At 72.6% G+C, this 56,064-nt stretch carries 52 protein-coding genes (2 of these 52 only partly in view); 26 read left to right on the plus strand and 26 right to left on the minus strand.

What is annotated here, in order from left to right:
• The 4 genes from BM419_RS08430 to BM419_RS08445 all read left to right on the plus strand — a co-directional run.
• Positions 1-872, plus strand: the 3' portion of a protein-coding gene (locus BM419_RS08430; RefSeq protein WP_020092653.1) for a malate--CoA ligase subunit beta. The gene continues 307 nt to the left of window position 1, outside the view; 872 of the gene's 1,179 nt are visible here — the last part of the coding sequence; its start codon lies beyond the left edge, outside the window; the stop codon is at positions 870-872.
• Between the two features lie 16 nt (positions 873-888).
• Positions 889-1,779 (plus strand): succinate--CoA ligase subunit alpha, encoded by an 891-nt coding sequence (gene sucD / locus BM419_RS08435; RefSeq protein WP_010687110.1) that lies wholly within the window; start codon positions 889-891, stop codon positions 1,777-1,779.
• Positions 1,780-1,946: 167 nt separating this feature from the next.
• The gene (locus tag BM419_RS08440; RefSeq protein WP_091926151.1) at positions 1,947-4,697 is read left to right on the plus strand and encodes a phosphoenolpyruvate carboxylase; all 2,751 of its coding nucleotides are present in this window, start codon (positions 1,947-1,949) and stop codon (positions 4,695-4,697) included.
• 187 nt (positions 4,698-4,884) lie between these two features.
• Positions 4,885-5,856, plus strand: coding sequence for an HpcH/HpaI aldolase/citrate lyase family protein (locus tag BM419_RS08445; protein ID WP_012320599.1), 972 nt, complete (start codon positions 4,885-4,887; stop codon positions 5,854-5,856).
• Positions 5,857-6,055: 199 nt separating this feature from the next.
• On the opposite strand, the gene BM419_RS08450 is transcribed toward BM419_RS08445, so the two are convergent.
• From BM419_RS08450 to BM419_RS08465, 4 genes are all read right to left on the minus strand, one after another.
• Positions 6,056-6,907, minus strand: coding sequence for a glycosyltransferase family 2 protein (locus BM419_RS08450; RefSeq protein WP_091926152.1), 852 nt, complete (start codon positions 6,905-6,907; stop codon positions 6,056-6,058).
• Entirely contained in the window at positions 6,904-7,497 is a 594-nt protein-coding gene (locus tag BM419_RS08455) for an SAM-dependent methyltransferase (RefSeq protein ID WP_091926154.1), read from the minus strand. Before BM419_RS08455 ends, BM419_RS08450 begins: the two co-directional genes overlap by 4 nt.
• The gene (locus tag BM419_RS08460) at positions 7,494-8,231 is read right to left on the minus strand and encodes a PIG-L deacetylase family protein (RefSeq protein WP_091926155.1); all 738 of its coding nucleotides are present in this window, start codon (positions 8,229-8,231) and stop codon (positions 7,494-7,496) included. The genes BM419_RS08455 and BM419_RS08460 overlap by 4 nt, the downstream gene beginning before the upstream one ends.
• 192 nt (positions 8,232-8,423) lie before the next feature.
• The gene (locus BM419_RS08465; RefSeq protein WP_020092648.1) at positions 8,424-8,747 is read right to left on the minus strand and encodes a helix-turn-helix domain-containing protein; all 324 of its coding nucleotides are present in this window, start codon (positions 8,745-8,747) and stop codon (positions 8,424-8,426) included.
• 222 nt (positions 8,748-8,969) lie between these two features.
• On the opposite strand from BM419_RS08465, the gene BM419_RS08470 reads away from it, so the two are divergent.
• Together BM419_RS08470 and BM419_RS32335 are read left to right on the plus strand one after the other, a co-directional pair.
• Positions 8,970-9,485: an META domain-containing protein gene (locus tag BM419_RS08470; protein ID WP_091926157.1), complete on the plus strand. Its 516-nt coding sequence runs from the start codon at positions 8,970-8,972 to the stop codon at positions 9,483-9,485.
• A 94-nt stretch (positions 9,486-9,579) separates the two neighbouring features.
• The gene (locus BM419_RS32335; RefSeq protein WP_020092646.1) at positions 9,580-9,744 is read left to right on the plus strand and encodes a hypothetical protein; all 165 of its coding nucleotides are present in this window, start codon (positions 9,580-9,582) and stop codon (positions 9,742-9,744) included.
• Between the two features lie 28 nt (positions 9,745-9,772).
• Here BM419_RS32335 and BM419_RS08475 read toward each other — a convergent pair whose 3' ends face one another.
• A complete protein-coding gene (locus tag BM419_RS08475; RefSeq protein WP_020092645.1) occupies positions 9,773-9,988 on the minus strand; it encodes a hypothetical protein in 216 nt (71 codons plus the stop codon).
• 108 nt (positions 9,989-10,096) lie between these two features.
• A complete protein-coding gene (locus BM419_RS08480; protein WP_091926159.1) occupies positions 10,097-10,375 on the minus strand; it encodes a hypothetical protein in 279 nt (92 codons plus the stop codon).
• A 158-nt stretch (positions 10,376-10,533) separates the two neighbouring features.
• Here BM419_RS08480 and BM419_RS08485 point away from each other — a divergent pair, with 158 nt between their 5' ends.
• Entirely contained in the window at positions 10,534-11,067 is a 534-nt protein-coding gene (locus BM419_RS08485) for a gamma carbonic anhydrase family protein (RefSeq protein ID WP_020092643.1), read from the plus strand.
• Between the two features lie 40 nt (positions 11,068-11,107).
• On the opposite strand, the gene ppa is transcribed toward BM419_RS08485, so the two are convergent.
• Positions 11,108-11,641, minus strand: coding sequence for an inorganic diphosphatase (ppa, locus tag BM419_RS08490; RefSeq protein ID WP_020092642.1), 534 nt, complete (start codon positions 11,639-11,641; stop codon positions 11,108-11,110).
• 111 nt (positions 11,642-11,752) lie between these two features.
• On the minus strand, positions 11,753-12,259 hold the full coding sequence (locus BM419_RS08495; protein WP_056525909.1) for a GNAT family N-acetyltransferase: 507 nt from the start codon (positions 12,257-12,259) through the stop codon (positions 11,753-11,755).
• A 228-nt stretch (positions 12,260-12,487) separates the two neighbouring features.
• Here BM419_RS08495 and BM419_RS08500 point away from each other — a divergent pair, with 228 nt between their 5' ends.
• Positions 12,488-13,213: a tyrosine-protein phosphatase gene (locus BM419_RS08500; protein WP_091926161.1), complete on the plus strand. Its 726-nt coding sequence runs from the start codon at positions 12,488-12,490 to the stop codon at positions 13,211-13,213.
• A gap of 3 nt (positions 13,214-13,216) precedes the next feature.
• On the opposite strand, the gene BM419_RS08505 is transcribed toward BM419_RS08500, so the two are convergent.
• Both BM419_RS08505 and BM419_RS08510 read right to left on the minus strand, forming a co-directional pair.
• Positions 13,217-14,074, minus strand: coding sequence for a prephenate dehydratase (locus tag BM419_RS08505; protein ID WP_020092639.1), 858 nt, complete (start codon positions 14,072-14,074; stop codon positions 13,217-13,219).
• Between the two features lie 23 nt (positions 14,075-14,097).
• A complete protein-coding gene (locus tag BM419_RS08510; RefSeq protein WP_020092638.1) occupies positions 14,098-14,841 on the minus strand; it encodes a 3-deoxy-manno-octulosonate cytidylyltransferase in 744 nt (247 codons plus the stop codon).
• A gap of 323 nt (positions 14,842-15,164) precedes the next feature.
• On the opposite strand from BM419_RS08510, the gene BM419_RS08515 reads away from it, so the two are divergent.
• The gene (locus BM419_RS08515; protein ID WP_091926163.1) at positions 15,165-16,136 is read left to right on the plus strand and encodes a c-type cytochrome; all 972 of its coding nucleotides are present in this window, start codon (positions 15,165-15,167) and stop codon (positions 16,134-16,136) included.
• 164 nt (positions 16,137-16,300) lie between these two features.
• The gene (locus tag BM419_RS08520) at positions 16,301-17,461 is read left to right on the plus strand and encodes a multidrug effflux MFS transporter (protein WP_091926165.1); all 1,161 of its coding nucleotides are present in this window, start codon (positions 16,301-16,303) and stop codon (positions 17,459-17,461) included.
• Positions 17,462-17,729: 268 nt separating this feature from the next.
• Here the strand turns inward: BM419_RS08520 and BM419_RS08525 are convergent, their stop codons facing one another.
• Entirely contained in the window at positions 17,730-18,233 is a 504-nt protein-coding gene (locus tag BM419_RS08525; RefSeq protein ID WP_091926167.1) for a GNAT family N-acetyltransferase, read from the minus strand.
• A gap of 64 nt (positions 18,234-18,297) precedes the next feature.
• Entirely contained in the window at positions 18,298-19,494 is a 1,197-nt protein-coding gene (locus tag BM419_RS08530) for an MFS transporter (RefSeq protein ID WP_091926169.1), read from the minus strand.
• A gap of 80 nt (positions 19,495-19,574) precedes the next feature.
• On the opposite strand from BM419_RS08530, the gene BM419_RS08535 reads away from it, so the two are divergent.
• Entirely contained in the window at positions 19,575-20,372 is a 798-nt protein-coding gene (locus BM419_RS08535) for an AraC family transcriptional regulator (protein ID WP_244540726.1), read from the plus strand.
• A 7-nt stretch (positions 20,373-20,379) separates the two neighbouring features.
• On the opposite strand, the gene hmpA is transcribed toward BM419_RS08535, so the two are convergent.
• Positions 20,380-21,621, minus strand: a complete 1,242-nt coding sequence (hmpA, locus tag BM419_RS08540; protein WP_091926173.1) for an NO-inducible flavohemoprotein — start codon at positions 21,619-21,621, stop codon at positions 20,380-20,382.
• Positions 21,622-21,813: 192 nt separating this feature from the next.
• On the opposite strand from hmpA, the gene BM419_RS08545 reads away from it, so the two are divergent.
• Positions 21,814-22,305, plus strand: a complete 492-nt coding sequence (locus BM419_RS08545; RefSeq protein ID WP_056525927.1) for an Rrf2 family transcriptional regulator — start codon at positions 21,814-21,816, stop codon at positions 22,303-22,305.
• A 19-nt stretch (positions 22,306-22,324) separates the two neighbouring features.
• On the opposite strand, the gene BM419_RS08550 is transcribed toward BM419_RS08545, so the two are convergent.
• The 7 genes from BM419_RS08550 to BM419_RS08580 all read right to left on the minus strand — a co-directional run bounded on the left by BM419_RS08550 (position 22,325) and on the right by BM419_RS08580 (position 34,533).
• Complete coding sequence (locus BM419_RS08550; protein ID WP_091926174.1) at positions 22,325-23,428, minus strand: microcin C ABC transporter permease YejB; 1,104 nt, start codon at positions 23,426-23,428, stop codon at positions 22,325-22,327.
• Between the two features lie 4 nt (positions 23,429-23,432).
• Positions 23,433-25,280, minus strand: a complete 1,848-nt coding sequence (locus tag BM419_RS08555; RefSeq protein ID WP_091926176.1) for an extracellular solute-binding protein — start codon at positions 25,278-25,280, stop codon at positions 23,433-23,435.
• A 14-nt stretch (positions 25,281-25,294) separates the two neighbouring features.
• Positions 25,295-27,220, minus strand: a complete 1,926-nt coding sequence (locus BM419_RS08560; RefSeq protein ID WP_091926178.1) for an extracellular solute-binding protein — start codon at positions 27,218-27,220, stop codon at positions 25,295-25,297.
• Positions 27,221-27,371: 151 nt separating this feature from the next.
• Complete coding sequence (locus BM419_RS08565; protein WP_091926179.1) at positions 27,372-29,453, minus strand: hypothetical protein; 2,082 nt, start codon at positions 29,451-29,453, stop codon at positions 27,372-27,374.
• 334 nt (positions 29,454-29,787) lie between these two features.
• On the minus strand, positions 29,788-32,607 hold the full coding sequence (locus BM419_RS08570; protein WP_091926181.1) for a DUF4159 domain-containing protein: 2,820 nt from the start codon (positions 32,605-32,607) through the stop codon (positions 29,788-29,790).
• A gap of 7 nt (positions 32,608-32,614) precedes the next feature.
• Positions 32,615-33,526: a DUF58 domain-containing protein gene (locus BM419_RS08575; RefSeq protein WP_091926183.1), complete on the minus strand. Its 912-nt coding sequence runs from the start codon at positions 33,524-33,526 to the stop codon at positions 32,615-32,617.
• A 2-nt stretch (positions 33,527-33,528) separates the two neighbouring features.
• A complete protein-coding gene (locus BM419_RS08580; protein WP_091926269.1) occupies positions 33,529-34,533 on the minus strand; it encodes an AAA family ATPase in 1,005 nt (334 codons plus the stop codon).
• Positions 34,534-34,869: 336 nt separating this feature from the next.
• Between BM419_RS08580 and BM419_RS08585 the strand changes: the two genes are divergently transcribed.
• The 5 genes from BM419_RS08585 to BM419_RS08605 all read left to right on the plus strand — a co-directional run bounded on the left by BM419_RS08585 (position 34,870) and on the right by BM419_RS08605 (position 42,416).
• Positions 34,870-38,004, plus strand: coding sequence for a rhamnan synthesis F family protein (locus tag BM419_RS08585; RefSeq protein ID WP_091926184.1), 3,135 nt, complete (start codon positions 34,870-34,872; stop codon positions 38,002-38,004).
• Between the two features lie 19 nt (positions 38,005-38,023).
• On the plus strand, positions 38,024-39,556 hold the full coding sequence (locus BM419_RS08590) for a glycosyltransferase family 2 protein (RefSeq protein WP_091926186.1): 1,533 nt from the start codon (positions 38,024-38,026) through the stop codon (positions 39,554-39,556).
• A 132-nt stretch (positions 39,557-39,688) separates the two neighbouring features.
• Positions 39,689-40,192: a cupin domain-containing protein gene (locus tag BM419_RS08595; RefSeq protein WP_091926188.1), complete on the plus strand. Its 504-nt coding sequence runs from the start codon at positions 39,689-39,691 to the stop codon at positions 40,190-40,192.
• A gap of 158 nt (positions 40,193-40,350) precedes the next feature.
• Entirely contained in the window at positions 40,351-41,385 is a 1,035-nt protein-coding gene (locus BM419_RS08600; RefSeq protein WP_091926189.1) for an acyltransferase family protein, read from the plus strand.
• A gap of 74 nt (positions 41,386-41,459) precedes the next feature.
• Positions 41,460-42,416, plus strand: coding sequence for a phosphatase PAP2 family protein (locus BM419_RS08605; RefSeq protein ID WP_091926191.1), 957 nt, complete (start codon positions 41,460-41,462; stop codon positions 42,414-42,416).
• Between the two features lie 10 nt (positions 42,417-42,426).
• Here BM419_RS08605 and BM419_RS08610 read toward each other — a convergent pair whose 3' ends face one another.
• Positions 42,427-43,692 carry an FAD-dependent monooxygenase gene (locus BM419_RS08610; protein WP_091926192.1) on the minus strand — a complete coding sequence of 422 codons (1,266 nt, stop codon included), beginning with the start codon at positions 43,690-43,692 and terminating at the stop codon, positions 42,427-42,429.
• 98 nt (positions 43,693-43,790) lie between these two features.
• Here BM419_RS08610 and tesB point away from each other — a divergent pair, with 98 nt between their 5' ends.
• The 3 genes from tesB to BM419_RS08625 all read left to right on the plus strand — a co-directional run bounded on the left by tesB (position 43,791) and on the right by BM419_RS08625 (position 46,910).
• Positions 43,791-44,690, plus strand: a complete 900-nt coding sequence (tesB, locus tag BM419_RS08615) for an acyl-CoA thioesterase II (protein WP_091926193.1) — start codon at positions 43,791-43,793, stop codon at positions 44,688-44,690.
• Between the two features lie 300 nt (positions 44,691-44,990).
• Entirely contained in the window at positions 44,991-45,329 is a 339-nt protein-coding gene (locus BM419_RS08620; RefSeq protein ID WP_010683623.1) for a P-II family nitrogen regulator, read from the plus strand.
• An 81-nt stretch (positions 45,330-45,410) separates the two neighbouring features.
• Positions 45,411-46,910, plus strand: a complete 1,500-nt coding sequence (locus BM419_RS08625; protein WP_091679542.1) for an ammonium transporter — start codon at positions 45,411-45,413, stop codon at positions 46,908-46,910.
• A gap of 215 nt (positions 46,911-47,125) precedes the next feature.
• Here the strand turns inward: BM419_RS08625 and BM419_RS08630 are convergent, their stop codons facing one another.
• Together BM419_RS08630 and trmD are read right to left on the minus strand one after the other, a co-directional pair.
• Positions 47,126-48,295 (minus strand): phosphoserine transaminase, encoded by a 1,170-nt coding sequence (locus BM419_RS08630; RefSeq protein ID WP_091926194.1) that lies wholly within the window; start codon positions 48,293-48,295, stop codon positions 47,126-47,128.
• Between the two features lie 351 nt (positions 48,296-48,646).
• Positions 48,647-49,411 carry a tRNA (guanosine(37)-N1)-methyltransferase TrmD gene (gene trmD, locus BM419_RS08640; protein WP_091926196.1) on the minus strand — a complete coding sequence of 255 codons (765 nt, stop codon included), beginning with the start codon at positions 49,409-49,411 and terminating at the stop codon, positions 48,647-48,649.
• 75 nt (positions 49,412-49,486) lie between these two features.
• Here trmD and BM419_RS08645 point away from each other — a divergent pair, with 75 nt between their 5' ends.
• Positions 49,487-50,221, plus strand: a complete 735-nt coding sequence (locus tag BM419_RS08645; RefSeq protein WP_091926197.1) for a class I SAM-dependent methyltransferase — start codon at positions 49,487-49,489, stop codon at positions 50,219-50,221.
• Positions 50,222-50,228: 7 nt separating this feature from the next.
• On the opposite strand, the gene BM419_RS08650 is transcribed toward BM419_RS08645, so the two are convergent.
• A complete protein-coding gene (locus tag BM419_RS08650; RefSeq protein ID WP_091926198.1) occupies positions 50,229-51,362 on the minus strand; it encodes an aromatic ring-hydroxylating oxygenase subunit alpha in 1,134 nt (377 codons plus the stop codon).
• 330 nt (positions 51,363-51,692) lie between these two features.
• The gene (locus BM419_RS08655; RefSeq protein WP_056525979.1) at positions 51,693-52,322 is read right to left on the minus strand and encodes a hypothetical protein; all 630 of its coding nucleotides are present in this window, start codon (positions 52,320-52,322) and stop codon (positions 51,693-51,695) included.
• A gap of 300 nt (positions 52,323-52,622) precedes the next feature.
• On the opposite strand from BM419_RS08655, the gene BM419_RS08660 reads away from it, so the two are divergent.
• The 5 genes from BM419_RS08660 to rimM are packed head-to-tail and all read left to right on the plus strand — an operon-like array spanning position 52,623 to position 55,841.
• Entirely contained in the window at positions 52,623-52,841 is a 219-nt protein-coding gene (locus tag BM419_RS08660) for an eL24 family ribosomal protein (protein WP_026604841.1), read from the plus strand.
• Between the two features lie 18 nt (positions 52,842-52,859).
• The gene (ffh, locus tag BM419_RS08665) at positions 52,860-54,434 is read left to right on the plus strand and encodes a signal recognition particle protein (protein WP_091926199.1); all 1,575 of its coding nucleotides are present in this window, start codon (positions 52,860-52,862) and stop codon (positions 54,432-54,434) included.
• Positions 54,431-54,763: a chorismate mutase gene (locus BM419_RS08670; RefSeq protein WP_012320554.1), complete on the plus strand. Its 333-nt coding sequence runs from the start codon at positions 54,431-54,433 to the stop codon at positions 54,761-54,763. Before ffh ends, BM419_RS08670 begins: the two co-directional genes overlap by 4 nt.
• Before the next feature lie 7 nt (positions 54,764-54,770).
• The gene (gene rpsP / locus BM419_RS08675; protein ID WP_020092607.1) at positions 54,771-55,133 is read left to right on the plus strand and encodes a 30S ribosomal protein S16; all 363 of its coding nucleotides are present in this window, start codon (positions 54,771-54,773) and stop codon (positions 55,131-55,133) included.
• Between the two features lie 12 nt (positions 55,134-55,145).
• Positions 55,146-55,841 (plus strand): ribosome maturation factor RimM, encoded by a 696-nt coding sequence (gene rimM, locus BM419_RS08680; protein WP_056525985.1) that lies wholly within the window; start codon positions 55,146-55,148, stop codon positions 55,839-55,841.
• 68 nt (positions 55,842-55,909) lie between these two features.
• Here rimM and BM419_RS08685 read toward each other — a convergent pair whose 3' ends face one another.
• Positions 55,910-56,064, minus strand: partial view of a DHA2 family efflux MFS transporter permease subunit gene (locus BM419_RS08685; RefSeq protein ID WP_091926200.1) — the 3' end only. Its footprint extends 1,525 nt past the window's final position; 155 of the gene's 1,680 nt are visible here — the last part of the coding sequence; its start codon lies off the right edge, out of view; it ends in the stop codon at positions 55,910-55,912.

Consider the following 56,064-nt stretch of genomic DNA (forward strand, 5'->3'; position numbering starts at 1 on the left):
CGTTCGAGCGCGAGCTCTACCTCGGCTACGTGCTGGACCGGAAGGCCGAGCGCGTGCGGGTCATCGCCAGCCAGCGCGGCGGCATGGACATCGAGGAGATCGCCGCCAAGGAGCCCGACTCGCTCATCCAGGTGGTGGTCGAGCCGGCGGTCGGCCTGCAGCAGTTCCAGGCGCGGGAGATCGCCTTCCAGCTCGGGCTCAACATCAAGCAGGTCTCGGCCGCGGTGAAGACGATCATGAACGCCTACCGGGCGTTCCGCGACTGCGACGGCACCATGCTGGAGATCAACCCGCTCGTCGTCACCAAGGACGACCGGGTGCTGGCGCTCGACGCCAAGATGAGCTTCGACGACAACGCGATGTTCCGCCGGCCGGGCATCGCCGACATGCACGACCCGTCCCAGGGCGATCCCCGCGAGGCGCAGGCCGCCGAGCACAACCTCAGCTACATCGGCCTCGAGGGCGAGATCGGCTGCATCGTCAACGGCGCGGGCCTCGCCATGGCCACCATGGACATGATCAAGCACGCGGGCGGCGAGCCGGCGAACTTTCTGGACGTCGGCGGCGGCGCGTCTCCTGAGCGGGTCGCCACGGCCTTCCGGCTCGTGCTCTCGGACCGCAACGTGAAGGCGATCCTGGTCAACATCTTCGCCGGCATCAACCGCTGCGACTGGGTCGCCGAGGGCGTCGTCCAGGCCGCCCGCGAGGTGAAGATCGACGTGCCGCTCGTGGTCCGGCTCGCCGGCACGAACGTCGAGGCCGGCAAGAAGATCCTGGCCGAGAGCGGCCTCGATCTCATCACCGCCGACACGCTGGCTGAGGCGGCCAAGAAGGCGGTCGACGCCTGCTCCGCCGCCAAGACGCAGCACTGAGAGGGGAGACCGCGCCATGAGCATCCTCATCGACGAGACCACCCCGATCATCGTCCAGGGCATCACGGGCGACAAGGGCACCTTCCACGCCAAGGAGATGCTGGATTACGGCACGAACGTCGTCGGCGGCGTCACCCCGGGCAAGGGCGGGCGCACCCATCTGGGCCTGCCGGTGTTCAACACCGTCAAGGAGGCGGTGGCGGCGACCGGCGCCACCACGTCGATCACCTTCGTGGCGCCCCCCTTCGCGGCGGACGCCATCATGGAGGCGGCCGATGCCGGCCTGCGGCTGGTCTGCTCGATCACCGACGGGATCCCGGCCCAGGACATGATGCGGGTGAAGCGCTACCTGTACCGCTACCCGAAAGAGAAGCGGACCATGGTGGTCGGCCCGAACTGCGCCGGCATCATCTCGCCCGGCAAGGCGATGCTCGGCATCATGCCCGGCCACATCTACCTTCCGGGCAATGTCGGGGTGATCTCCCGCTCCGGGACGCTGGGCTACGAGGCCGCCTCGCAACTCAAGGAACTCGGGCTCGGGATCTCGACCTCGGTGGGCATCGGCGGCGACCCGATCAACGGCTCGTCCTTCCTCGACCACCTCGCCCTGTTCGAGACCGACCCGGACACCGACGCGGTCCTGATGATCGGCGAGATCGGCGGCCCGCAGGAGGCCGAGGCCTCGGCCTGGATCCGCGAGAACATGTCGAAGCCGGTGATCGGCTTCGTGGCCGGGCTGACCGCCCCGAAGGGTCGCCGCATGGGCCATGCCGGCGCGATCATCTCGGCCGCCGGCGACAGCGCCGCCGAGAAGGCCGAGATCATGCGCTCCTACGGGCTGACGGTGGCGCCGGATCCGGGATCCTTCGGGCAGACGGTGGCCGACGTGCTGGCCCGGGCCGCGTAGCGCGGCCGGCCCGCCTTACGTCCCGGAACGCGGCGCGGGTCCTCTCTCCCGAGCGGGAGAGGGCGCGCGTCGCGCTGGGCACCGGCCGATGCGCGCCTCCCTCCCGGAGGTGACGGCGCATCGTGCTGAACATCCTCGAGAAAGACCGTGCGCCACGAGGTGGCTCCATGACCCGCACCCTTCACGCAACCCCTGGTCTCGTCGATGCCACGGCCTTCGCGCCGCCGGTGATCGTCGGCACGTCGTCGGAGCAGGCGCTGGACATCCTGTTCCAGGCGCTGCTCGACGTCGCCCGCCGGCACGACCCCGACCTCGAGGCGGTCCTGCACGGGACGGCCGACATCTCGCGCTTCTCGCCGCAGATGCTGGCGCGCGCGCTGCAGGTGCAGGGCATCTGGTTCCAGCTGATCTCCATCGCCGAGCAGAACGCCGCGATGCGCCGACGCCGGCACGTGGAGCGCACGGAGGGGCGGGCCGCGCTCGGCGGCTCCTTCGCCAAGGTTTTTTCCGACGCGCGCAAACAGGGGGTGCCCCCTGAAAAAATCCAGGCGCTGCTGAGCGACCTGCGCATCCGCCCGACGCTCACCGCCCACCCGACGGAGGGCAAGCGGGTGACGGTGCTGGAGAAGTTCCGCCGGATCTACCTCGTCCTGCGCGAGCTGGAGATGCCGCGCTGGACCGACCGTGAGCGCAACGGGCTCATGAACGAGCTGCGCGACCAGATCGAGCTGGTCTGGATGACGGGCGAGCTGCACCTGGAGAAGGCGACCGTCGAGCGGGAGGTGGCCTGGGGGCTGCACTTCTTCGACGAGACCCTGTTCGAGATGCTGCCCGAGACCCTGGAGACCCTCCACGAGGCGCTGGCCGAGACCTATCCGGGCACGGAGTTCAGGGTGCCGCCGTTCTTCCAGTTCGGCTCCTGGATCGGCGGCGACCGGGACGGCAATCCCTACGTCACGGCGGCCGTCACCCGGCAGACCCTGCACCGCAACGCGCTCGCCTCGCTCACGCGCTACCGCGACGGCGTCCGCGAGCTGGGGCGGACCCTCTCGCTCACCGAGCGCTCGCTGCCGTTGCCCGAGAGCTTCCGCGCGGAGCTCGACCGGAATCTCGCCGAGAGCGGCCAGGCCCGCGCCATCACCCGGCGCAACCCGGGCGAGCCCTATCGCCAGTACCTCTCCTGCGTCCTGCGCAAGATCGAGGCGACGATCGCCCGCAACGAGGGCGAGCACCCGTCCGGCCCCGACTACGCGAGCGCGGACGGGCTGATCGAGGACCTGCGCACCCTGGAGCGCGGCCTGACCGAGGCTAAGTGCGGGGCACTGGCGCGGGACCTCGTCCGCCCGGTCCGGCGCATGGTCGAGATCTTCCGCTTCTCGACGGTCCGCCTCGACCTGCGCGAGAACACCACCCGGACCACCGACACGCTCCACGCCCTCTGGCGCCAGCGCAACGGCGACGGCGAGCCGCCGGCCCTCGGCTCGGCCGCGTGGCGCCAGTGGCTCGACACGGAGCTCGCCCGGCCGCGCGATCCCGAGCGGTCCTTCGAGGACCTGCCCGACGCCGCCCGCGAGACGCTCGCCACCTTCGCCCTCGTCGCCGAGATGCGCGAGGCCCTCGACCGCGAGGCGTTCGGTGCCTTCGTGCTGTCGATGACCCGCTCGGTGGAGGACGTGCTCGGCGCGTACCTGCTGGCCAAGGAAGCGGGGGTGTTCCTCGACGCCGCCGGCACGGAGATCTGCCCGCTGCCGATCGTGCCCCTGTTCGAGACCATCGACGACCTGCGCGCCGCCCCGGCGATCATGCGGGCGCTGCTCAACGTGCCGGTGGTCCGCCGCTCCACCCGCTGGCAGGGCGGCGTGCAGGAGGTGATGATCGGCTACTCGGACTCCAACAAGGACGGCGGCTTCGTCGCCGCCAACTGGGAACTCTACAAGGCGCAGAGCAAGCTGACCCGGCTCGGCGAGGAGCTCGGCGTCGGGATCGCCTTCTTCCACGGGCGCGGCGGCTCGGTGAGCCGCGGCGGCGTGCCGACCCAGAAGGGCATCATGGCCCAGCCGCCGGGCTCCATCCGCGGCCGGTTCCGGACCACCGAGCAGGGCGAGGTCGTCTCGTTCAAGTACGCCAATCGCGGCACGGCCGCCTACCAGATGGAGCTGCTGGCGGCCTCGGTGTTCGAGCACGCGCTCGCCGGCGACGGCGAGCGGGCGGGCCCCGGCCACGACGACGCCCTCGAGGCGCTCGCCGGGGCCTCGCGGGCGGCCTACGTCCAGCTGCTCCAGACCGACGGCTTGGTCGATTACTTCCAGGCGGCGAGCCCGCTGGACGAGATCTCCCTTCTCAACATCGGCTCGCGTCCGGCCCGCCGCTTCGGCGCGCGCTCGCTCTCGGACCTCCGCGCGATCCCCTGGGTGTTCGCGTGGTCGCAGAACCGGCACGTGATCACCGGCTGGTACGGCGTCGGCTCGGGGCTGGCGAGCTTCATCGACGTGCGCGGCCGCGACGGCGAGGCGACCCTCAAGCGGCTGTTCAACGAGTCCCGCATCCTCCGCCTCGTCCTCGACGAGGTCGAGAAGACGCTGATGATGGTCGATCTCGACATCGCCCGCGCCTACGCGGGCCTCGTCCCGGACGCGGGCGTCCGGGACCGGATCTTCTCGATGATCGAGGCCGAGTACGCGCTCACCCGCGAGATGGTGCTGCGGGTGAGCGGCGGCACGGAGCTGGCTGAGCGCTTCCCCCTGTTCCGGGACCGCCTGAAGGGCCGGCTCCCGACGATTAACCAGGTCAGCCGCGAGCAGGTCGAGCTGCTCGCCCGCTACCGCGCCGAGACCGACGAGGACCGGCGCGAGGCGGTGAAGTCGGCCCTGCTCCTGTCCATCAACTGCATCGCGGTCGGCTTCGGGGCGACCGGATAGGGTAGGGTCCAGCGGGCTCCCTCTCCCGCGCGGGAGACGGGACCCGTGCCTCGATCCCGTACCGGGAACCCGGTCCATTCGTGCAGCCGCGCCCTGTCAGCGATCCACGCGCGCGCCATTTGCCGCCGATGAACGGGACCGCATCCCGCAACGGCACCAGAACCGTCACTAGGAGAGAGAACCCAAGATGAGCTTCACCCTGATCCAGCAGGCCAAGCCGCGCCTGCACCGCTCCGAACTCGCCGTGCCCGGCTCCAACCCGACCTTCATGGAGAAGTCGGCCTCCTCGGCGGCGGACGTGATCTTCCTCGATCTTGAGGACGCGGTCGCCCCGGACGACAAGGAGAAGGCCCGCACCAACATCATCCAGGCGCTGAACGACTTGGATTGGGGCAACAAGACCATGATGATCCGCATCAACGGTCTCGACACCCACTACATGTACCGCGACGTGGTCGACATCGTCGAAGCCTGCCCGCGGCTCGACATGGTGCTGATCCCCAAGGTCGGCGTGCCGGCCGACGTCTACGCTATCGACGTGCTGGTCACGCAGATCGAGCAGGCCAAGAAGCGCGAGAAGCAGATCGGCTTCGAGGTGCTGATCGAGACGGCCCTCGGCATGGCCAACGTCGAGGCGATCGCCCAGTCGTCGAAGCGGCTGGAGGCGATGTCCTTCGGCGTCGCCGACTACGCCGCCTCGACCCGCGCCCGATCCACCGTCATCGGCGGCGTGAACCCCGACTTCTCGGTGCTGACCGACAAGGACGAGTCCGGCAGCCGCCAGACCCACTGGCAGGACCCGTGGCTGTTCGCCCAGAACCGCATGCTGGTCGCCTGCCGCGCCTACGGACTGCGCCCGATCGACGGACCGTTCGGCGACTTCTCGGATCCGGACGGCTACCGCTCGGCGGCCCGCCGCTGCGCGGCCCTCGGCTTCGAGGGCAAGTGGGCGATCCACCCGAGCCAGATCGAGCTCGCCAACGAGGTGTTCACCCCCTCCGAGGCCGAGGTCACCAAGGCCCGGCGCATCCTCGAGGCCATGGAAGAGGCCGCCAAGGCCGGCCGCGGCGCCGTGTCCCTGGACGGCCGCCTCATCGACATCGCCTCGATCCGCATGGCCGAGGCGCTGATCGAGAAGGCGAACGCCATGAAGGGCTGAAGACCGCTCCGACGCGGGCGGATCCCGGCCCCCTGGCCGGGATCCGCCCTCCGCACTGCGAGGAACGTCTCATCCTTGCGAGCGCAGCGAAGCAATCCAGGCTCGCGGCTACGGCGACATGCGTGTCGCTGCCGGGTTGCCTCGCTGCGCTCGCGAGGACGGCGGCGAGGACGGCGGCGCCGCGTGGCCCGAAGTCCCGTCAGAACGGCCGATCGTCGGGCAGCCGCGCCGCTTCCATCTCGTCCGGCGTCGGGTCCCGGTGAACCACGATCCCGGTGGAGCGGTCCGCCGCGATCAGCCCGAGCCGGGCGAACCCGTCGAGCCAGCCGTCCATCGGCCAGATCCCGTGCCGGTCGTGGAAGCGCGCCGCGTTGGCGACGATGTCGCGGAAATGCTGCAGCGGCGGGTCGTAGCCCGGATGATGCTGGTGGTAGGCCCGAGGGCCGCCGAGGAACAGGATCGGCACGCCGGCCCGCTCGGCCCGGAAGGCGAGGTCGGTGTCCTCCGCGCCGTAGCCCGAGAAGGTCTCGTCGAAGCCGCCGAGGCGGTCGTAGGTCGCGGCCCGCACCGCGAAGGCGAGGGACCAGAACAGGCCGGGCTGCGGCGCCGGCGCCACCGTGCCGGCGGGCGGGAAGACCCGCACCGGGTGCGGCGCGCCGAGACGCGCCAGATCCGTCTCGCGCCACCCGTCCGCGACCGCGCCGGCCGGCAGGTAGCCGATCTCGCAGCAGATCAGGCCGTCCCGCTCGGCCACCGCCCGCGACAGGCCCGCGACGAGCCCCGCCGAGGGGATGCAGTCCACGTCGAGGAAGATCAGCGTGTCGGCACCGGCGGCCCGGCGCCCGGCATTGCGCGCCGCAGCGAGCGGCAGGCCGGCATGCGGGAACGGCACGCGCTCCACCGGGAAGGGCAGGGCCGGGTAGGGCGCCGCGTCGTCGCCGATCTCGACGACGACGCAGCGGTCGGGCGGGTCGCCGCGGCCGAGGCCTTCGAGCAGACGGGTCAGGTGCGCGCGCCGGCCCTTGTTGAGGGTGATGACCGCGACGCTCACGGGGCGGTTCCGGCGCGCAGGACGTCGATGCGGTACTTGTCCGTCCGCGCCTGACTCAGGACCTTTGCGAAGGGTGCCGACAGCCGGATGAAGCCCTCGGCGGCGCCGTCACCCGAGAGCGGGTAGTCGGTCTCGCCCAGCCAGTGCACCAGCACGATGTCGCCGCCGGGCGCGATCGTCGCGACGGCCCGGCGCACGAGCGCGGCGAAATCCTCCGGGGCCAGGAAGTACAGGAACTCGGAGAGGACGATCAGGTCGAACCGCTCCTCGGGCCAGTCCGCCGGCATCGTGCCCTGCCGGATCTCGACGTGGGGGCGATCCGCGCAGCGCGCCCGGGCGTCCTCCAGGGCGGCCGGGACCAGATCCGTGGCGAGCAGACGCTCGCAGCGCTCGGACAGGGCGTGGGTGAAGACGCCGATGGAACAGGCCGGCTCGAACGCGGCCCGGTAGCGCGCCCGCGGCAGGGCCGCCAGCGTCGCCGCGTACTTGTCGCGCTCGTAGGACGACGAGGTGAAGCGCCAGGGATCCGGGTCGCTGGCGTACATGCCGAGGAAGTAGTCTTCCGGCAGGGTCTGCGTCCGGCGGCTCATGCGGGGACCGCGACGAAGCGCTCGTAGGGGCCGCAGAGCCGGTCGATCATGGCGGGCTCGAGCCGGAAGCCCTGGGGATCGTCCGCGATCAGGTCGGTGGTCTGCGATTCGTGGGCGGCGACGGCGCGCGCCTTGGTCTCGCGATAGGCGGAGACGTCGAGGCGCAGGCCGGCGGGGCTCGGCCCGACCTCGGTCTCGGGCGGCAGGGTCCAGCCCCAGACGGGGTACTCGTAGACGCGGACCCCCGGCATCTGCGGCCGCGCGAGGGCGACGATCGCCGCGGCCGCCTTGTGGTCGCAGTGGGGATCGTGGCGCCACGTGACGAAGACCGCGCCGGCCCCGATCGCCGCGGCCGCGCGGGCGACCGCGGACGCGGAGGCCTCGGCCTCGGGGCCGTCGCTCGGGACGTGCGCGTCCGGGAGGCGCAGGAAGGTGACGGCCTCGGGCCCGAGGCCGAGGACCGCCACGGCCCGCCGGGTCTCCGCCTCGCGCAGGGCGCGCAGTTTCTCGGGCGGGTAGAGACGGGAATGCGTGTGCGACCCGCAGCCGTCGCTGACCACGACGAGATGCACGGGCCGTCCCGACGCCCGGGCGGCGGCGATCAGCCCGCCGCATCCGAGGCTCTCGTCGTCGGGATGGGGCGCGACCACCACGAGCCCCCGGCTCCCCAGGAGGGCGTCGAGGCTCGCCACGGGCAGCGCGTCGGCGGCGGCGAGGAAGGCGTCGGCGCGCATCAGCAGCCTCCGATCCGGTCAGAGGCCGAGAGGTCGGAGGCCAAGAGGAAGCGCCGGTCGCACCGCGACGGGCTGCTGACGGGATCGATCACGGGACGCTCCACGGACGGTGCGCGGGTTCTGGCGTCCCGGGTTGTCAGGCGCGGCGCATGAACGCGCCATGAGCGGCGCGTACGGGCCGGCCGGAGGGCATCAGCGATCGTTCTCGGTGGTGAGCGCGTCGGCGCGGGTGCCCTCGTCGACGCCCCGGCCCGCCGCGAGGTGGACGCCGGGCGTCGGCGCGTCGCGGAAGACCGCACCGGCGGCGCTGAGGGCGCTGCGCAGGGCCTCGACCTGGCCACTGGGCGCGTCGCTGTAGCCGCCCTCGAAATCCCGCACGAATCGCTCGTCCAGGCCGACCTTGCCGGCGAGATCGGCCTCCGACCAGCCGAGCAGCCCGCGAGCCGCCCGCGACTGCGCCGGGGTCATGGCGAGCGCCCGGGTCCCGCTCTGCGCGCCCTCGTCCGATCCTGCCAAGGTGATCCTCCTGCTTCGCACTGATCAACAACGATCGCGGTCCCGGATCGTTTCCGGGCGGTCTTCGGCCGAGCGCGACCATAATTGTGCTGAAATCCTGTCGCATCCGGCACGGCGCAAGGATTCGGAGCGGCCCACGCGAGGGGCCGGACCGCGCGGCCCGCGCGGCGCTTCCGGACCGGGATGACCTGCGCGCGGCGCGCGCGACATGGGGACTGGACGATGAGAGGGGTGCTGATCGCGAGCTTGGCCTGTGCCGTGCTGGCCATGGACCTGACCGCGGCGACGCAGGCGCAGGCGCAGATGGGCGGCTCGCCCACGGGCTTCGGCCGGGGCAACCGCCGGCCGGGCGGCGAGGAGGAGAAGAAGCCCCAGTACGTGCCGGGGACCAAGGCCAGCGAGAAGATGTTCCCGCTGGACTCGACCTGGACCGCCGTGAGCCTGAACGGCAAGCCGTTCACGGGCGGCGACCGGCCGAGCTTCATCATCGACAAGCAGTACCGCGCCCGCGGCTACGGCGGCTGCAACACCTTCGCGGCGACCGCCTTCCCGCTCAAGGAGCAGCACATCGCCGTCGGCCCGCTCGCGCTCACCAAGAAGAGCTGCGACAAGGGCCTCGCGGCCGCCGAGCAGGCGTTCTTCATCGCCCTGCGCACCTCGGCGGCGTGGGACTTGGTCGGCTCGCAGCTCGTTCTGAAGAGCCCGAACGGCGAGCTGAAGTTCGACCGGGCCCTTTAAGGGCCGGTTCAGCACGCCGAACGACGACGGCCGCCGATTCAGACGCTCTTGAGGGACGTCGGCGCTCACTCCTCCGGTATCGAGGAGTGCGCGGATGCCAGTCGGGATCGGGATCGGACGCGGGGATCCCCTGCGTCCCGCGGTGACGCGGACCGCGCGCTTCTCGGGACCCGAGGGCTTCCATCCGGGCGCCCTCTGGCTCGCCGCGGCGTCGCCGCTCCTGGCGACCCTCCTCCTCCTGGTCCGGCTCGCGGCCTGAGGGGAGCCTGCGCCGACCGGTCCTAGCCTCAGCGGGTGCCGGTCGCGTCCGGCGCCCGCGAGGTCTCGGAGGCGCGGTGCGTCTCGGGCGAGGCCTCCGAGCGCAGCATCACGGGCGGGAACAGGGCCGCCAGACCCGCGGCCACGCCGTACAGGACGGGATCGGCGTTCGCTCCCGCTTCGGGCGGACGGAGATCGCTGGTCAGCTTCGTGCGCCGGCGGGCATCGCGCGCGTTCGCGAGCATCTGTCCGCGTCTCCGTTGTTCGCGTGTTCGAAACGGTCAATGCCGCGTTCCGCGTTTCGTTGCCGCGGACGTCCGATATTTCTCCCGGCCCTCGATCGCGGCCGATTCTCAGCCGCGGCGCCGGAGGATCGGCACGGACCGACCGTCCGGCAGCGGGCAGGCGGCCGGGACGACCTCGACGATCGACGCGCTCGGACAGCGCGCCCGGCAGCCCTCGGCCGCCGCGATCTGATCGCCGCCGCAGGCGTCGGCGAAGCAGAAGGTCCCGAGATCCTCGCACGTCGCCCGGAACCGGCTCGGCGCCGCCGGCCCCCGCAGGTCCGCGGCCCCGGCCCCCTGCGTCAGCAGGAGAAGCGTTAGACCGATCAGGGCCGGGAGGCGTGCCATCTCTGTCTCCGATCCGGGTCACGACCGCTTGCGGAGCCAGCCTAGCATTGGCAGCCTGGACGCGCCGTACCATTCCCGCGACACGTGCCGCGCGTCATCTGTCGCGATCCCGGCCGCGCCGCGCGGCCGATACCACCGCTCTTCCGTGAAAGGCCGCCATGCCGCTCTACGCCCTCGACGAGCACGTCCCCGACCTCGCCGACCCGGCCCGGGTCTGGATCGCGCCCGACGCGCAGGTGATCGGCCGGGTGCATCTCGGCCTCGATGTCGGCATCTGGTTCGGCGCGGCTCTGCGCGGCGACAACGAGCCGATCCGCATCGGCGACCGCACCAACGTCCAGGAAGGCGTGATCATGCACGTCGATCCCGGCTTCCCCCTCGTGATCGGGACCGACGTCACGATCGGGCACGGCGCGATCGTGCACGGCTGCACCATCGGGGACGGCAGCCTCGTCGGCATGGGTGCGACGGTTCTGAACGGGGCCCGGATCGGCCGCGGCTGCCTCGTTGGCGCCAACGCGCTGGTCACCGAGGGCAAGGAGTTCCCGGATCACAGCCTGATCGTCGGGGCGCCGGCCAAGGCCGTGCGCACCCTCGACGAGGCCGCGATCGAGGGTCTGCGGCAGGCCGCCCTGCGCTACGTGGAGAATGCCCGGCGCTACCGGGCCGGGCTGCGCCGCATCGACGGCTGACGGGTACGGGCCGCTCCCCGGAGGAGCGGCCGGAACACCCTTACTTCTTGGCCTTGCCGCGCTCGATCGCTTCCTCGATCAGCCGGTGGGCCTCCTCCTTGTCGCCCCAGCGGACGAACTTGACCCACTTGCCGGGCTCCAGATCCTTGTAGTGCTCGAAGAAGTGCTGGATCTGCTGGATCGTGATGTCGGGCAGGTCGGTGTAGTTCTCGACCCGGTCGTAGCGCTTGGTCAGGTGGCGCGAGGGCACCGCGATGATCTTCTCGTCCTCGCCGCCCTCGTCCTGCATCACCATCACGCCCACGGGACGCGCGCTGATGATCGCGCCCGGCAGCACGGCGCGGGTGTTGGCCACCAGCACGTCGCAGGGGTCGCCGTCGCCCGACAGGGTGTGGGGGATGAAGCCGTAATTGCCCGGGTAGAACATCGGCGTGTACAGGAACCGGTCGACGACCAGCGCGCCGGATTCCTTGTCCATCTCGTACTTGATCGGCTCGCCGCCCAGCGGCACCTCGACGATCACGTTGACGTCGTGCGGCGGCTTCTTGCCGAGCGGGATGGCGTCGATCTTCATGGCCTGTCGCTTCCGGAATGCGGTCTCGTCCGCTTCCCGGATCTCTTAGAGGCGCCGCCTGGCAAAGCAAATCAGTCGATGGTACGGCCCGGCAACGAGCGCTGGAAAACGTTAGCCGAAGAGAAACCCGACCTTCGGGAGCGGGAGGCCCGCCACGCGGTCCAGCACCCGCGGGCCGGCGACGCCGCCGAGCCCCTCGTAGAAGGCGCTGGCGCGGGCGTTGTCCTCCAGGCTCCACACGCCGAGCCGCGCGAGGCCGTGATCCGCGAGGTCGTTGCGCACCGCCCGGAACAGGCGGCGGCCCAGACCGACGCCCTGGTACTCCGGCAGCAGGTAGAGTTCGTCGATCTCCGCCTCGGTGCCGAGCGACCGGCTGCGCGTCCGCCCGTAGGCCGCGTAGCCGACGACGAGCTCGCCCGTCTCGACCACCGCGATCGGCCGGCCGCGGCGCAGGGCGCCCCGCCACCACGCCCGATCCCGGGTCGAGATCAGCCGCTCCAGGGCGACGCCCGGGATGATGCCGCGATAGGCCTCGCGCCACGACGCGTCGAACACCTTGGACAAGCCGCCGAGGTCGGCCTCGCGGGCCCGGCGGATGCTCGTGGTGCGCGTGCTCATGGGCCTCGGGCCTCCCATCGTCCGACCGGCGGATAACTCGCGCGGTCCGCGCAGGTTCGATGCCGATCCGGGCGGAGTGAAGGCAAGAACGGCGCCGGATCGCGTCGGTGTGTGGTCGACCGCGTGCCGGTCTGGTGCCGGGCCGCCGCGGGGCCGCCGCGGGGCCGCGAATTGCCGGGCCGCCGGGTGGCTGGTAGAGCCCGGGCTCGTTCCCTCGGCAGCCCGGCCTTGTTCAACCGCTTCCTCAAGCCCGAGACGCGCTACGCGCGCCGCATGGCCCGGATCGCCCGCTTCGAGCGGCCGATCGCCGGCCCCGGCGACCGGCTGATGGCGTGGGCCAGCATGCTGCTGATGGACCACGGCGTGTTCCGCCTCGCCTACCTCAACCGGCACCGGGTCGGCACCGGCGCCGTCTGGCGCTCGGCCCAGCCCGGTCCCCACCAGCTCGCCCGCTTCCGGGCCGAGGGCGTGCGGACGATCATCTCCCTGCGCGGCGGGCGCGAGCACGGGTCCTGGCCGCTGCAGCGCGAGGCCTGCGAGCGCCACGGCCTCAAGCTCGTCGAGTTCGTGCTCCGCTCGCGGGAGGCGCCGGACCGCGCCACCATCCTCGGCGCCAAGGCGTTCTTCGCCGGCATCGAGTACCCGGCCGTGATGCACTGCAAGTCCGGCGCCGACCGGGCCGGCCTCGCCTCGGCCCTGTACCTGATCCTGCACGAGGGCCGCCCGGTGGCCGAGGCCGCCCGGCAGCTCTCCGCCCGCTACGGCCATCTCCGCTTCGCCAAGACCGGGATCCTCGACGCGTTCTTCGCCCGCTACCGCGTCGAGGGCGAGGCGAAGGGCCTCGACTTCCTGACCTGGGTCGAGACCGTCTACGATCCCGAGGCGCTCAAGCGGGATTTCCGGCCGGGCTTCTGGTCGGATCTGGCCGCCGACCGCATCCTGCGGCGGGAGTGAAGATCACTCCGCGGGCGGCCGCGCCGCCTCGCGGAACGGGTGGGCCGGGTAGGTCCCGATCACCCGCAGCTCGCGCGAGAAGAAGCCGAGCTCGTCCAGCGCGCGGCGGAGGCCCGTATCCTCCGGATGGCCGTCGACCTCGGCGTAGAACTGCGTGGCGGTGAACTCGCCGTCGACCATGTAGCTCTCGAGCTTCGACATGTTGACGCCGTTGGTCGCGAAGCCGCCGAGCGCCTTGTAGAGGGCGGCCGGGATGTTGCGGACACGGAACACGAAGCTCGTCACGCAGGGCTCGGCGCCCTGGGCGACCGGCTCGGGCTCAGGGGAGAACACTACGAACCGGGTGGTGTTGTGCGCCTCGTCCTCGACGTCGCGCTCGAGGATGTCCAGGCCGTAGACCTCGGCGGCGAGGGCGGGCGCCAGGGCCGCCCGGCTCGGGTCGCCGATCTCGGCGATCTCGCGGGCCGCCCCGGCGGTGTCGCCGGCGACCACGGCCTTCAGGCCCAGCCGGCGGATGATGCGGCGGCACTGGCCCAGCGCGTGGACGTGGCTGTGGACGCTCCTCAGCGCCTCGAGCTTCGTGCCCGGCAGGACCATCAGCTGGAAGTGGATCGGCAGGAAGTGCTCGGCCACGATGTGCAGCGGCGAGATCGGGATCAGGTGGTGGATGTCGGCGACGCGGCCCGCGATCGAGTTCTCGATCGGGATCATCGCCCGCTGCGCGCGCCCCTCCGTCACCGCCGCGAAGGCGTCCTCGAAGGTCGGGCAGGGCAGCGGCGTCCAGTCCGGATAGGCCTCCGCGCAGATGATGTGCGAGTTGGCCCCGGGCTCACCCTGGTAGGCGATGGTGCGGTCGGTCATGGCGGCGCGGATTCGTTCGTCGGTCAGTTCAGGCGCCGGCCCTGCAGCAGGGCGCGGGCCCGTTCCAGGTCGGCGGGGGTGTCGACGCCGAGCGGCAGGTCGTCGACGATGGCGGCATCGATGCGCATGCCGGCCTCGAGGGCCCGCAGCTGCTCCAACTTCTCCCGCACCTCCAGCTCGCCGGGCGGCAGGGCCACGAACCGGCTGAGCGCCGTGCGCCGGTAGGCGTACAGGCCGATATGGTGCCAGAGGGGCCCGTCGCCCCAGGGCGCGCGGGCGCGGGTGAAGTAGAGGGCGCGCAGGCGCCCGGGACCGACCGCGTGGCCGACGAGCTTGACCACGTTGGGGTTGTCGGCCTCGTGCGGATCGGTGATCGGCGCGCAGAGGGTGACGATGTCGACGGTGCGGTCGGCGAGCGGCGCGACGGAGGCGCCGATGATCGCCGGGTCGATGGTCGGCAGGTCGCCCTGCACGTTGACGACCACGTCGTGGCGGCCCTCCGGATCGACGATCTCCAGGGCCTCGGCGAGGCGATCGGAGCCCGACGGGTGGTCGGCCCGGGTCATCACCGCGAGGCCGCCCGCGGCCTCGACCGTGCGGGCGATCTCCGCCGTGTCGGTGGCGACCACCACCGGGCCGATCCCGGCCTCGACGGCCCGGCGCCAGACATGGACGATCATGGCCTCGCCGGCGATGTCGGCCAGCGGCTTGTTCGGCAGGCGGGTCGCGGCGAGGCGCGCCGGGATCAGGACCAGGGGATCGGACATCGAGATTCGGATCCGGATGCGCGGATCGAGCGGCCGCGACGGGAGGCGGCCGGCTGCTTAACAGGCCGGCCTCCGGTTGTCGTCCCCCGGGAACGGGCCTGCGGAAACGGGCCGGGCCGCGGTGGAGAAAAGGTGCCACCCGGTGACAAGCTGGACAATTCGGTGGAACAATCCTGCGCCGGAGCGACGCGGAACGCCCCTGCGGCATTGTCAGGAGCCGCCCGGAACCGCTAAGGCAACCTCGAAATCTTCCAATGTCCGGTGTCCGAGCCCGCTCGCCCGTGTCAGGCGCGCGTTCGGCACGGCCGAGTTGCGAGAAGAGCATGAACTCGTTCGAGGTGAACAAGGTCCTGGGTGCGGTCCTCGGCGCCCTTCTGTTCGCGGCCGGATCGGGTTTCGTCGCCGAATTAATCTACCACCCGAAGCCGGCGGGCAATGCCGGCTACGACCTGCCCGAGCCGCAGCCCGAGACCGCCGCGGCGGCGCCCGAGGCCAAGGTCGAGCCGATCGCCGTCCGCCTCGCCAGCGCCAATGCCGAGAAGGGCGAGGCCGGCACCAAGGCCTGTCACGCCTGCCACAGCTTCGAGAAGGGCGGCCCGAACAAGGTCGGCCCCGACCTGTACGGCATCGTCGAGCGGCCGAAGGGCGCGCATGCGGGCTTCGACTACTCGGCGGCCATGAAGGAGAAGGGCGGCACCTGGACCTACGCCGACCTCGACGAGTTCCTGACGAACCCGAAGGCTTACGTGAAGGGCACCAAGATGGCCTACGCGGGCATCGCCGCGCCGCAGGAGCGGGCCAACGTCATCGCCTACCTGCGGACGCTCGCCGAATCGCCGAAGCCGCTGCCGGCCGTCGAGAAGACCGACGCCGCGCCGGCGGCCGCGCCCGCCGCGGCCAAGCCCGAGGACAAGCCCGCCGCCGACAAGCCGTCCGCCGACAAGCCCGCCGCCAACAAGGCGTCCGAGGGTAAGGACAGCCCGGCCAAGCCCGCCGATACCGGCACCGCCAAGCCGGTCGAGGCGAAGTCGCCCGGCAGCCCGCGGACGACCGGCGAGTCGAGCGACCGCAACGCGCCGGCTCCCCCGGCCAGCGCCCACGACAGCGACCAGCAGGGCCAGCCCTCGAGCCTGATCCCCGCCGAGCCGACCGCGCCGACGGCGCCGGCCGCCAAGGAGCCGGCCGCGAAGGCCAATCCCGAGGCCGTCGAGCGGGCGAAGGATCTGGAGGTCGGCGGCCCGACCAAGGATCTGAACGCGCCGCTGCCGACCCCGCAGCCGCTGCCGAAGGAGTAGGCGGCACGGCCGGGTGCGGGGCCGGGCACGGTCCCGCCCTTCGCGTGCCTGGCGCGTTCCGCCGGCATGGCTCCGGGCGTGGCCCTTGCTCTAAGGCGGCTGCGCCCCGGCATCCGGCCGGATCGAGAACCGCGTAGGGCCCCTTGACTGATCGACGTCCCGCCGTGCCGGAGCGCCGGGCCCCCCTGCCGCTCCTCGTCGCCGTGACCATGACCGGAACGGTGGCGCTGCACATCTTCGTGCCGGCGCTGGCGGCGGCGGCCGTCGACCTCGGCACCAACGCCGCCGGCGCGCAGCTGACGATCACCGTCTACCTGATCGGGCTCGCGGGCGGTCAGCTCCTCTACGGGCCGCTCTCGGACCGATACGGGCGGCGCCCGATCCTGATCGGGGGACTCGTCCTCTACCTCGCCGGCCTGCTGCTCGCGATCCCCGCGCCCAACATCGGCGTCCTGCTCGTCGCCCGCGTCCTGCAATCCCTCGGCGCCTGCGGCTCGCTGGTGATCGGCCGGGCGATGGTCCGCGACGTCTCGACCCGCGAGGACGCCGCCCGGAAGCTCGCGATCCTCACCACCGCGATGACGCTCACGCCCGCGCTGGCCCCGGCGATCGGCGGCGTGGTGAACGAGGCCTTCGGCTGGCGCGCGGTGTTCGTGGTGCTGGCCGGCCTCGTCGCCGTGCTGGGTGCGCTCGTGGTCTTCACCCTGCCCGAGACCAACCGCCACAAGGTGGCGCTGCCGGGCTTCGTCGCCGTCCTGTCCGGCTACCTGCGGCTGGTGCGGGTCCCGGTGTTCCGGGCCTACCTGGTGGCGGGCGCCTGCGGCGGCACCAGTCTCTACGCGTTCCTGGCGGTGGCGCCGTTCCTCCTCGTGGACCGGCTCGGGCGCTCCTCGCAGGAGGTGGGCTTCGACTGCCTGATCGTCGTGTTCGGCATGGTCGGCGGCGCCGTCCTGGCGAGCCGGCTCGCCGTCCGGGTGCCGATCCGCAAGGCGGCGCGGAGCGGCAACCTCCTCTGTATCGGGGCGGCGCTGTCGCTGCTGGTCGTGGACCGCACCGGCATGCTCGGCGTGGTCAGCCTGATCGTGCCGCTCTTCGCCTACGCGGTGGGCGTCGGTCTGCTCAGCCCCAACGCGGTGGCGGGGCTGATGAACGTCGACCCGCACGCCGCCGGGTCGGCCTCCAGCCTCTACGGCTTCACCCAGATGACGTTCGGGGCGCTGTTCACGGCCGCCGCCTCGGCGTGGCCGGCGACCTCGGCGACGCCGGTGGCGCTGGCGCTGCTCGCGGCCGGGCTGATCGCCGCGCTGGCGCTCCGGCGGGCCTGAACGGGGTTTCGAACGGTCGAGCGCCGGCCCCGGCGGCGCTCGCTGCTCGGCGGACCCGTCGGCCCTCTCCGTCATCGCGAGCGCAGCGAAGCGACCTAGGGTCAGCGCGCCCTCCGTAAGTGTGGCGCTACTGGATTGCTTCGCTTCGCTCGCAATGACGGCGGCTGCGTGTGGGTTGAGCTGAGCCATTCACGCGCATGCAGAAGACCAGCCCGGTGCGGACCGGAATCACCGTCAGAGAGCTGAGGCACGCCTGTCGGGCCCCGTTTCAGGTCCTGACCGCCTCGATCGGGCCCGTCACGCCCGCACGGAACTCCTCGGCCAGTTCCAGCCACAGCAGGCGCGCCGGGTCGACCGGTCCCGGCATGGTCAGGCGCCCGGGCGGAACCGGCGTGAACCCGAAGCGGGCGTAGTAGGGCGCGTCGCCGACGAGGATCACCAGGCCCTCGCCCGCCCGCCGCGCCCCCTCGATCGCCGCGCGGGTCAGGGTGCTGCCGATGCCGCGACCCTCGAAGCTCGGATCGACCGCCAGGGGGCCGAGCATCACGAAGGGCGTCGCCCCGGTCCGCACCGGCCCCATCCGGACCGAGCCGACGAGGAAGCTGCCGACCGAGGCGGTGATGCCGAGGTCGATCCGCTCGGCCGCGCCCTCGCGGAGGCGGTAGGCGGTGCGGGCGAAGCGGCCGGGCCCGAAGGCCCGGGCATGGAGGCGCTCGATGGCGGGGGCATCCTCCGGCCGCTCCGGCCGGATGACGAGGGACAGATCGGTCACGGGGTACTCGCGGGTCGGACGGGCGCCGCGTAGCAGCGCCGGGCCGGACCCGCAAACCGTCGCGCTACTCGGCGGCGGCCAGGGCGGGCCGCGCGCCGCCCTGCGTCAGCCTCAGGAAGCCCAGGGCCGCGAGCCAGATCACCGCGCCGCAGGCGGAGGCGACGCCGAGGACCAGCGCGAAGCCGCCGCGGTCGTGCAGGAGGGCGATCGCCGGCACCACGAAGCCGCTCGCCGTGAAGCCGACGAAGTAGCGCACGCTGTAGGCGCGGGCCCGGTAGGCGGGCGGCACGTAGCGGGCGATCATCGCGTCGTTGATCACCACCTGCCCGTAGATCGCCGTCATGGCGAGGACGAGCCCGGCGAGCAGCGGCAGGCCGGTCGAGACGGCCGCGATCCCGAGCCCGAGCGGCTGCAGCACCGACAGGGCCACGAACAGGGACGGCAGGCTGTAGCGGTCGATCAGCCGGCCCATGGCGAGCTGCATCAGGGCGCCGAACAGGAAGACGCCGGTGGCGATCGAGCCGGTCAGCGCCAGCGGCAGCGCCTGCCCGACGCCCTCGTCGATCACCTTGGGCAGGCTGATCGTCGTCAGGTTGAAGGTCAGGCCGCCCGCGAAGATCGACAGGGCGAACATCGCCATGAGCGCCCACGGCCGGGTCACCGGGATCACCGCCGCGCCGCCGGCCTTCCTCCCCGCGGCGTCGCCGTCGCCCGGGACCAGGGCCACGAAGGCGGCCCCGCAGGCGAGGCAGACGAGGCCGGGAACGATGAAGGCCGCGCGCCAGCTGACCGTGGCGGCGAGCAGCGCGGTCAGGCCGGAGGCCGAGGCCGCGCCGAGATTGCCCCAGACGCCGTTGATGCCGAGATCGTGCCCGAGCCGGCGGGCATGAGTCACCAGAATGGCCGAGCCGACCGGGTGGTAGATCGCCGAGGCGAGCCCGAGGACGCAGAGCCAGAGGGCGAAGCCCAGCGGCGTCGAGGCGCTCGCCACGCCCAGGCAGGACAGGCCGTAGCCGAAGAAGAACACCGCCAGCATGTTGCGCCGCCCGAACCGGTCGGCGAGCGAGCCCATCGGCAGCGAGCACAGGCCGAAGGCCACGAAGGCGCCGGTGGCGAGCCCGATCAGCTCGCCGTAGCCGAGCCCGGTCTGGGCCGCGATGGCGATCACCGCGGTCGGGTAGATCAGCAGCACGAAATGGTCGAGGGCGTGCGCGAAGTTGACGAAGCGCAGGGTGCGGCGGGACAGCGTGTCGGAATCCATCGCGGCGTATCCTCCGGGACGGCACCCTGATAGCCTGACCCGATGGCGGTGTTGGGCCGGATATGTACGCGAACGGGCCAATGTTGACGGAGGCGCGCGGCGCCGCGGGGCGGTCGACCGAGGCGGCCGACTATCAGGACGTGCCCCGCCCGGTCGCGGTGATGCCCAAGACCTACGCGGCCGGGATGCACCTCGCACGGCACTTCCATCCCCGCGCGCAGCTGCTCTACGCCACGTCCGGGCTGATGATGGCGTTCGCGGAGGACGGCACCTGGGTGGTTCCCGAGGGGCACGCCCTCTGGATCCCGCCGCTTCTGCCGCACGCGGTCGCGACCCACGGGGCTGTCGCGATGTGCTCCGCCTATCTCGATCCCGCCGCGGTCCGGTCCTTCCCGGCGAGTTGCCGGGTGATCGCGGTGTCGCGGCTCCTCGCCGCCGCGCTCACCGCGCTGGCGGAGGAGGCGGTGCTCTACGCAGAGGAGGGCCGCGGCGGCCACCTCGCCGCCCTGGTGCTCGACGAGATCGGCCGGGCCCCGGCGACGCCGCTCGCGCTGCCGCTCCCGCGCGACGCGCGCCTGCGCCGGGTCTGCCTCGCGCTGATCGAGGATCCGGCCTCGGGGTCCGATCTCGACGCCTGGGCCGACCGTGCAGGCGCGAGTCGGCGCACGCTCACGCGCGGGTTCCGCGCGGAGACGGGCCTCAGCTTCGGCGACTGGCGAGCGCGGGCCCGCGTGATCCGGGCGCTGGCGCTGGCGGCCGAGGGACGGCCGCCGCGGGCGGTCGCGGCGGCCGTGGGCTACCGGAGCGCGCAGGCGCTGCGCACGACCGTGGCGCGGGTGCTCGGCGCCGCGCGTCCGCTCCGCGGCGGGACGCCCTGAGCGCCGCCTAGGCTGCCTGTCGGGGCGCCTCGAAGAGCTCGTCGGCCGGGCCGAAGAACTCGAACTTCACCCGCTCGGCCGGGACGCCGCGGCGCAGCAGGCCGGTGGCGAGATCCCGAAGGAACGGCTTGGGACCGCACAGGTAGTAGGTCGCGCGGTCGTGCGGCGTGTGCTCCGCGAGCCAGTCCGCCGTGATCAGGCCCTGGACGTCGTAGTGCTCACCCGGCCGGTCCGCGGCTTCGGGCTCCGCGTAGAACGTCACGACCGTCGCGGCGCGGGCCCGCGCCGCGAGCGCCCGGGCGTGGTCGCGCAGGGCGTGGACGCGGCCGAACAGGGCGCCGTGGACGTACCAGGTCGGCCGGTCCGGGCTGTCCGCCGCGATGGTCTCGAGCATGCTGATCATCGGGGTCAGCCCGACGCCGCCGCTGACCAGCACCACGGGCGCATCGCTCTCGGCGTCGAGGCTGAAGTCGCCCGCCGGTGCGGCGACCTTCAGCACGGTGCCGGGCCGCGCGTGGTCGTGCAGCCAGTTCGAGGCGATCCCGGCCGGACGGCCCGGCGCCGCCTCGCGCTTGACGGTGATGCGGTAGGCCCGGTCGCTCGGCGCGCAGGACACCGAGTAGTTCCGCTTCAGCACACCGCGGCCCGGCAGGTCCAGGAGGAAGCCGAGATACTGGCCCGGCCGATGCCGCAGCACCGGGCCACCGTCGGCCGGCACGAGGACGAAGGAGCGGATCGTCTCGCTCTCCTGGGTCACGCTGTCGACCACGAAGTCGCGCCAGCCGTTCCAGCCGCCCGGCTTGGAGGCATGGTCGCGGTAGATCGCGGCCTCCCGGCCGATCAGCAGTTCCGCCAGGAACCAGTAAGCCTCCCCCCAGGCCGTGGCGATCTCCGGCGTGGCGGCCTCGCCGAGGACATCCCCGATCGCGCCGAGGAGGGCGTCGGCCACGTGCGGGTAGTGCTCCGGCAGGATGTTCAGGGCGACGTGCTTCTGCGCGATGCGCTCGACCGCGCCCGCCAGGACGCCGAGATTGTCGATGTTGCGGGCGTAGGCGAGCACGGCCTGGGCCAGGGCCTTCGGCTGAGAGCCGGTCTCGCCGTGATGGGACTGGTTGAAGAGGTCGCGGATCTCGGCGTTCTCGAAGAGGCGCTCGTACATGCGCTTCGTGATGGTGAGGCCGTGGGCCTCCAGGGCCGGCACGGTGGCCTTCATGAGAGCGACGGTGGCGGGGGAGAGGGGCGCGGGCATGGCACAGCTCAAAAGGTGCATACGACATGCTTCTTTTAGCGCCCCCTCGAAAAGATGCAAGGGAAATACATCTTATAGGGACGGTGCCTGTTCGCCTGCCTGCGGTGGTGCCGGTCCGCGGCTGCGCGTACGGACTCGGACCGCGGCGGACATCGCATCGCCCCACGGCAGGGATCGTCTTCTGGAGTTGAGATGCGCCTGACCCGCTACACGGATTACGCGTTGCGCACGCTGATCTACGTCGGGCTCCACGAGCCCGAGCAGAGTTCGATCGCCGGGATCGCGCGCGCCTACGGCATCTCGGAAAATCACCTGACCAAGGTGGTCCACCAGCTGGGTCGGCTCGGCCTGATCCGGACGATCCGCGGCCGGGGCGGCGGGCTTCGGCTGGCGAAGCCGCCGGAGGAGATCGTCGTCGGTGCAGTGGTGCGCCAGACCGAGGACGACCTGGCGCTGGTCGAGTGTTTCGGCGGCGGCGCCTGCGCCATCACGGCCCCGTGCCGGCTCCGGCGGGTGCTGGGCGAGGCCCTGGCGGCGTTCCTCGCCGTCCTCGACCGCTACACCCTGGCGGACCTCCTCGGCGCGCCGGACGGCGACGCCATCGCGGCGCTGCTGGGCCTGGCCGGCCCCCCGCGCGACGAGCCGCCGGTGCCGGCCGGCGCCGCGAGCCTCCCCGAGACCTGAGGATCCGCGCGCCGCGCGGTCAGGTCGCCCGCGCCGAGAAATCGATCCGCGGGTCGATCCAGACGTAGATCAGGTCGGACAGCAGGTTCACCGCGAGCCCGAGCAGCGAGAAGATGTAGAGCGTGGCGAACACCACCGGATAGTCGCGCCCGACGATCGCCCGGAACGACAGCTCGCCCAGGCCGTCGAGGGAGAAGATCGTCTCGATGAGCAGCGAGCCGGTGAAGAAGGCCGAGATGAAGGCGCCCGGAAAGCCCGCGATCACGATCAGCATCGCGTTGCGGAACACGTGCCCGTAGAGCACGCGCCGCTCGGACAGCCCCTTCATCCGCGCGGTCAGCACGTACTGCTTGCGGATCTCGTCGAGGAACGAGTTCTTGGTCAGCAGGGTCGAGGTGGCGAAGGCGCCGATCACCAGGGCGGTCAGCGGCAGCACCATGTGCCACGCGTAGTCGGTCACCTTGTGCCAGGGCGAGAAGCTCTCCCAACCCTCGCTGGTCAGGCCGCGCAGCGGGAACCACTGGTAGAACGAGCCGCCGGCGAACAGGATGATGAGCATCAGCCCGAACATGAAGCCCGGGATCGCGTATCCGATGATCACCACGAAGGAGGTCGCGCGGTCGAAGCGTGTGCCGTCCGCCACGGCCTTGCGGATCCCGAGCGGGATCGAGATCGCGTAGGACAGCAGCGTCATCCACAGGCCCAGCGAGATCGAGACCGGCAGCCGCTCCTTGATCAGCTGGATGACCGTGACGTCGCGGAAGTAGCTGCGGCCGAAATCGAACCGGACGTAGTCCCAGAGCATCTTGGCGAAGCGCTCGGGCGCCGGCTTGTCGAAGCCGAACTGCTTCTCGAGCTTGGCGATGAATTCCGGGCTCAACCCCTGGGCGCCGCGGTAGCGGGAACTGGCGTCGCCGCCGCCCGACGGCCGGCTGGCGCCGCCGAGGTCGCCCGACCCGCCGGTGACGCGGGACATGGCCCCGTCGCGCTGGCCCTGGAGCTGCGACAGCACCCGCTCCACCGGGCCGCCGGGGGCGAACTGCACGATGGTGAAGGTGATCAGCATGATCCCGAACAGGGTCGGGATCATCAGGCCGATGCGGCGCAGGATGTAGGCGAGCATGGCGTCAGTCCCGCCCGATCCGCTTGGCCTTGTCGGCGTCGAACCACCACGTCCCGGGGGCGCCGAGATCGTATTTCGGCGGGGTCGCCGGGCGGCCGTACACGTCCCAGAGGGCGAGGCGGTGGGTCGAGGCGTACCACATCGGCACCCAGTAGCGCCCGGCCCGCAGGACCCGGTCCAGCGCCCGGCAGGCGGTGGTCAGGTCCGCCCGCGACGTCGCGTCGGCGACGGCGGTGAGCAGCGCGTCGATCGCCGGGCTGGCGATCCCCGAGAGGTTGTTGGAGCCCGCCGTCCCGGCGGAGCGGGACCCGTAGGTCTCGCGCAGCTCCGCGCCGGGGGTGAGCCCGCTGCTGTAGCGGCGCGGCGTGACGTCGAAGTCGAAATCCTTCAGCCGCGCCTGGTACTGAGACGGGTCGACCGTGCGCAGGCTCGCCTTGATGCCGAGCAGCCCCAGGTTGCGGATGAAGGGCTGCGTGACCGCCTGGAAGACCGGATCCTCGTCGAGGAACTCGAGGGTCAGGGGCTGGCCGCCGGGCAGCAGCAGGTTGCCGCCCTGGCGGGTGCAGCCGGCCTCCCGCAGGAGCGCGTCGGCGCGCTTCAGCAGCGCCCGGTCCTGGCCGGACCCGTCGGAGACCGGCGGCGCCCAGGCCTCGCCGAACACCTCGGGCGGCAGGTCCTTGAACGGCTCCAGCAGGGCGAGCTCCTCGGCCGAGGGCTTGCCGGTCGCCTTGAGGTCGGAATTCTCGAAGAACGAGGCCGTGCGCGCGTAGGCGCCGTACATCAGGTTGCGGTTCGACCACTCGAAATCGAAGCACAGGCCGATCGCCTCGCGCACCCGCGGGTCGCGGAACGCCGCGCGGCGGGTGTTGATCCACCAGCCCTGCGTGCCGCTCGGCCGCGCGTCCGGCACCGTCTCGCGGACGACGCGGCCCTCGGTCATCGCCGGAAAGTCGTAGCCGGTCGCCCAGACCCGGGCGGTGAACTCCTCGCGGAACGTGAAGGCACCGCTCTTGAACGCCTCGAAGGCCACGGTGCGGTCGCGGAAATACTCGTAGCGGATCGCGTCGAAGTTGTTCTGGCCGACATTCACCGGCAGCTCGGCGGCCCAGTAATCCGGGACGCGCTCCAGGCCGATGGACCGGCCCGGATCGACGGTGCCGACCCGGTAGGGACCGGAGCCGAGCGGCGCCTCCAGGGTCGAGGCCTCGAAGTCCCGGCCGGCGTAGTAGGCGGCGGAGAAGAGCGGCAGCTGCGCGACGAACAGCGGCAGGTCCCGGGCGCGGCCCGGCTCGAAGGTCACCACGAGCCGCCCGTCGCCCTCGGCCCGGGCGTCGGTCACGGGCCGGATCACCTCGGCGATCTCGGGGTGGCCCTTGTCGCGCAGGAGCTTGAGGCTGAAGGCCGCGTCCCGCGCGGTCAGCGGCGAGCCGTCGTGGAACCGCGCCTGCGGGCGCAGCGCGAAGGTGTAGGTCAGGCCGTCCGGGCTGACCGTGACGGCGCGCGCCACCAGCCCGTAGAGGGCGTCCGGCTCGTCGAGGGCGCGGACCATCAGGCTGTCGAAGGTCAGGGGCATGCCGGCGGCCCCGTCGCCGCGCAGCACGTAGACGTTGAGCGTGTTGAAGGTGTTGAGCGACTGGTTGCCGGTCGTCGCGGCGAGCTGCGCCGAGAAGCGCCCGCCGCGGGGCGCCATCGGGTTCACGTAGTCGAAATGCGCGAAGTCCGGGCCGTATTTGAGCTCGCCGAAGCTGGACAGACCGTGGCGCTCGTGCGCGTCGGCCGCCCGGGCGGGGCGCCACGGCGGCATCGCCGCGAGCGCGCCGGCCCCGAGGACCAGCCCGCGCCGGGTCGGCATCCCGGGACCGCCCGTCAACGGGGCGCCCCGGTCTTGGCGGCGAGCTTCTCGTCGTACCACCACGTCGTCGGGAAGCCGGAGCTGGCGTAGAGCGGCAGGATCGCCGGGTGGCCGAACCGGTTCCAGCGCAGCGTCCGCTGCTGGTCGGAGGACCACTGCGGGACGACGTAGTCGTGGGCGAGGAGCACCCGGTCCAGGGCCCGGGTCGCCGCGATCACGGTGTGCCGGTCCTTGGCGAAGATCACCGTCTCGATCAGGGCGTCGATGCCGGGGTCCTTGATCCCGATCAGGTTGCGCGAGCCGGGCTTGTCGGCCGCGGCCGAGCCCCAGTACTCGCGCTGCTCGTTGCCGGGCGAGAGCGACTCGCCCCACGACGCCGTGGTGACGTCGAAGTCGAAGTTGCGGATGCGGTTCTGATACTGCGCCTGGTCGATGACCCGCAGGGTGGCGTCGATGCCGATCAGCTTCAGCTGCGCCGAGAACGGCAGGATGACCCGCTCGAAGGTGTTCTGGAACTCCAGGAACTCGACGGTCAGCGGCTCGCCGGTCGCCTTGCTGACCATCTTGCCGCCGCGCAGCTCGTAGCCGGCCTCGCGCAGCAGGCCGACGGCCTCGCGGAGGTTCCTGCGCACCGCCTCGGGGCCGTCGTTGACCGGGTTGGCGTAGGGGGTGGTGAAGACCGAGGCCGGGACCTTGTCCTTGACGCTCTCGAGGATCGCCTTCTCCTCGCCCTCCGGCAGGCCCGATGACGCCAGCTCCGAGCCGAAGAAGTAGGAGTTGATCCGCTTGTACAGGCCGTAGAACAGCGCCTTGTTCATCTCCTCGTAGTTCATCGCGAGGTTGAAGGCCCGGCGGACGCGCGGGTCCCTGAACTTGTCCCGGCGCGTGTTGAAGGCGAAGGCCTGCATGATGCCCATGCCGCGCTCGGGGAACGCCTCCTTGATCAGCCGGCCCTCCTTCACGGCCGGGAAATCCTCGTAGGCGGTCGCCCAATTGCGGGCGATGTTCTCGACGCGGAAATCGTAGAGGTCGCCCTTCAGCGCCTCGACCAGCACGGTGCCGTCGCGGAAATACTCGTAGCGCTCGGTGTCGAAGTTATAGCGACCGGCATTCACCGGCAGGTCCTTGCCCCAGTAATCGGGCACGCGGGTGTAGGTGGTGGTGCGGCCCGGCTCGAACTTCGCGAGGCGGTAGGGGCCCGAGCCCAGCGGCGGCTCCAGGGTCGTCTCGGTGACGCTGCGCGGCTTGCCGTTGGAATCCTTGGCGGTCCACCAGTGCTTGGGCAGGACGCGGAGCTGCCCGATCACCTGCGGCAACTCGCGGTTGCCGGTCTCGGTGAAGGTGAAGGTCACCTCGCGCGGCCCGGTCACCTCGGCCTTGGCCACCGTCTGGTAGTACGCGGCGTAGAACGGGCTGTTGGCCTTGAGCACGTCGAAGGACCAGACCACGTCCTCGGGCGTGATCGGCTTGCCGTCGTGCCAGCGGGCGTTCTCGCGCAGCCGGTACGAGACGGAGCCGAGATCGGGGGCGATCCGCACCGCCTCGGCGAGCAGGCCGTAGGAGGTGAACGGCTCGTCCGACGACTCGGTCATCAGCGGATCGTAGATCTGCTGGATGCCGTTCTCGAGGTCGCCCTTCAGGCCGGCGACGACGATGTTGAAATTGTCGAACCCGCCCTGGGCCCCGAACCGGACCATGCCGCCCTTGGGGGCTGCCGGGTCGGCGTAGTCGAAATGCTTGAAGTCCGGGCCGTATTTCGGCTGGCCCATCAGCGTGATCGCGTGGGTCCACTGGCCGTTGGCGGCCGGCAGGGTGGCCGGCACGGCAGGCGGCGTCGACGGCATCGCGGCCGGTTCCTGCGCACGGGCCGGGGCGAGCTGGAGGCAGGCGACGAGGAGCGTCGCGGCGAGGAGGCGTCCAGTCACGGTCTGCGCTGTCACGGGCAGGCTGTCTCCGTTGGTTCGAGCCCGCGCCGGACGCGGACTCTCTCGACATGTCAGGGGGTCATAGGACGCGGACCGCCGCCCGTCGACCATGCGGGAGCGCACAGGGCCGCACGGGTCCGAAGGCGCGCCCAGCCGCAAGTCCGCGTCACGCCGCCCGCCCCCGCCGGCCCTCGACCAGCCACATGGCGAGCAGGGCGGCCGCCAGCGCGGCCAGCGCCGCGAGGCCGAGCGCCAGCGGGTAGACCTCGACGCCGCGGATGTTGGCGCTGTCGCTCGGCCGGAAGCCGATCCAGTCGCTGCCGGCGAGGCGGCCGCCGCGCACAAGCGCGAGGCGCGGCACCTGGATGCCGCCGGACTCGGCGACGCGGCGGACTGAGCCGCCCGACCCGTCGGCCGCGGCCTTCAGGCGCTCGGTGTCGCTGAACACGTCGGCGAGCTCGCGCGGGTTGGCCGGCCCGACGCTGACGAAGGCCACGAGGTTGCCCGACCGCAGGGTGTGCAGGCCCAGGGTCTCCGCGTCGAAGGTCGCGGTGAACAGGCCGGGCTCCTGGGGCTTGAGCGTCAGCGTCGTCACCTTGCCGGTGGGGCCCGTCACTGTGACCGGCTCGGCCTGATCCGCCATCGTCTGGCGCTCGACCCGCACCTCGCGGCCGCGCCCGGTGGTCTGGGCGCGCAGCGCCTCCTCCTCCAGGGCCGGCTCCTTCATCAGCCAGTGGCCGAGGCGGCGCAGCAGGTCGAGATAGGGGCCGCCCTCCTGGTAGCCCCGCGCCCAGAGCCAGGCGTGGTCGGACAGGAGCAGGGCGACGCGGCCCTTGTCCTCGCGCGACAGCGCGAGCAGCGGCAGGCCCTCGGCCCCCGACAGGATCGGCTGGATTCCCGGCCGGGTCCGGGCCTCGACGATGCGCAGCCAGTCGCCCCAGGCGGGCGGGTTCGCGTCCGAGCCCGGCAGGGCGCGGGTCACCGGGTGGCGCTGGCCGACCTGCGTCGGCGTCGCCTTGTAGGGCTTCTCGACGACCCGGCCGTCGGGGTCGCCGGGCAGGATGCCGGCGAGCCGGGTGCGGGCGAGGCTGGCCGGTCCGGCGAATTCGGGGCCGGCGGCGATCAGCAGGGCGCCGCCCTCGCGGACGTAGCGGACGATGTTGTCGAAATAGGCCTGCGGCAGCACGCTCTGATTGGCGTAGCGGTCGAAGATGATCAGGTCGAAGTCCTTGATCTTCTGGACGAACAGCTCGCGCGTCGGGAAGGCGATCAGGGAGAGTTCCGAGATCGGCGTGCCGTCCTGCTTCTCCGGCGGCCGCAGGATGGTGAAGTGGACGAGGTCGACGTTGGCGTCCGACTTCAGGAGGTTGCGCCAGGTGCGCTCGCCCTGGTGCGGCTCGCCGGAGACGAGCAGCACCCGGAGCTTCTCGCGGATGCCCTCGATCGGCAGGACCGCCCGGTTGTTGACCGTGGTGAGCTCGCCCGGCAGCGGCTCGACCTCGATCTCCACCACGTTCGGGCCGCCGTGCTCGATGCGCAGGTTCAGAGCGAACGGCTTGTCGGTGGCGACGTCCCGCCGGCCGATCTCCTCGCCGTCGCGGCGCACCGTGACGACGGCGTGGCCGGTCCCGCCGCGCTCCATGACCTCGGCGCGGATCGTCAGGTCCTTGCCGACGATGCCGAAGCGCGGCGCCTCCAGGAGCTTGATCTGCCGGTCGCGCTCGTCCGGGTGACCGGTGACGAGGACGTGGAGCGGCGCCTTGATGCCGAGCTGGGCCAGGGAGGCGGGGACGTCGTGCACCACGCCGTCGGTGAGCATCACGATCCCGGCGAGGCGTTCCGGCGGCACGTCGGCCAGCGCCTGGCTCAGGGCCGTGAACAGCTTGGTGCCGTCGTCGCCGTCCTTGGAATCCGGCACGTCGATGAAGCGCGGCTCGATGTCGGTGAGCGCGCCGAACCGGCGCTGCAGCTCGGCGCGGACCGCGTCGGTCATCTGCGGCCGGTCGCCGAGCTGCTGCGACCCGGACCGGTCGACCACGATGGCGGCCACGTCCTTCACGGGCTCCCGGTCCTCGCGCACCAGCGCGGGGTTGGTGAGCGCCGCCAGGACCAGGGCGAGGACGAGGACGCGCAGCAGCGCGGTGCGGCCCCGCGCCAGGACGGCGAACACCGCCAGGACGGCGACGATCGCTCCGAGGACGGCGATGGCCGGCCAGGGCAGGAGGGGCGTGAAGCTGAGGCTCAGCATGGGGCGGAGCGCTCCGGATCCGTGAGGCGGCGCCGCGCCTCATTCCATGAACCGCCACGCTCACGCGGCGGCGCGGGCAGGCGCGACGGGCTCCTTCTCCCGCGCGGGAGAGGGCTGGGGTGAGGGTCGGGAAGGTACAGGCTCGAGCACGCCGTCAATGTGCCGGCAGGGAGCGCCGCGTCCGGGGAGATCTGGCCCCTCACCGTATCCCTCTCCCGCACGGGAGAGGGGACCCGCGCCCCGTCCTGCCGACGCGGCGCCGCGCGCGCGCTTCGAATCTGCAGGCATGCAGAGGAGGGAGGGGAGGCGGCCGCGCGCCGTGTGTCCGAACCGATCACTGCCCCAGCCGCTCCAGCAGCGCGGGCACGTGGACCTGGTCCGCCTTGTAGTTCCCGGTGAGCGTGTACATCACGATGTTCACGCCGCCCCGGAACGCCATCTCGCGCTGGCGCTGGTCGCCGCCCACGACCGGGTAGAGCGGCTCGCCCCGGCGTCCCACCGCCCAGGCGGCGGCGAGGTCGTTGCCGGTGATGATGATCGGGCTCACACCGTCGCCGGCGCGGGCCGGGCGGCGCTCGGCGCCTTCCGCGGCCGGCGGCAAAGCCTCCACCCAGGTCTGGCCCGTGGCGTAGCGGCCGGGGAAGCTGTCCACGAGGTAGAAGGCCTTGGTCAGCACGTGGTCGAGGGGCACCGGCTCCAGTTCCGGCACCTCGAGCGTCGCCAGCATCTTCCGGAGATAGGCTCCTTCCGGGGTGGGCGGCCCGCCCGGCCGCGCGGTGAGCGCGTCGCGGGTGTCGAACAGGACCGTGCCACCGTTGCGCATGAACGCGTCGATCTTGCGGATCGCGACGTCCGAGGGCTGCGGCCGGTTCGGGGCGATCGGCCAGTAGATCAGCGGGTAGAAGGCCAGCTCGTCCTTCGCCGGATCGATCCCGGCCGGCTCGCCCGGCTCCAGCGCGGTGCGCGCGGCCAGCATCTGGGTCAGGCCGGTGAGGCCGGTGCGGCTCGCCTCGTCGACGGCGGCGTCGCCCGTGATCACGTAGGCGAGGCGCGTGACCAGCGCCGACTCGATGCCGTTCGGTCGGTTGGCCGGCGGCTCCTCCGCGCGGACCGGGCGCGCCGGCAGGGCGGCGAGCAGGACGAGGCCGGCGAGGGCCAGCACGGCCGGCCGGCCGCGCAGGCGGGCCGCCAGACCGCCGCGGCGCAGGAAGCCGCCGAGCCACAGCCCCGCCAGGGTGTCGAGCGCCAGCAGCAGCAGCGCCAGGGTGAACAGGCTCGGCCGCAGGTCCAGGGTCTCGGCGCCGGCGAGGGATCCGAACCGGGCGCCCTCGAGCGCGGCGGTGTCGAGGGGCTTCAGCCGGTCATCCGGTTTCAGGGCGTTCACGCTGATGCCTCCGTCCGGCGGGCCGTAGAAGCCCGGCGGATGTTCGAGGTTCGCCCGGTCGGCGTAGTCGGCCGACACCGCGGTGGCCGAGGCCGGCGGCGAGCCCAGCGCGCCGAACCCGTCCAGCGTCACCCGCGGCGCGAGCACCGGGGCCGCGGCCCGCGTCGCGTCCCCCTGGACCGGCGCCGCGGCGCCGGCCAGCGCCACGACGCGCCGGAGCATGTCGATGAACAGGCCGGAGAGCGGCAGGTTCGACCACGTGGTGTCGGCGGTGACGTGGAACAGCACGATCGTGCCCTGGCCGCGCTTCTGCGCGGTGACGATCGGCGTGCCGTCCTGGAGCGACGCCCAGGTCCGGCTCGGCAGGTCGCCGTCCGGCTCGGCCAGGATCTGGCGGCGCACGCCGATATCGGCCGGCGGCGTCAGGCCCGCGAAGGGGCTCTCGGGCGGGAACGGGGCCAGGGTCTTGGGGCTGTCCCAGGAGAGTGTGCCGCCGAGGGTCCGGCCGCCCCGCCGCAGCCGCACCGGCACCAGCGGGTCGTTGCCGGCGGCGAGCCGCGGGCCGGCGAAGCGCAGCAGCATCCCGCCGTCCTTCACGAAGCTCTCGATCCGCGCGGTGGTCTTCTCGTCGAGCGCGCCGACATCGGCCAGCACGAGGACCGAGACCTGATTGTCGAGGAGCTGGTTGATCGAGTCCGCCGTGCCCTTGGCGCCTCGGGGCTCCTGCACGTCCGCGAAGGGCTGGAGCGCCCGCGACAGGTAGTAGGTCGGCGCCAGGAGCGGCTGCGCCTGGTCGAGGGTGCCGCCGAACACGAGCCCGACCCGGCGGCGCTTGCCGCGCTCGTCCTGCAGCACCACGGCGCCGGCCGAGCGCTCGCCCGCGATCTCCAGCCGGCTGATGCTGTTGCGCAGCTCCACCGGCATCTCGAAGGCCGCGTCCGCCTCGGTGGCGTCGGCTCCGAAAGCGAAGTCGCGCTCGGCGAGCGGCAGGCCCTTCTGGTCGAGCGCCCGGATCACCCCGGCGTCGCGCCCGTTCGGCGCGGCCCGCAGGGCGTGCGTCACGAGCTTGCCGGCGTTCTCGGTGGCGGTGAGGGCGAGGGCCGGCGGCCTGTCGGCCCGCAGCACCGTGAGGGCCGCGCCCCTGTCGCCCGCGAGGTCGGCGAGCCCCTTGGCGAAGCGCGTGTCGCCCGCGCCGGCGACGCCGTCGCTGATCCAGACGAGCCCGGCGCCGCGGTTCTTGTCGAGGAAGGTCTCGATCGTCGCGAGATGCGCGTCGCGGGCGGGGAGGATCGGGCGCGGCGCGAGGGCGCGCAGGCGCTCCAGGGCGGCGGCCGGCGTCTTCGCCTCGAAGGCCGCGGGGGCGTCGGCGAGGCCGATCACCGCGACGGGCCGTCCGTCCCGGGCGGCGCCCTCCACCGCGTCGGTGGCGACGCGCAGGCGGTCGCGCCAGTCGTGGGCGGCCGGGAAGCCGTTGTCGAGGAGCACGAGGAGCGCGCTGCGGCCGCCCCCGGCCCCCACGCCGCCGGCGTTCCAGACCGGGCCGGCCACCGCGAGGATCAGGGCGGCGGCGATCAGGAGCCGGAGGATCAGCAGCCAGGGCGGCGTGCGCGCCGGGGTCTGCCGCTGCGGGATCAGGTCGGCGACGAGCTTCAGCGGCGGGAAGTTGATCCGGCGCGGGCGCGGCGGGGTCACCCGCAGCAGGAACCACAGGGCCGGCAGGCCGATCAGGGCGGCGAGCGCCAGCGGCGCCGCGAAGGTCAGACCCAGCATGGCGGCCTCACTCCGTGCCGCGGGCGGCGATCAACGTGGCGAGCCGCAGGGCCGCCTCGCTCGCCGGCCGGTCCGTGCGGTGGATCGTCAGCGTCCAGCCCTGGCCGCGGGCGATGGACGCGAGCGCCGCCCGGTGCTCGGCGATCCGGGCGCGGTAGCGCGCGCCCCAGGCGTCGGCGTCGCCGATGTCGAGGCTGAGGCCGCCCTCGAGATCGTGCAGGACGGCCTGGCCGGTGAACGGGAAGGTCTCCTCGATCGGGTCCACCACCATGAGGAGGTGGCCGCGGCTGCCGCGGCCGGCGAGACCCTGCACCGCGGCGGCGATCCGGTCGGGCTCGGTGAGGAAGTCGCCGATCAGCACCACCTCGTCGAAGCGGGCGGGGCTGGCCCGGGGCGGCAGGTCCTGAGTCAGGCCCGCCTGGTCGGCCACGAGCGCCTGGGCCAAGCGCTCGACGATCCCGCGGGAGGCGCTCGCGCGGGTCAGCCCGAGCAGGCCCACCCGCTCGCCGCCCTCCACGAAGGCGTCGGCCAGGGCGAGGCCTAGGATCAGCGCCCGCTCGATCTTCGGGGCCGAGGCGAGGTCCGACACGAAGCCCATCGAGGCCGAGCGGTCGATCCACAGCCAGATGTTGTGGGCGGCCTCCCATTCGCGCTCGCGGACGTAGAGCCGGTCGTCGCGGGCCGAGCGGCGCCAGTCGACGCGGGCCGCGGCCTCGCCGGTGACGAAGGGGCGGAACTGCCAGAAGCTCTCGCCCGGCCCGGCGCGGCGGCGGCCGTGGAGGCCGTGGGCCAGCAGGCTCGACACGCGGCGCGCCTCCAGGACGAGGCGGGGCATCTTGTCGGAGAGGGCGGTCGCGCCCTCGCTCTCGCGCCGGCCGGGGGTGCGCCTGCCGGCGTCGAGGGCGTTCGTCGCGACCAAAGTCAGAGCTTCTCCGCGAGCTTGGCGATCAGGCCCTCGATGGTCTCGCCGTCGGCGCGGGCGGTGTAGCTCAGCGCCATCCGGTGCTTGAGCACCGGCTCGGCGAGCGCCTTCACGTCGGCCACCGACGGCGCGACCCGGCCCTCGATCAGCGCCCGGGCGCGGGCGGCGAGCGTCAGCGCCTGGCTGGCGCGGGGGCCGGGCCCCCAGAGGAGCTTGTCCTTCACGATGGCGTCGCCGCTGTCCGGCCGGGCGGCGCGCACGAGGTCGAGGATCGCCTCGACCACGGCCTCGCCCACCGGCAGCCGGCGCACGAGGCGCTGGGCGGTGAGCAGCTGCTCGGTGGACATCACGGCCCGCGGGCGCGCCTCGTCCACGCCGGTGGTCTCGATCAGGATCCGCCGCTCGGCGGCACGGTCCGGGTAGCCGACGTCGATCTCCAGGAGGAAGCGGTCGAGCTGCGCCTCGGGCAGGGGATAGGTGCCCTCCTGCTCGATCGGATTCTGGGTCGCCAGCACGTGGAACGGCCGCGGCAGGTCGTGGCGGGCGCCCGCCACCGAGACGTGGCCCTCCTGCATGGCCTGCAGCAGCGCCGACTGCGTGCGCGGGCTCGCCCGGTTGATCTCGTCGGCCATCAGGAGCTGGGTGAAGACCGGCCCCTGCACGAACCGGAAGGCCCGGCGGCGCTCGGCGTCCTCCTCCAGGATCTCGGTGCCGAGGATGTCGGAGGGCATCAGGTCGGGCGTGAACTGCACGCGCCGCGCGTCGAGGCCGAGCACGGTGCCGAGTGTCTCGACCAGCTTGGTCTTGGCGAGGCCCGGCAGGCCGACCAGCAGGCCGTGGCCGCCGGCCAGGATGGTCACGAGTGCGAGATCGACGACCTTCTCCTGCCCGAAGATCACCCCGTGAATCGCCTCCCGCGCCGCGCCGACCGCGGCGAGGCAGCTCTCCGCCGTCGCCACGATGCCGTCGTCCAGGGCGGTGGCCGGGCTGATCCCCTGCGTCATGCCGATATCCATCTCCTGCCCGGGCCCCGCGGGACCCGCCGGCCAATCCCGCGAGTGTGGGGCTTCAGGTGCCGGGCTGGCAAGGTCGGGATCGCCGCACGCTCGTTCGCGGCCGCGTTGGCGACGTCCGGCGCACGCGCCGAGGCCCGAGCCGCCCGCGATGGGTCGGCCGCCGATCCCGCCCCGCTCTTGGCGTCGGCGACCCGGACCTTTAGGAAGGCGCCCAAGCCGGGGCGATCCTCACCCGCGACCGCCGGACCGGCCGAACCCTCTGATGTCTCTCGCGGATCGCGGCGTGGGCAGCTTTGCGGGCTTCCCGCGTATCCGGACCTGACCATGCGCCTTCGTGATGTGTTCGTCGTCGGATCGTCGGAGAAGGCCGGCCTCGCCGGCGCGGCGCAGTCCCTCGCGCGCCCGCTGACCCGGCGCCTCAAGGGCCGCCGCCGCACCGAACCCCGCCAGGCGGACCTCGTCCGCGCGGTCAAGGAATCCGGCCTGTTCGACCCGGCCTGGTACGCGAGGCGCTACCCCGACGTGGTCGGCGAGGGGATCGATCCGGCGGTGCACTACGCGGTCCACGGCGGGCGCGAGGGGCGCTGGCCGCACCCGCTCTTCCACGGCGACCTCTACCTCGACTCCGTCCCGGGCCTCCGGGCCGAGGGCACCAACCCGCTGCTCCACTTCCTCGACCGCGGTGCCGCGGCGGGCATCCGCCCCAACCCGCTGTTCGACCCGGACTGGTACGCGACTCGCTACCTCGGCGGCGCGGAGCACCGCGCCCGGGCGTTCTCCGACTTCCTGTCGCGGGGCGACACCGACCCGTCGCCTCAGTTCGACACCGCCTGGTACCTGTCCCGCTACCCGGATGCCCGCGCGGCCGGCGGCAACGCGCTGAGCCACTTCTTCGAGACCGGCCGGAAGCAGGGCTACCTGCGCAACCCGGAGGAGTTCGCCGGCCTGTCGCGGCACGTCGACCTGATCCGGCGGTCGGGGCTCTTCGACGCCGCTTTCTACCGCGAGCGCTGCCCCGAGGCCGAGACCAGCGGGCTCGAGCCCCTGGAGCACTACGTGATGGCCGGCGGCTACCGCCGCTACGCGCCGCACCCGCTGTTCGATCCCGACTGGTACGCGGCCCAGTCCGCCGCGGTGCGGGCCGACAGCCTCAACCCGCTGGTCCATTACTTGGAGCACGGCGCCGCCGAGGGCCTCGACCCGGGGCCCTGGTTCGCCACGCGCTGGTACACCGAGACCTACCTTGAAGACGACGCGGCCGGGCAGAACCCGCTGGCGCATTTCCTCGCCGATGGCGGGCGCACGACGAGCCCGTCGCCGCGCTTCGACGCGCCCTGGTACCGCGCCCGCTACCCGAAGGTCGCGGCGCTCGGCCTCAACCCGCTGATCGACTACGTCACCACCGGCCTGGAGGCGGGCCGCCTGACCCGCCGCGTCCCCGGGGCCGCGGTGCCGGAAGCCTCCGACGCGCGCCTCTCCTGCCTGAAGCGCGAGCCCCGGCGGCACGGCCGCACGGCCCTGTTCATCACACACTGCCCCGAGGGGCGGATCCGCGGCCACGTCGAGCCCTACCTCAAGGCCTTCGCGGAGAACGGGACCGACCTCGTCCTGATCATCGCCGCCGACCAGCACAAGAACGCCGTGCCGCAGGCGATCCTGGATCTCTGCGCCTCGGTCTACCTGCGCGAGAACAGCGGCTTCGACTTCGCCGCCTGGGCGCATGTCCTCCTGGAGGACACCGACCTCCTCGATTCCGAGACGCTCTACCTCGCCAACGACAGCCTCGTCGGGCCCCTCGACCGCGACGACTTCGCCGGCCTGCTCGCCAAGATCGACGCCTTCCCAGAGGCGGTGATCGGCCTCGCCGACAATTTCTACTACAGCCACCACCTCCAGAGCTTCTTCCTGGCCCTGAAGCGGCGCTGCCTGTCCTCCTACGCCTTCAGCCACTTCCTCCTGTCGGTGGCGAACTGGCCGGACAAGAACGCGGTCATCACCGAGTACGAGCTGACCTTCTCGCAGCGGATGCGGGCGGCCGGGCTCGGGATGCGCAGCCTGTTCTCGGCCCAGAACAAGCACATGTCGCTGGTCAACGACCCGCGCAACAACCGCACCCTGTTCGACTGGGAGAACATGCTCAGCCAGGGCTTCCCGTTCGTGAAGCGCTCGCTGCTGGGCGAGCACGCCGCGATCGGCGGGGCGGCGGTGCGGGAGGCGATCGCCGAGCGCGGCTTCGACCTCGACCGGCTCGACGTGACCTACACGTATCCGGGCGCCAGGATCTGGGCCGACCTGCGCCGGCCCCGGGCGCCGGAGCGGCCGCAGCGCGTCGCCTACGTCTCGCCGATGAACTACGCCAACGGCCTCGGCGTCGCGGCCCGCAGCTACGCCCGCGCCCTGCATCGGACCCCCTTCGCGCTGAACGTCCACCCGATGGAGCGGCCGTTCCACGTCCACGCCCGGGTGGCGCCCGCGTGGCAGGCCCGGACCTTCTCGGGCCCCGCCGACGTCGCGCTGGTGCATTTCAACGGCGACAGCTGGCACTCGCTGATGAGTGACCGGCAGCGGGCGATCGCCGCAGAGGCGCGGCTGAAGATCGGGCTGTTCGTCTGGGAGACCTCGCACGTGCCCGGGGGCTGGCTGCCGACCGTCGACGGCCTCGACGCGATCTGGGCGCCCACGGAGTTCTGCGCGGCGATCTTCCGGCAGATCACCGACATCCCGGTCGACGTCGTTCCCTACGTGGTCGAGAACGAGGCCGGCGAGCCGGTGAGCGCTGCCGCCAAGGCGAACCTGCGCAAGGCCTTCGCGATCGACCCGTCCAAGCGGGTGATCCTCTACGCCTTCGACGGCTCCAGCTACCTCGCCCGCAAGAATCCGCACGCGCTGATCCGGGCCTTCCGGGCGGCGGGTCTCGGGCAGGCCGGCTGGCAGCTCGTGCTCAAGACCAAGCACGTGTTCGACCTGCCCGAGGAGGGCAAGAAGCTCCTCGACCTCGTGGGCACGTCCGGCGACGTCGTGGTGATCGACCAGCCGCTCTCTCAGAACGAGCTCGGCGCGCTGTTCGATCTCTGCGCGGTCTACGCGTCGTCGCACTCCTCGGAGGGCTTCGGCCTGACGATCGCCGAGGCGATGGAGATGGGCAAGGTCGTGGTCGCCACCGATTACGGCGGCTGCCGCGACTTCCTCGACGCCACCTGCGGCTTCCCCGTGAAGGCCGAGGTCACGGCCCTCGACCAGACCTACGGCCCGTACCTGCGCGGCGCCGAGTGGGGCCAGGTGGACGAGGCGGACCTCACCCGGGCCCTCAACGACGCGGCCCGGGCGGTGACCGGCGGCGACGCGGCCCGGATCGGCGCCGCCGCCCGGGCCCGCATCCGCGAGCGGCTATCCATCGGCGCGGTGGCGCGGGCCATGGAGGCGAGCCTGACCCGCCTCCTGGCCGCCGAACGGTCCTGAATCCCCGGAGACGCGACCCGTGTTGAAGAAGAAGCCGGTTCCGGCCCCGTCGGCCTCGTGGGGCACGCTCCCGTGGCCGGACGCGATCCTGCCGCTGCCCCTCGACGGGCAGTTCCGCCCCCTCGACGAGCGCCGGCTCGCCCAGGTCGCTTCCGGCCAGTTCCCCGCCTGCCGGGCGATCTTCGTCGCGCCCACGGCCTCCGAGCTGCGCCCCGACCTCGCGGCGCACCTGACGCGCGCGCTGGCGGAGCGGCCCGATATCGGCATCTTCTACGGCGACGACGCCGTGGTGGACGGCGCCGGCCAGGTCCGCAGTGTCCACTGCAAGCCGGCCTTCAACCCGGCCCTCCTGATGGCCGACGACTATATCGGCTTCCCGCTGCTGATCCGCGTCTCGGCCCTGGCCGGCCTGAGCCCCGATTTCGGCCTGCGCCACGGCAGCGCCGCGTGGTTCCGATTCCTGCTCGGCACGATCTCCGCGGGGATCGGCATCGACCGGATCCCCCAGACCCTGATCGCCTCGCCGCTGGAGCGCCCGAAGGCGACGCGCACGGCGCGCGCCCACGCCCTCGACCGCTGGTTCGAGACCTCCGGCATGCCCCTGCGCGCCGCCCCGGGGCTGAGCCCGGACACGCTGGAGATCCGCCGGAGCTTCGACGCGCGGCCGGCCGTGACCCTGGTCGTGCCGACCAACCAGAGCCGCTCGAAGGACGATCAGGGCCGCGCCGTCGAGGGCGCCAAGCCCCACGTGATCAACCTGCTCGACAGTCTCGGCCGCAGCACCTACCCGGCCGACCGGATCCGCGTGCTGATCGGCGACGACGTGGCCGACGACGCGATCTACCGCGGCCGCTCCGACCGCTTCACCGTGACCCGCCTGCTGACGACCCGGGCTCCGGGCGAGCGGTTCAACTACGCGGCCAAGATGAACACGCTCTGGCGCGCGGCCGAGACCGACCTCGTCATCCTGATGAACGACGACCTCGTCGTGCGCCGGCCCGGCTGGATCGAGGCGCTCCTGACCTTCGCGCTGGACCGCGGCGTCGGCGGCGCCGGCGGCCGGCTGCTGTTCCCCACGGGCAAGATCCAGCATGCCGGCATGACCGGCGGCATCTTCGACGTGTTCGCCCACCCCTGGTACAACCGGGACGCGGCGGAGCCGACCTACGGCGACTGGGCCCTGACGCAGCGCGACTGCTCGGCGGTGACCGGGGCGCTCTTCGCCACCCGCAAGGCGGTGCTGGAGGCGGTCAACGGCTTCGACGAGGGCTTCGCCCTCGACTTCAACGACGTCGACCTGTGCCTGAAAATGCGGCAGCTCGGCTACCGCATCGTCTACACGCCCTTCGCCGAGATGGCGCACCACGAGAGCGCCTCGCGGCAGACCAGCTTCGCGCCGGGCTCGCAGATCGCCCGCTTCCTGCGCCGCTGGGGCGACGTCATCGCGGAGGATCCGGCCTACAGCCCGCAGCTGCGCATCGACACCGACGTGGTTGCCCCGCGGGCCGACGCGACGCGCTGGATCGCCGAGCGCCGGGCGGACGCCGCCTGATCGGCCGGCGCGCCCGGGTTAAGCTAAACGCGCGAAGTTCGGCGTCGCGGGCTGGAACGGGGCAGTCCGAGCCTCTACCCATCATGGCGGATGCGCGGACGGAACCGTCCGCGCCGGGGTGGGGAGCCCAACGTGAAGAAGCCGCTCACCGCCGCCGCCCTCCTCGTCGGCCTCGCCCTGGTCGGCCTCGCGGCGGAGATCCGGCTGCACGAGCGGGGTCGTCCCGTCGCCAGCACGGCGGTCCGGTCGGGCGGCGGCGCCTTCGCCCCGGCGCCGATCCCGGCGGACTGGGTCGTCTCCGGCGACCCCGTCACCGAGGTCGCGGAGGTCTCGCAGACCCATGACGGCAGCGCGCAGGTCTACCTGTGGCGCACCACGGCCAGCACGTTCCGCTGGACCCACCACGCCGACGAGATCATCACCATCCTCGACGGCGAGGTCTTCGTCACCGACGCCGACGGCAGCCGCCACCACCTGACGCCGGGCGACGTGGCGCATTTCCCGGTCGGGTCCGTCCAGCTCTGGGAGGTGCCGAGGATGCTCCTGAAATCGGCGATCCTCAAGCACCGCAGCCCGACCCTGGTCGAGGCGTCCCTGCGGTGGCTGCGCCGGGCGCGGGCGCTCGTCGCCGGCTGAGGCGCGGGCGCTCGTCGCCGGCTGAGGCGCGGGCGCCGGCGGCGTCCGCCGCGCCGCGCCGACGAGGCGTAATCTAGGTTGAATCCCGCGATCCGGTGACACGGCTTGCTAAGGCTCGGCGCGGCATCATCGGCGCTCCGACGCCGCGAACCGACCCGATGCCCCCACCCCGCGACCTGCAGCTCGACGCCGCGCGCGGTCTCGCCGTGCTGCTGGTCCTCTCCGGCCACCTGCTGCAGCCTGTCTTCTACGGCCCGTCGGGGCCCGAGCCGGGGCCGGCCCTCGCGGTCTGGCGGGTCATCTACGCCTTCCACATGCCGTTCTTCTTCCTGCTCTGCGGGATGGTCGACCGGATCAAGGGCGAGGCGAGTCTCGGCGAAGCCTGCCGCTCCGCGCTGCGGCTCGTGGCGGTGACGCTGGCGTTCGGCACTCTCGCGCTGGTGCCCCAGGCCCTCGCCGGCACCCTGTCGCCCGGGGACGCGCTGGGCGACGCGCTGTGCGGCCGCGACTTCGGTCTGGGCGTGCTCTGGTTCCTGGTCGCCCTGGGGCTTGTGCGGGTGATCGACGCCGCCGCGCGCGCGGCGACCTTCCCGGGCGGCTACTGGATCGTTCTGGGCGGCGCCCTGGCCCTGTCGTGGACCTGCAGCGCGCGGGCGTTCCCGTACTGGCAGGTCCACGCGCTCGTGGGCGCCCTGCCGTTCTACGTCGCGGGCCTGAGGCTCGGGCCACGGGCGTTCGACGTGTCGGCGCCGCTCGGCGCCTGCGGCCTCGCGGTGCTCCTGCTCTGCGCGCCGCGGAACTTCGTCCACGTCGCGACCGGGCAGTACGGCGACCCGGCGCTGTTCGCCGTGACGGCCACGGCGGGCTCGGCGTTCGCGCTGGCGATCGTCGGCCGGCTGCGCGGCCCGTCGCGCGCCGCGGCCGGCCTGCTGGGGCGGGCGAACTTCGAACTCTACATCGTCAGCGGCGTCTTCCTCCTCCTGGCGCCGCACTGGCCCGCCTGGGACCGGTGGGACGGCCTGGTGCTGCTCGCCGCAATCGGCCTGCCCCTGCACCTGATCGCGGCCCGCGGGCTGCGCGGGCCGATCCGGGCCGTCCGCGCGGCCGCCGACAGTGTTGTCGACGGCTTGGTCGACGGGCTCGCCGGCCGCCGGCGTCGCGCGCGGCCGGGCTTGTCCGGGGCGGATCCTTAAGACTTGTGCGGGACGATCCGCCGGCATTCCGGCCGCAAGACCTTCGATGACAGCGCCACACGCCAGGGGCCCCGATGTTCGCTGAGCGCCCGCGCGGCGGCGTCGGCGCGTGGCCCCTCATCGCCGCCACGCTGGTCGCCACGATCGTCTGGATGGCGGTCGCCGGGCTGCACTTCGCCTGGGACAGCGCCCTCGTCACCCTCGCGGCCTGCGGCGGACTCGAGGCCCTGGCGCGGGTCTACCGCACGCGCCGCCCCGAGCCGCGCATCGCCGCGACGCTGAGCGCGCTGGCGCAGGTCATCGCCTTCAGCGCCTGCGCGGCCGCGCTGTCGTACACCGTCGCGAGCACCGGCGGCCCGCTCTGGGATTCGACCTTCGACGCTTGGGACCGGCGGCTCGGACTGGACTGGCGCGCCTACCTCGCCTTCGTGGACGGACATCCGCGGCTCGGGCTGGCGCTCTCGCTGGCCTACCGGAGCCTGATCCTGCAGACCATGCTGGTGGTCATCCTGCTGGGCTTCAGCGGCCGGCTGCGGGCCTTGCGGGACTTCGTCCTGGCCTTCGCCCTCGCCGGCACGGTGACGGTCCTGATCTCGGCACTGACGCCGGCCCTGGCCAACTTCGTGTTCCTGGACCTGTCCCCGGCGGACTTCCCCAACCTGCACCCGGCCGCGTCCTACGTCCACGTCGCGGACCTGACCGGCCTGCGCGACGGCACGCTCCGGACGATCTCCCTCGACCACGTCGAGGGCATCATCACGTTCCCGAGCTTCCACGCGGCGCTGGGGGCCCTCTACATCTGGGCCTTCTGGCACCTGCGCGCGGCCCGGATCCCGGCCCTCCTAGTCAACGTCCTCCTCATCGCCGCGACGCCGATCGACGGCGGCCACTACTTCGTCGACGTGATCGCCGGGCTGGTCATCGCCGTCCTGGCGATCTGCGCCGCGCGGGCGCTCGGGCGGCGGCGGCGGGCCGCGGACGCGCTCCGCCCCGGAGCGCCGGAGGGCGGACCCGCGCCGGGACGGGCCTGACGTCGGCGTCTCAGAGCGCCTCGCCCCGCATCAGCCGGGGCCGCGAGTCGCGCGCGGCCGCGGCCTCGCCGATGAAGAAGCGCTTGAGCCCCGGCAGCCGGTCCACGATCCCGAGGCCGAGGTCGCGGGCGAGCCGCAGCGGCAGGGCGTCGTTCGAGAACAGCCGGTTCAGCCCGTCGGTCGCCGCCGCCATGGCGAAGCTGTCGAAGCGCCGGGCGCGCTCGTAGGCGCGCAGCACGTCGGGGCTGCCGGGGTCGAGGCCGAGGCGCAGCGCGCCGGTCACGGATTCGGCCAGCGCCGCGGCGTCCGCGAGCCCGAGATTGAGGCCCTGGCCGGCGATCGGGTGGATCATGTGCGCCGCGTCGCCCAGCAGGGCGAGGCGCTCGGCGCGGAAGGCGCGGGCGATGCCGAAGGCGAGGGGGTGACGGCTGGGGCCGTGCTCCAGCGCGAGCGCGCCGAGATCCAGGGTGAACCGGCGCTCGATCTCGGCGAGCACCTCGTCGGGGCCGCCGGAGAGCAGGGCCTCGGCGTCGTCCGACCGCTCTGTCCAGACGATGGAGGAGCGGTGCCCCAGGGGGCCGCCGTCCCGCAGCGGCAGGATCGCGAACGGGCCCGCGGGCAGGAAGTGCTCGAAGGCGCGGCCTTCGTGCGGCCGGGCGTGGCCGATCGTCGCCACGATCCCGACCTGCGGGTAGGACCAGCCGACCCAGCCGATCCGTGCCGCCTCGCGCAGCCGCGAGCGCGCGCCGTCGGCGGCCACCAGCAGGTCGCCCCGCAGGGTCTCGCCGGTGGTGAGCGCCGCGCGGATCGCGGCCCCCTCCGGCACCGCGCGCACGACCCCGGCGGCGACGATCGCGACCCCCGCCGCCCGGCAGGCCTCCGCGAGGGCCGCGGCGAGCGGCTCGGCCTCGATCATGTGGGCGAAGGGCTCGCCGTCGTCGCGCTCCGCGTCCGCCTCGCGGCCGAAGGTCAGGAAGACCGGCCGCACCGGGTCGGCGAGGCGGCTGTCGCTGATCACCATCTCGCCGATCGGCTCGGCCGCGTCGGCGACCCGGGCCCACAGGCCGAGGCGCTCCAGCATGCGCCGCCCGCCCGCCGCGAGGGCGTAGGCGCGGCCGCGATGCCGGGCGGGGTCGGCGGCGCCCGGGTCGATCACCGTCACGGCCAGCGCCGGCCCGTGGGCCTGCTTCAGGGCGAGGGCCAGGGCGAGGCTGGGCAGGCCGCCGCCGGCGATCAGGAGGCTGCGGCTGCCGGGGCGAGGCGTCTCGGCCGTCATCGGGGCGGATCTCCTAGGGGTCCCGCGCGGGACGCGTGGATTGGTTCGTCCGAAAAGCCTATGTCGCACGCGGGCAACGAACGGAAACCCCGCGGGTCATGACCGACGCCAACACCGACGCGATGACGGACGCCGTCGCCGAGCTGATCGCCATCCTCGACCTGGAGCGCCTGGAGGTCGACCTGTTCCGCGGCCAGAACCCTAAGACAGGCTGGCGGCGCGTCTTCGGCGGGCAGGTGGTGGCGCAGGCCCTGGTCGCCGCGACCCGGACGGTGCCCGACGACCGTCCCGCCCACTCCCTCCACGCCTACTTCATGCTGCCCGGCGACCCGCGCACGCCCATCGTCTACGAGGTCGAGCGGATCCGGGACGGGCGGAGCTTCACGACCCGCCGGGTCAAGGCGATCCAGCACGGGCGCGCGATCTTCGCCACGACGGTCTCCTATCAGGTCGTCGAGGAGGGGCTCACGCACCAGCCGGCGATGCCGGCGGTGGCCGGGCCCGAGGGGCTCCTCGACGGCAAGGCCCTGGCGGCGGCCGGCGGCACCGGGATGCCGGAGGCGATCGCCGCCTATTTCGGCCGCGAGCGGCCGATCGCGCTGCGGCCGGTCGATCTGAACCGCTACCTGCCCGCCGGCGCGGGCGGCCGGGCGCCGGACCCGATCTTCAATGTCTGGCTGCGCGCGGCCTCGGCGCTGCCGGAGGATCCGGCGCTGCACCGGGCCGTGCTGGCCTACGCGTCCGACATGACCCTGCTCGACGTCTCGCTGATCCCGCACGCGCGCTCGGTGTTCGACCCGACGATCCAGGCGGCGAGCCTCGACCACGCGCTCTGGTTCCACCGGCCCGTGAAGATCGACGACTGGCTGCTCTACGCCCAGGACAGCCCGGTCGCGGGCGGCGCCCGCGGTTTCGCCCGGGGCCAGATCTTCGACCGGGCCGGCAACCTCGTAGCGTCGGTGGCGCAGGAGGGGCTGATCCGCCCGACGCGGGATTAAATCGCGTTGCCGCGCGTGTGTTGCCAGCAGGCAACGGGGCGAGATGCACGGAATTGGGCAGATTGCCTCGTCTTTGTGCGGCAGCGCGACCGGTCCTGCCCGCGATCTGGCCGCATCGGGCTAATCGATGGGCAAAATGGCGACCGGCCAAAATGTTCCCGGCCAAGCTTGTCTGGCATAGTCCTTGAATAGCGGCCTTCGACCGCGGGTCATCCCGAGCCTGCGGACGGTCCGGGTCGGCTCGTCCCGCAGGTCGGGTGACGGCAACGGTTCCCGAGGACTTCGAAGGGGGCGTCGCCCATGAAAATCGTGATGGCCATCATCAAGCCGTTCAAGCTCGAGGAGGTGCGCGACGCGCTCACCGGAATCGGCGTGCACGGCCTGACGGTGACGGAGGTGAAGGGTTATGGCCGCCAGAAGGGCCACACCGAGATCTACCGCGGCGCGGAATACGCCGTCAGCTTCCTGCCGAAGCTGAAGATCGAGGTCGCCGTCGCCTCGGACCTGACGTCCAGCGTGATCGACGCCATCGCGGGGGCCGCGCGGACCGGCCAGATCGGCGACGGCAAGATCTTCGTGATGCCGCTGGAGAAGGCGGTGCGCATCCGGACCGGCGAGACCGACGCCGACGCCCTCTGATCCGCGGCCCGGTGCGCCCGGGCCCGCCGATCCCCAGACCTCCTGAAACACTACGGACTTGAGACCGGGAGCCACGTGCCCATGAAACTTCGTCATGCCCTCATGCTCGGCTTGGGAGGGGCGGCGATCGCCGCCCTCCTGATCGAGCCGTCCCTCGCGCAGACCCCGACACCGGAAGCCGCCTCGCCGCCGCCCTCGCCGATCCCCAACAAGGGCGACACGGCCTGGATGCTGATCTCGTCGGCCCTGGTGCTGATGATGAGCATCCCGGGCCTCGCGCTGTTCTACGGCGGCCTCGTGCGCACCAAGAACATGCTGTCGGTGCTGACCCAGGTGTTCGCGATCGTGTCGATCGTCGGCCTGCTCTGGGTGTTCTACGGCTACAGCCTCGCCTTCACCAGCGGCGGCGGCCTCAACGACTTCGTCGGCGGCCTCTCGAAGGCCTTCCTGAAGGGCGTCGACGCGAACTCGACGGTCGCGACCTTCTCGAACGGCGTCGTGATCCCGGAATACGCCTATCTGTGCTTCCAGATGACGTTCGCCATGATCACGCCCGCGCTGATCGTCGGCGCCTTCGCCGAGCGGATGAAGTTCTCCGCGCTGGTGGTGTTCACGATCCTCTGGGTCACGATCATCTACTTCCCGATGGCCCACATGGTCTGGTACTGGGCCGGCCCGGACGCCGTCGGCAACGCCGCGAAGGCGCTGGCCGCCGCCACCGACGACGCCTCGAAGGCGACCGCCCAGGCGGCCCTCGACGCGGTCAACAAGGATGCCGGCTTCCTCTTCCAGAAGGGCGCCCTCGACTTCGCGGGCGGCACGGTCGTGCACATCAACGCGGGCATCGCCGGCTTCGTCGGCTGCCTGATCATGGGCAAGCGCATCGGCTACGGCCGCGACCTGCTCGCCCCGCACTCCCTGACCATGACGATGATCGGCGCCTCGCTGCTGTGGGTCGGCTGGTTCGGCTTCAACGCCGGCTCGAACCTCGAGTCCAACGGCACCGCCGCCCTCGCGATGCTCAACACCTTCGTGGCGACCTGCGGCGCCGCGGTGGCGTGGCTGTTCGCCGAGTGGGCCCTCAAGGGCAAGCCGTCCCTGCTCGGCATGCTGTCGGGCGCGGTCGCCGGCCTCGTCGCGGTCACCCCGGCCTCCGGCTTCGCCGGCCCGATGGGCTCGATCGTGCTCGGCCTCGTCGCCGGCGTGGTCTGCTTCGTGATGTGCTCCACCGTGAAGAACGCGCTGGGCTACGACGACTCGCTGGACGTCTTCGGCGTCCACTGCATCGGCGGCATCCTGGGCGCGCTGGCGACCGGCATCCTGGTCGACCCGAACCTCGGCGGCGTCGGCATCCCCGACTACACCTCGAAGCCGGGCGAGCTCGCCGTTGGTGCCTACGACATGATGAGCCAGCTCATCGTCCAGGCGGAGGCGGTCGGCCTGACCCTGCTGTGGTCGGGCATCGGCTCGGCGATCCTCTACAAGCTCGTCGACGTGACGATCGGCCTGCGCGTCACGCAGGAAGAGGAGCGCGAGGGCCTCGACATCGCCGATCACGGCGAGCGCGCCTACAACTACTGAGACGGACGGCGCGGCCCCGCGGGGCCGCGTCTCCCGAACGAGAAAACCCCGGCTCCGCGAGGACCGGGGTTTTCCGTTGCGTCAGGCCGTCATCGCGAGCGCAGCGAAGCGACCCAGGGCAGCGCTGCGGTCGGAATCGGAGCGAAGCCCTGGATTGCTTCGCTCCGCTCGCAAAGACGATGCGGGGCGGCGATCGGGCATCGACCCCGAAGTATTTACGCCGCCCGCGTCAGCGCCGCCTTCTCCTCCGCGAAAGCCCAGTCGAGCCAGGGCGTCAGCGCTTCCAGATCCGAGGTCTCCACGGTGGCACCGCACCAGATCCGCAGGCCCGCCGGGGCGTCGCGGTAGGCGCCGATGTCGAGGGCGACACCCTCGCGGTCGAGGCGCTCGACGATCCCCGCCGCGAAGGCCGAGACCGCCGCGTCGCCGCGGGCGAGCACGTCCGGATCGGCGATCACGAGGCAGACGCCCGTGTTCGAGTAGGTCGCGGGATCGGCGGCCAGCGGCGCGATCCAGGGCGTGCGCGCGACCCAGTCGTAGACGACCTTCGCGTTGGCGTCGGCCCGCGCGTGCAGCGCCTTCAGGCCACCGATCCGCTCGGCCCAGTCCAGGGTGTCGAGGTAGTCCTCGACGGCCAGCATCGAGGGCGTGTTGATCGTGTCGCCCTTGAAGATGCCCTCGATCAGCTTGCCGTCCTTGGTGAGGCGGAAGATCTTCGGCAGCGGCCAGGACGGCGTGTGGCTCTCCAGCCGCGCCACGGCGCGGGGCGAGAGGATCAGCATGCCGTGCGCCGCCTCGCCGCCCATCACCTTCTGCCAGGAGAAGGTCACGACATCGAGCTTGTCCCAGGGCAGGGGTTGGGCGAAGGCCGCCGAGGTCGCGTCGCAGATCGTCAGGCCCTCGCGGTCGGCCGCGATCCAGTCGCCGTCCGGCACCTTCACGCCGGCCGCAGTGCCGTTCCAGGTGAAGACCACGTCGCTGTTCTTCGTGTCGATCGCCGCGAGGTCCGGCAGGATCCCGTAGGGCGTCTGGTGAATGCGCGGCGCGATCTTGAGCTGCTTCAGCGCGTCCGTGACCCACTCCTTGCCGAACGCCTCCCAGGCGGCGACCTCGACGGGCTTCGGCCCGAGCATCGTCCACATCGCCATCTCGACGGCGCCGGTGTCGGAGGCCGGCACGATGCCGATCCGGTAGTCGAACGGCACCTGCAGGACCGTGCGGGTCAGGTCGATCGCCCGGCCGAGCTTGGCCTTGCCGAAGGGGGAGCGGTGCGACCGGCCGAGGGCGGCGTCGGCCAGCGCGGCCGGGGTCCAGCCGGGGCGCTTGGCGCAGGGGCCGGAGGAGAAGTGGGGCACGCGCGGGCGCTGCGTGGGGCGGCTGGTCATGGCGGATCCATCCTTGCAGAGGGCCGCGCTCCCGGGGGAGGCACGTCCCGGCTCGCGCATGCGCCGAAACCGGCCGGCTTGCAAGCGCCCGTCCCGGCGGCAGTCTTCGCGGCGCTGCCCCCGGTCGGGACACGACCCCGGGCGGCGGGGAACAGTCGATTAATCCCGGCCCGTTAGCCTTAATGAGGTGCCGCGTAGCGTTTGAGGTGCGCCGATGACTTTCCACAGCGCCGCGATATTGGCGATCTGGTCCGTTCTACTCTTGGTTATTGGGGCCTTAATTCCCCGCCTCCTGCAGGCGAGCCGGACACCGCGGCTGGTGCCGCAGCCGCTGCGGCTCGACCCGCCGGATTACGACCGCGACGGCCCGGTGATCGACCTCGAGCCGGCCTGACCGGGGCTGCCCCCGGGGCGCAGGTCCGGGCGCCGCTCGGCGGTGATCCGCTCGGCCTCCGCCCGCCGCCAGCGGGCGATGGCGGCGTGGTTGCCGCCGGAGAGGACCTCCGGGATCGCGCGGCCCTCCCAATCGCGGGGGCGCGTGTAGTGCGGGTACTCGAGGAGCCCGCCCTCGAAGCTCTCCTCGACGCCGGATTCCACCTTGCCCATCACGCCGGGCAGGAGGCGCACGCAGGCGTCCAGAACCACCAGCGCGGCGATCTCGCCGCCGGACAGCACGTAGTCGCCGATCGAAACCTCCTCCAAGCCGCGCCCGGCGATGACGCGCTCGTCGACGCCCTCGAAGCGGCCGCAGACGATCAGCGCGCCCGGTCCCGCCGCGAGGTCGCGCACGCGGGCCTGGGTGAGCGGCCGGCCGCGGGGCGACATCAGCAGGCGCGGGCGCGGGTCGTCGGCCCCGGTCGCGGCGTCGTAAGTCGCGGCGTCGATGGCGGCACCGAGCACGTCGCAGCGCAGGACCATCCCGGCCCCGCCGCCGGCCGGCGTGTCGTCCACCGAGCGGTGGCGGCCGAGGCCGTGCGCGCGGATGTTGCGGGCCTCCAGGGTCCAGTCGCCCCGCGCCAAAGCGTCGCCCGACAGGGACACGCCCAGCGGGCCCGGGAACATCTCCGGGTAGAGGGTGAGGATCGTGGCCCGCCAGGGCGTGTCCGCGCGCGTCATGGCGCTTGATGGCGCGCGGGGTGCGGCACGGTCAACGGGCCCGGCACCGTCGGCGCGCCCCGCGGGTTGTCGGCCATGATCCGCGCCCTCGCCCTCCTCGCGGCCGCAGCCGCCACCGCTGCCCTGGCCGGCCCGGCCCGCGCCGCCGAGCCGCTGGCGCCCCCGGGCGCGCCCGCCGCCGCCTTCCCCAGGCCCGACCGGCCCGTGGCCGAGATCGTCGCGCCGCGCTGGTCCTCGGAGGCCGAGCGCGACAGGGCGGGCGAGTTCGAGCAGGTGGCCGAGGGGATGGGCATCGCGCCCGGCGAGACGGTGGCGGATATCGGCGCCGGCAGCGGCTACTACGCGGTGCGGTTGAGCCCCCGGGTCGGGCCGCGGGGCCGCGTGCTCGCCGAGGACGTGACGCCGTCCTACCTGGCGGCCTTAGAGAAGCGGGTGAAGGCGCTCGGGAACGTCACGGTCGTGCGCGGCGAGCCGCACGACCCGCGCCTGCCCCCGGCCTCGGTGGACGCGGCGATCCTCGTCCACATGTACCACGAGATCACCCAGCCCTTCGGCCTGCTCCACAACCTCGCCGCCGCGATGCGTCCGGGCGGCCGGGTCGGGATCGTCGATGCCGACGCGATCCCGTCGCGGCACGGCACGCCGCCGGCGCTCCTGCGCTGCGAGCTCGCCGCCGCGGGCTACCGCGAGACCGGCTTCCGGCCGCTCGCGGATGGGGCCTACCTGGCAATCTTCGCGGCCCCCGCCCCGGAGGCGCGCCCGCGGCCGGAGACGGTCCGGCCCTGCCGCGACGACGCGACGGCGCGGTAGCGGCGCCTCAGGAGCGCCAGCGCAGCTCGCGGCGCTCCAGCGGGTTGACGAACGGGCGCCCGTCGCGGGCCGATTCCAGGGCCTCGCGCTTCAGCCGGAAATACCATTGCGAGGGCAGGTCGCCCTGGCCGAACAGCACCATGGTGGGCTTGCGGTCGAGCCCGTCCTGCGCGTGCTGGAGCACCTGCTGGTCCTGGGTCAGGAACTGCCGCATCAGCGGGCGCGCGACCGGCCGGAGCAGGTTCAGGGCCGGTACGCTCCAGTAGAGGGCGTTGGTGAGCAGCGTCCGGTCCGGCGTCAGCGGCGTCGCGAAGGTGTAGTTCGCCACCCGCTTCTCCCCCGCGCGGATGCGCTCCAGCCGCACGCCGGGCAGGCGGAACTCGATCTCGACCTCGGGGATGCCGCCGAGCAGGCGGTAGACCGGCGCGCTCGTCGTGGTCGCGTGGCTCGTCATCACGAAGCCGTGCGGCACCGGCTGGAAGGTCTTCACCTTCTCGCGGAGCTGCTTTGAGGGCCGGAACCACCACGAATCGTGGACGAAGGCGACGTGCCCGGGATCGACGAGGCTCAGCGTCGTCAGGTCGAAGGAGGCCTCGACCTCCAGCTCGACCACGAGAGAGCCGGCCGGCTCGAACTCCAGCGCCGGCACCTCCGGCACCGCGCCGGCGGCGGGGCCGAGATGCGGGTTGACCCAGAGGAAGCCGGCGCTCTCCCGGACGGGGAAGCGCTGCACCTGGATGCGCGAGAAGTCGGCGGCGTCGTGCTCCGACAGGGTCGGGACGTCGCGGCAGCGCCCGTCGGTGCCGAAGCGCCAGCCGTGGAACGGGCACATCAGGGTGTCGCCGTCGAAGCGGCCCTTCGACAGGGCCATGCCGCGGTGGGGGCAGCGGTCGCGCAGCGCGAAGGGCGCGCCGTCGGGGGCGCGGCCCAGGACGATCTGCTCGCCGTTCAGCGCCACAGCCCGCAGGGCCGACCGGCCGCCCACCCTGCCGAGGCTCCGGGACTGCCCGACGCAGTACCACGCGTTGCCGAGAGGCTGGCGCATCGCGTCGGGATCGAGCGCGGCCTCGTCGGCGGGGCGCGGCGGGTTGGCGAAGGGCGCGTTCAAGGCGGTTCGGGCAGACCTCGGGGCGCCCGTCATACGCCCGGCCGCCGGGACGGGGAAGCGCCGGGCCGGGGAGGACAAACGGGCGCAGGCGCGGGGCTTCACAAGCCGGGCGCGGCCACCTACCTTCGCCTCACCCGCAACCAACGAAAGGAGGTGATCCAGTGTCTCATTGTCATCAGCCGTGTGTCTCGGCTCATCGGACCTGGACCGTCGCCTCCGGCGCGTCGCTCTAAGACGCGTCAGAGACCCGATCTCGGGACAGTTCCGCCGGACAACACGGTTCGGCAATGGAAGGGCCACCCTCTCGGGTGGCCCTTCGGCGTTTCAGGGTCCGGACATGCGGTCGGCGCCGCTCAGCGCCGCTCAGCGCCGCTGGGACTGGAACAGCGGCTGGGCCAGCGCCTCGGTCCGGGCGCGCCACAGGTCGCGCTCCTCGCGCAGGGCGTCGCGCTCGCCGGCCAGGGTCAGCCGCTCGGCCCGCAGGGCGTCCCGCTCGGCGATCGCCCGGTCGCGCTCGGCGCGCAGCTCCTCGCGCTCGGCCCGAAAGCGCTCCCGCTCGCCGCGGAACTCCTCGCGTTCGACGCGGACGTCCTCCTGCTCGGCCCGGAGATCCTCCAGGGAGCCGATCTCGTCGCGGATATGCTCGCGGAGCGTCCGGATCTCGTCGGCCAGGATGGCCTGCAGCTCGTCCTGGCGCTCGGCCTCGACGCGGAGCCTGGCCTTCAGCATCAGGTTCTCGGCCATCAGCTCGGCGATGTCAGGATCCTCGGCGGCGGCCCGCGGCGCCTCGGGGGCCGGGACGACGCGGGGCGACCACGCCGTCTCCCCGCCGCGCGGCCGCTTCGCCTCGGGCAGGGTCTCCTCGGGCCGGGCATCGCCGCGGGCCTCGGCCGGCGCCTGGGCCTTCATCGCCGTCAGCCAGTCGCGGAGCGGACCGGTCGCGGGAAAGCTGCCGGACTCGGTCGGCGAGTGAGAGCGGGCGGGTTCCGACATCGGCGGGCGTCCTGATCGAATATGGCCCGAAGACAATCCCAACATGCTTAACGATCGGTAAAAGTTAACACCGATCGGCGGCCCGTTTCGGCACCGCCGCGACGCCGGCTGGGCCGAAAAATTGACTTTCCGGCCGGCTGCCGCTACGCCCCGGCCTCCCGATCCGTAGCAGATCGACCGATGCCAAGCCGACCGGTCCCGCGAGGCCGGAGGTCAACGCCCGACAGCGCGTCCGCGCCCTCGGGCGCGATGGGCGTTGGCCGATATGCGAGGACGGGATCCGCCGGCCGAGGCACCCGCATGACGCGAGATCAAGAAGCGTTGAAGATCGAGGACGCGATCAACGAGACCTGCCCGTGGTCGGGCAAGCCGATCTCGGCGGACTCGCTGACGCTCTACAACGGCGCCGTGGTGGGCTTCTGCAACCCGGACTGCCGGGACAAGTTCGCCAAGGCCGTGCGCGGCTTCGAGGCCGCCCTCCAGGCGCGCCGCGTCGAGCGCGCCGGGCTCGAGCAGTAACGGCGGGGCGTCAGGAACATGTTCGAAGGCCTGTCCGACCGCCTCTCCGGCATCCTCTCGGGGCTCACCCGTCGCGGTGCCCTGACCGAGGCCGACGTCACCGCCGCCATGCGCGAGGTGCGCCGCGCCCTGCTGGAGGCCGACGTCGCCCTCGAGGTGGTCCGCGGCTTCACCGACCGGGTGAAGGAGAAGGCCGTCGGCGCCGTCGTGCTCAAGTCGGTGACGCCCGGCCAGATGGTCGTGAAGATCGTCAACGACGAGCTCGTGGCGATGCTCGGCACCGACGCCGAGACCGTCGATCTCAACGCCCCCGCCCCGGTGCCGATCCTGATGGTCGGCCTGCAGGGCTCGGGCAAGACCACGACCACCGCCAAGATCGCCCGGCGCCTCTCCGACCGCGAGAAGCGCAAGGTCCTGCTCGCCTCGCTCGACACCCGCCGCCCGGCCGCCATGGAGCAGCTCGCGGTGCTGGCCAAGCAGGTCGGCGTGGAGAGCCTGCCGATCATCGCCGGCCAGTCGGCGGTGCAGATCGCCAAGCGCGCCATGGACGCGGCCCGCTTCGGCGGCTTCGACGTGGTGATGCTCGACACCGCCGGCCGCACCACGGTGGACGAGGGCCTGATGGCCGAGGCCGCCGAGGTGAAGGCCGCGACGAGGCCCCACGAGGTGCTGCTCGTCGCCGACGCGCTCACCGGCCAGGACGCGGTCAACACCGCCCGCGCCTTCGACCAGCGGCTCGGCGTCACCGGCATCGTGCTGACCCGCATGGACGGCGATTCCCGCGGCGGCGCGGCGCTGTCGATGCGCGCCGTCACCGGCAAGCCGATCAAGCTCGTCGGCGTCGGCGAGAAGGTCGACGCGCTGGAGGAGTTCCACCCGGCCCGCGTGGCCAACCGCATCCTCGGCATGGGCGACATCGTCTCGCTCGTCGAGAAGGCCGCCGAGACCATCGACCACGAGCAGGCGCTCCGCACCGCGGAGAAGATGCGCAAGGGCAAGTTCGACCTCGAAGACTTGTCCATGCAGCTCGCCCAGATGGAGAAGATGGGCGGTATCGGCGGCCTGATGGGCATGCTGCCCGGGATGGGCCAGATCAAGAAGCAGGTCGAGGGCGCCAACCTCGACGAGAAGATGTTCAAGCGCCAGCGGGCGATCATCTCGTCGATGACCCCGCAGGAGCGGAAGAACCCCGACCTCCTCAAGAACAGCCGCAAGAAGCGCATCGCGGCGGGCTCGGGGGTCGACGTCTCGGAGATCAACAAGCTCCTGAAGATGCACCGGACCATGGCCGACATGATGAAGGCGATGGGCCAGGGCAAGCGCGGGATCGGGCAGGCGCTCGGCTCGATGTTCGGCCTGGGCGGCGGCGGGATGGGCGGTGGCATGGGCGGTGGAATGCCCGGTCTCCCGCCCGGCATGCCGGAGCCGACGCCGGAGCAGATCGCGCAGCTCGAGAAGCAGTTCGGCGGCAAGCTGCCGCCGATGCCGCCGGGACTGGGCGGGGGCGGGATGCCCAAGCTTCCCGGACTTCCGGGCCTCGGCGGTCCGAAGCTGCCGGGTCTCGGTGGGTTCATGCCGGGGAAGAAGAAATGAGCGTGCTCGCGGCCCAGGCCGTCGATCCCGAACTCGCGCGCCTGCGGGACAGCATCGACAATTTCGATGCGGCGCTGATCCACCTCCTCGCCGAGCGTTTCCGCTGCACGCAGCGGGTCGGCGAGCTCAAGGCCCGAAAGGGGATCCCCCCTTCCGATCCGGACCGGGAGGCCCGTCAGGTCGCCCGGCTCCGCAAGCTCGCGGTCGAGGCCAAGCTCGACCCCGACTTCGCCGAGAAGTTTCTGGCCTTCGTGGTCAAGGAAGTCATTCGGCACCACCAATCGATCAAGGCGGACCACGAGTCCCAGATCGAGCAACAGCGAAAGTAGTCAGACCATGGCCCTCAAGATCCGTCTCACCCGCGGCGGCGCCAAGAAGCGCCCCTACTACCGCATCGTCGTCGCCGACGCCCGCGCCCCGCGCGACGGCCGCTTCATCGACAAGGTCGGCGCCTACGACCCGATGAAGGCCAAGGACGATCCGGCCCGCATCGTGCTCGACAACGAGAAGATCCAGAGCTGGCTCGCCAAGGGCGCGCAGCCGACCGACCGCGTCCTGCGCTTCCTCGACCAGGCCGGCCTCGCCAAGCGCCCGACCCGCAACAACCCGCAGAAGGCCGAGCCGGGCGAGAAGGCCAAGGAGCGCGCCGCCAAGCGCGCCGAGAAGGCCGCCGCTCCCGCCGAGGACGCCGCCGCGTAAGGCGCACCGGTCATGGCGCGCCGCCCCGCAGGTCCCACCTCCCGCGACGGCGGCCGCCGAGGCCGCACGAGCTCGGCGATCGGCAAGATCGCGCCCGATGCGGCGACCTCGCCCAAGGCGCCGGCCCCCAAGCCGGCGCCCCGGCCCGCGCCGCCCGATCCGAACCTCGTCCTGCTGGGCGAGTTCGGGCGGGCGCACGGCCTCACCGGCGAGGTCCGGCTCAAATCCTACACCGGCGATCCGCAGGCGATCGCCGGCTACGGAACGCTCCAGACGGCCGACGGCCGGACGCTGACGCTCGCCGACGTGCGTCCCGCCCCCGGCCCGTCGCCCGACATGCTGATCGCCCGGGTCAAGGGCGTCTCGGGCCGCAGCGCCGCGGAGGCGCTCAACCGCGTCGCCCTGTACGTTCCCCGCGACCGTCTGGCCGCGCCCGAGGACGACGACGAGGTCTACGCCGCCGACCTGATCGGCGCCGCGGCGGTGGACGAGGCCGGGACCCTCGTCGGGACGATCGTGGCCGTGCCGAATTACGGCGGCGGCGACCTCCTGGAACTGCGCTCGCCGAACGGCGGCGCCACCGCGCTCCTGCCCTTCACGAAGGCCTTCGTGCCGGTCCTCGACGTGGCGCAGCGCCGCGTCACCGTGGTCGCGCCGGAGGACCTGTTCGCAGCGCCGGGTGAGAAGCCCGCGGACGATCCGGGCTAGGGACGGCGGTCGGTCCGCGCGCCGGCGGCGCGTCCGGAGGCCGGGCGGCGCCCTGGCCGCGACCGCCCTCAATGCCCCCCGGCCGGCGCCCCGCCGCCGAGCTTGACGCTCTTCAGGCTCAGGGCCAGTGGGACCGCGCAGGCCGCGACGAGGCCGAGCACCCAGAACACGTCGATATAGGCCCAGTAGGCCACCTGCGTGCTGAGGACGCTCCCGATCCACG

This window comes from Methylobacterium sp. yr668, assembly GCF_900116245.1.
GTDB lineage: Bacteria > Pseudomonadota > Alphaproteobacteria > Rhizobiales > Beijerinckiaceae > Methylobacterium.

Excerpts from the sequence above, each read along its gene's own strand:
- BM419_RS08570 (WP_091926181.1), bottom strand. The coding sequence starts at position 32,607 with ATGCTGGGTCTGACCTTCGCGGCGCCGCTGGCGCTCGCCGCCCTGATC.
- BM419_RS08605 (WP_091926191.1), top strand. The coding sequence starts at position 41,460 with ATGTTCGCTGAGCGCCCGCGCGGCGGCGTCGGCGCGTGGCCCCTCATC.
- ppa (WP_020092642.1), bottom strand. The coding sequence starts at position 11,641 with ATGAAGATCGACGCCATCCCGCTCGGCAAGAAGCCGCCGCACGACGTC.
- BM419_RS08455 (WP_091926154.1), bottom strand. The coding sequence starts at position 7,497 with ATGAGCCGCCGGACGCAGACCCTGCCGGAAGACTACTTCCTCGGCATG.
- BM419_RS08475 (WP_020092645.1), bottom strand. The coding sequence starts at position 9,988 with ATGCTCGCGAACGCGCGCGATGCCCGCCGGCGCACGAAGCTGACCAGC.
- rimM (WP_056525985.1), top strand. The coding sequence starts at position 55,146 with ATGGCGCGCCGCCCCGCAGGTCCCACCTCCCGCGACGGCGGCCGCCGA.
- BM419_RS08660 (WP_026604841.1), top strand. The coding sequence starts at position 52,623 with ATGACGCGAGATCAAGAAGCGTTGAAGATCGAGGACGCGATCAACGAG.
- BM419_RS08645 (WP_091926197.1), top strand. The coding sequence starts at position 49,487 with ATGATCCGCGCCCTCGCCCTCCTCGCGGCCGCAGCCGCCACCGCTGCC.
- BM419_RS08630 (WP_091926194.1), bottom strand. The coding sequence starts at position 48,295 with ATGACCAGCCGCCCCACGCAGCGCCCGCGCGTGCCCCACTTCTCCTCC.
- BM419_RS08610 (WP_091926192.1), bottom strand. The coding sequence starts at position 43,692 with ATGACGGCCGAGACGCCTCGCCCCGGCAGCCGCAGCCTCCTGATCGCC.
- BM419_RS08655 (WP_056525979.1), bottom strand. The coding sequence starts at position 52,322 with ATGTCGGAACCCGCCCGCTCTCACTCGCCGACCGAGTCCGGCAGCTTT.
- BM419_RS08650 (WP_091926198.1), bottom strand. The coding sequence starts at position 51,362 with ATGACGGGCGCCCCGAGGTCTGCCCGAACCGCCTTGAACGCGCCCTTC.
- BM419_RS08625 (WP_091679542.1), top strand. The coding sequence starts at position 45,411 with ATGAAACTTCGTCATGCCCTCATGCTCGGCTTGGGAGGGGCGGCGATC.
- BM419_RS08510 (WP_020092638.1), bottom strand. The coding sequence starts at position 14,841 with ATGTCCGATCCCCTGGTCCTGATCCCGGCGCGCCTCGCCGCGACCCGC.
- BM419_RS08445 (WP_012320599.1), top strand. The coding sequence starts at position 4,885 with ATGAGCTTCACCCTGATCCAGCAGGCCAAGCCGCGCCTGCACCGCTCC.
- tesB (WP_091926193.1), top strand. The coding sequence starts at position 43,791 with ATGACCGACGCCAACACCGACGCGATGACGGACGCCGTCGCCGAGCTG.
- BM419_RS08485 (WP_020092643.1), top strand. The coding sequence starts at position 10,534 with ATGCCGCTCTACGCCCTCGACGAGCACGTCCCCGACCTCGCCGACCCG.
- BM419_RS08530 (WP_091926169.1), bottom strand. The coding sequence starts at position 19,494 with ATGGATTCCGACACGCTGTCCCGCCGCACCCTGCGCTTCGTCAACTTC.
- BM419_RS08555 (WP_091926176.1), bottom strand. The coding sequence starts at position 25,280 with ATGCCGACCCGGCGCGGGCTGGTCCTCGGGGCCGGCGCGCTCGCGGCG.
- BM419_RS08550 (WP_091926174.1), bottom strand. The coding sequence starts at position 23,428 with ATGCTCGCCTACATCCTGCGCCGCATCGGCCTGATGATCCCGACCCTG.
- rpsP (WP_020092607.1), top strand. The coding sequence starts at position 54,771 with ATGGCCCTCAAGATCCGTCTCACCCGCGGCGGCGCCAAGAAGCGCCCC.
- ffh (WP_091926199.1), top strand. The coding sequence starts at position 52,860 with ATGTTCGAAGGCCTGTCCGACCGCCTCTCCGGCATCCTCTCGGGGCTC.
- hmpA (WP_091926173.1), bottom strand. The coding sequence starts at position 21,621 with ATGCCCGCGCCCCTCTCCCCCGCCACCGTCGCTCTCATGAAGGCCACC.
- BM419_RS08580 (WP_091926269.1), bottom strand. The coding sequence starts at position 34,533 with ATGACGCAGGGGATCAGCCCGGCCACCGCCCTGGACGACGGCATCGTG.
- BM419_RS32335 (WP_020092646.1), top strand. The coding sequence starts at position 9,580 with ATGCCAGTCGGGATCGGGATCGGACGCGGGGATCCCCTGCGTCCCGCG.
- BM419_RS08440 (WP_091926151.1), top strand. The coding sequence starts at position 1,947 with ATGACCCGCACCCTTCACGCAACCCCTGGTCTCGTCGATGCCACGGCC.
- BM419_RS08600 (WP_091926189.1), top strand. The coding sequence starts at position 40,351 with ATGCCCCCACCCCGCGACCTGCAGCTCGACGCCGCGCGCGGTCTCGCC.
- BM419_RS08515 (WP_091926163.1), top strand. The coding sequence starts at position 15,165 with ATGAACTCGTTCGAGGTGAACAAGGTCCTGGGTGCGGTCCTCGGCGCC.
- BM419_RS08480 (WP_091926159.1), bottom strand. The coding sequence starts at position 10,375 with ATGGCACGCCTCCCGGCCCTGATCGGTCTAACGCTTCTCCTGCTGACG.
- BM419_RS08535 (WP_244540726.1), top strand. The coding sequence starts at position 19,575 with ATGTTGACGGAGGCGCGCGGCGCCGCGGGGCGGTCGACCGAGGCGGCC.
- BM419_RS08670 (WP_012320554.1), top strand. The coding sequence starts at position 54,431 with ATGAGCGTGCTCGCGGCCCAGGCCGTCGATCCCGAACTCGCGCGCCTG.
- sucD (WP_010687110.1), top strand. The coding sequence starts at position 889 with ATGAGCATCCTCATCGACGAGACCACCCCGATCATCGTCCAGGGCATC.
- BM419_RS08565 (WP_091926179.1), bottom strand. The coding sequence starts at position 29,453 with ATGCTGAGCCTCAGCTTCACGCCCCTCCTGCCCTGGCCGGCCATCGCC.
- trmD (WP_091926196.1), bottom strand. The coding sequence starts at position 49,411 with ATGACGCGCGCGGACACGCCCTGGCGGGCCACGATCCTCACCCTCTAC.
- BM419_RS08545 (WP_056525927.1), top strand. The coding sequence starts at position 21,814 with ATGCGCCTGACCCGCTACACGGATTACGCGTTGCGCACGCTGATCTAC.
- BM419_RS08585 (WP_091926184.1), top strand. The coding sequence starts at position 34,870 with ATGCGCCTTCGTGATGTGTTCGTCGTCGGATCGTCGGAGAAGGCCGGC.
- BM419_RS08495 (WP_056525909.1), bottom strand. The coding sequence starts at position 12,259 with ATGAGCACGCGCACCACGAGCATCCGCCGGGCCCGCGAGGCCGACCTC.
- BM419_RS08470 (WP_091926157.1), top strand. The coding sequence starts at position 8,970 with ATGAGAGGGGTGCTGATCGCGAGCTTGGCCTGTGCCGTGCTGGCCATG.
- BM419_RS08460 (WP_091926155.1), bottom strand. The coding sequence starts at position 8,231 with ATGCGCGCCGACGCCTTCCTCGCCGCCGCCGACGCGCTGCCCGTGGCG.
- BM419_RS08620 (WP_010683623.1), top strand. The coding sequence starts at position 44,991 with ATGAAAATCGTGATGGCCATCATCAAGCCGTTCAAGCTCGAGGAGGTG.
- BM419_RS08505 (WP_020092639.1), bottom strand. The coding sequence starts at position 14,074 with ATGACCGACCGCACCATCGCCTACCAGGGTGAGCCCGGGGCCAACTCG.